Consider the following 56212-nt stretch of genomic DNA (forward strand, 5'->3'; position numbering starts at 1 on the left):
GAGAGAGGAACGGCGTAGAGTCCCTCGCCAAACGGGAGAAGCGTCTCTCCACTGTAGAACAACACACCGCGGATAAACCGAGTCCCAAGCGCCTCTTGAAGAGCACGCAGTCCCTTGAAATCAGCAGGGTTCACCGTCGAGGCAGCCTTCACCTCGACCCCGACCACATCCCCGCTACGCGTCTCCAGCACCAGATCGACTTCCTGCCGCGTCTGCGTGCGCCAGTGGAACAGCGCAGGAGCCAGCTCACTCCAACCCGCCTGCTTCCTCAGCTCCATCACCACCAAGGTCTCCAGCAACATTCCCAAGGTCACGCCATCCCGATCTAGGCGCTTGGCATCGAGCCCTAGCAGATGGCAGGCAAGCCCCGTGTCGCTCATCACGATCTTGGGGGTCTTTACCAACCGTGCCCCCAGGTTCCCCGACCAAGCAGGCAAACGCCCCACCAAAAAGGTCGCCTCTAGAAGCGCCAGATAGCGGTGCACAGTGGCATAGGGCATCGCCAAGGTGCTGGAGAGCTCAGTGACATTGAGTAGGTTCGACGTGCGCGCGGCAAGCAGTCCTAGAAGTGTAGGGATACTAGTGAGGCCGTCGATATTGGCCAGGTCCCGAATATCACGCTGAAGGATCGTGGTCAGATACGAAGCAAACCACTGGCGACGACGAGCCTCGTTAATACGCTGAACTGGTTCGGGATAGCCCCCCAGAAGAATCCGCCGTATCAGCTCCTCACGTGGGAGGGCAGGCAGGGTGCGGACTGTTAGCTCCTCCTCAAAGAGCGCATCCACGATCCCACTTGTCCCCCCCACTTCCAGCTCGCTTTGAGAGAGAGGCCAAAGGGTGAGCACCTCCATTCGCCCCGCTAGCGACTCGGATAGCTTGGGCAACAGGAGGATATTGGCGGAGCCCGTAAGCAGAAAACGCCCCGGCTTGCGGTTATTGTCGACACTGACCTTGATGGCAGGAAACAGCTCCGGGCAGTGCTGCACCTCATCGAGAATGACGCGCTCAGGAAGGTTTTGGATAAAGCCTGTGGGGTCGGCTTTGGCTGTCGCCAAAGTGGTGGCATCATCGAGAGTGAGATAAGTCCCCTCCGACTCTGCAGCGAGAACCTCTCTCGCAAGAGTCGTCTTTCCTGTCTGGCGAGCGCCATTGACCAAGACGACCGGTGTGTCCTGGCAGGCAGCTTCGATGAGTGGTTTGAGGTGACGTGAGTAGAGCATTTGTGAGGGAATTATCCGATCTATCTGGATAGATATTATCCACTGACTGGATAAATGTCAACCTATCAGCCCCCTGTTTTACCCCTGCCGAGTGTACTTGTAGTAGGTGTTTCTGGAGATTCCCACGATCTCGCAGATCTCCCGGATGCTGTACTGGGGATTGGCTTTCAGGGCCAACGCTGCCTTCTGCTTCTTGGTATTAACTCCCTTGGGCCGACCGCCAATACGCCCTCGGGCACGCGCGGCTACCAGCCCCGCCTTAGTGCGCTCTCGGATGATGTCGCGCTCGAACTCGGCCAGCGAGGCGAAGAGGTGGAAGATGAGCTTGCCACCGCTCGTCGTGGTGTCGATGCTCTCCTGGAGGCTCTTGAAACCCACTCCCTTGTCCACTAGGTCACGAACCGTCTCGACGAGATGCGGCAGCGACCGCCCCAGGCGATCCAGCTTCCAGACGACAGGTGTGTCCTCCTTGCGGCAGAGCTCCAGCGCCGACGCCAGACCTGGGCGATCTGTCTTGGCTCCGCTAGCCGTATCGGTGAAGATTTGCTCGCAGCCTGCGGCTTTGAGAGCATCCATCTGAAGATCCAGGTTCTGTTCGTGCGTTGAGACGCGTGCATATCCAATGAGCATGAGAGTCCTCCAGCTGGAGGTCGGCAGAAAGTCCAGGTAACTCAAGAGGTGGGCGGTTCTTTGGTACGAAGATTTGGTAGATGGGTTTCTCGTACAGTGCATGCCTAAGAGCTCAGGGAGCGGGCGGCGCAGCTCGCTCCCCCACCGAGACTCGACCAGACATACCAAGAAACGGGTCGTTTAGATGACATCACCAATGGCTCGGTTGGAGACACTATTGCTTAACTCGCCACGCACTTTTCTGGGGACAGTCCAGATTGCACGGAGAGCTTTTCTCGTCTTATCCAGGGCAGCTACCGAAAGGCTCGAGGGCTGGGTACCACTTGTCACCCCAGAGGAAGTTACTCGGGCTTAGTGTCTGCTCTAGGCGCATCCACTTGGCATGGCCATCGAGGAAGGTATAGTTTGCACCGCCGCTGTGCCGATCCCACTTTACTCGCACGATCTCGGGCTTATCGGCAGTGCCTACTAGGGTTGTGGTCGCATCGGCCATCGTTGCTTGGCGGTACTCCACACCAAGTGTCCAGCCTGGACAGGCTTGAGGAAGGAATGCCGTGATTCCCTTGTGCGCTGCAATCGCGGTGCCGTTGGCGAGCTGGGAGCGGCGTTCCGCGAAGACCACCAGGCTTGCTGGAGCCGTGACAGCACTCTCCGTAGGCGGAACGTAATTCCACTCAGAGACGACATTGTAGTTGGGTATGTAGGAAGATGCGACTGTGACAGTGACACCGCTGCTATCTTTTACATCTAGCTTTGCAGGGGCAGAATCGGAGGGACAGAGGAAGACCTGCGTGTTTTTCACATAAGGCATTAGCACCAAAGGCCAGAACCCCGAGCGTGGAGTGGCCTTGTCATAAGTGTTCTTCATCATGGCTCCATCGTAGTCTTGGGCGTACATCATCAGTGCGGTGCCAAGCTGTTTGGAGTTTGAGAGACAAGCGGTCTGACGTGCCTTCTCCCGTGCTTGAGCGAAGACCGGAAAGAGAATGGCGGCGAGGATCGCGATAATGGCGATAACCACAAGTAATTCGATGAGGGTGAAGGCACTCCGTTTCATGGAGTATTAATACCCGTTGCTGGCCATTAAAAGATTAAAGTGTGCCCCGAAAATCTCTGCCTCTTAACATTTTCTTAATATGGACGTCTACCCACTGCTACCTCATGTATCTCAGTGAGTAAATATTCTTTTGGATTTGCCAGATACTGTCATTCAACACAATCGGGTTCCTCGGGCATAACGATGCGTATCGGGCGCGTTCCGATCTTCGCACCCGTGGCCTCATCAACGGCGACAGGCTTTATTTCTGTTTCCGTCTCCGCATCGAAGAAGCGCACCAGCTTGCCCTCGCCCCGGTGCTTACGTCCCCAGGCACCGATCAGGAACAGCACCGGCAAAAAATCTCGACCTGCAACACTCAAGACGTATTCCTCACGAGGCGGATGCTCTGAATAACGACGCTTCTCAAGCAAGCCCTCATCAGTCAACGTCGCCAGCCGCTTCGTCAGCATCGTCGGGGCAATCCCCAGATTCTTGCGGAACTGATCGAAGCGCGTGATGCCCGCGTGGGCATCGCGCAGAATCAGCAGGCTCCAGGTATCGCCCAGCACGGCGAGGCTGCGTGCGACGGGACAGGCGGCGTTAGAGGGGGTAGATAAATATTTTTTGTCCATATCGTTTTAGTAGTGACTTTTCGTGAGATTGACTGTATAGTTACTATCGAAACGATAGTAACACGTTTACACGGGGAAAACAACCCTAAAAGGGAAAGCAATCTTTTGAGCAAGAACACTACACGCGTCGCTTTGGTAACCGGCGCTTCATCGGGTATTGGCGAGGCGACCGCAGAGAGGCTCGCCAAGGTGGGCTACAAGGTCTACGGCACCAGTCGGCGAGGCGGTCAGCCGGGCCAGAGGTCGTTCGAGATGCTGAGCCTCGATGTGACCAGTGATGAATCTGTCGAGGCCGCTGTTCGGGAGATCATCCGGCGGGAGGGGCGTATCGATCTCCTTGTCAACAATGCAGGTTTCAGCGTCGCGCCTGGTGGGGCTGAAGAGAGCTCCGTTGAACAGGCTAAGGCCATTTTCGATACGAATTTCTTTGGGATCGTCCGGATGACGCGGGCCGTTGTCCCTCACATGCGGAAGCAGGGAAGTGGACGCATCATCAACATGGGCTCCGTGCTGGGGATCTTGCCGATGCCGTATGGAGCACTCTACTCCGCAACCAAGCACGCCCTAGAGGGGTATTCAGAATCGCTCGATCACGAGCTGCGCACGAGAGGCATTCGCGTCTCGATCATTGAGCCCGCCTACACAAAGACGCCCTTCGATTCCCACTTCCTGGAACCCGACTCCAAGCTCGATGTGTATCACGCGGTTCGCGCCGATGTTACTAAGAGGATAAAGGAGGTTATGGAGACCGCAGACCAGCCCAGCATAGTAGCAGATGTCGTGCTGAAGGTTGCTCTCGCAGAGCATCCAAAACCCCGGTACACGGCTGGCAAGCTCGCGGCCCGCCTGCGATTGCTTCGCCGATTCGCGCCCGCCAGTCTGCTAGATGTTGGTCTCCGAAAAGACCTGAGACTGGAGGCGTAGATCATGAAAGCATTTATACTTGAACGATATGGGAAAAAGAGCCCTCTACGACTTGGCGAGATGCCTGAGCCTGAGCTGCGCGAGGACGAAGTTCTGGTCAAGGTGCATGCTGCCAGTGTGAATCTGCTGGATGCAAAGATCAAGAGTGGCGAGTTCAAGCCCCTCCTACCCTATTGCTTACCACTGATCCTAGGGCATGATGTCGCGGGCGTCGTCGTCAAAGTCGGGGCACGGGTACGCCGATTTAAGCCAGGGGATGCGGTCTACTCCCGCCCCGATGACTTTCGCATTGGCGCGTTCGCGGAGCGCATCGCCATCCGGGAAGACTCGCTGGCGCTCAAGCCAGAAACGCTCACCATGGAAGAGGCGGCCTCGGTTCCGCTGGTCGGCCTGACCGCCTGGCAAGCCTTGGTAGAGAAAGCGAACCTCAGAGCAGGGCAGAAGGTTTTCATCCAGGCGGGCTCCGGAGGTGTCGGAACCTTCGCGATTCAGCTGGCAAAGCATCTGGGAGCGTTTGTGGCGACAACGACGAGCACAGCGAATGTCGAGTGGGTGAAAGGTCTCGGTGCGGATCTTGTCATCGACTACAAGAAGGAGGATTTCGAAAGCGTTCTGAAAGACTACGATGTCGTCCTCAATAGCCAGGACAACGCGACGCTCGTTAAATCCCTGAGAGTGTTGAAGCCCGGTGGAAAGCTCATCTCTATTTCCGGTCCGCCTGATCCCGCATTCGCCGAAGCTATGGGACTCCCTTGGTTCTTAAAACCTGTCATGCGTCTGCTGAGTTCGGGCGTCCGAAAGAAGGCCCAGGGACTCGGGGTCGGCTACTCCTTTCTGTTCATGAAAGCCAGCGGCAGTCAGTTGCGTGAGATAACCACGCTCATCGATTGTAGTGCTATCCACCCCATCGTTGACCGGGTCTTTCCGTTCGAGGAAACGCAGGAGGCACTGGCTTACGTCGAAACAGGACGCGCCAAGGGCAAGGTTATCGTCAGAATCGAATGACCATCACCACGCCAAGTTGCAAGGAAGGCAGTGTGATGCAATCTCGGTCGAGTTCGGTGCGGCATTCTACTTATCTATAAGGACGTTGGGTTTCTCTATGGGGACGTTGGGGAGCGCCGAGTAGTCCGCAAACGAGCCGTAGTAAACCCTGATTTTCTTGAAGCCAAGGAGCCGCAGAGTGAAGAGTGACTGAGCAGCTCGGCCACCCGCCGCGCAGTGGACGATGATCTCTTGGCTGGGCGTAATGCCCTTGGCGGCGTACATCGCGAGCAGCTCTCCGGCGGGTTTGAACTCTAAGTTGGGGCCGGTGACGTTCTCTTTCCACTCCACATTGACCGCACCGGGAATACGCCCCTCTTGCTTGGCTCCCGGTGAGATCACCTTGGCACTGTACTCGTCGGGGGAGCGCACATCTAAGACGATCACTCCTGGCTTTCGCGTAAGGAGCTGGGGCAGTGCGCAGGTCATGTCGGGGATAGCTTTGACCTGGTAGCGAGCCGAGGGAACTACCGTAGCTTCAGTCGAGATCGGGCGGCTCTGGGCTGTCCATTTCTGCCAACCGCCGTTGAGAAGCGTGCTTCGTGAGTGCCCGAAGGCATGGAGCAAGTACCAGAGCCTTGCCGCGAGCTTCCCCCCCTCATCGTCGTAGATCACAACATCGGTCTGGTTACCGATACCTGCTCGGTTCATCAGTTCCGTGAAGACCTCAGGGCGCGGCAGGTAGGTCAAGCGCTCTTCCGGGTTGCGCAGCGGCTTGTCTTCGATACGGACCGCACCGGGGATATGGCCTGCGGCGTAGGCTTTCTCGCTACGCATGTCCACGATACGCAGGTTCTTATCGGCGCTGTGCGCTGCCAGCCACTCAGGCTCGACCAGCAGGCTACCTTGTGGATATGCCGGAGCCGTTTTTTGAATTTTCATGTGTTCTCTCTCTCTTCCAGTACTTCGCCGACAAGCTCACGCACTTTGGGCCGAAGCTGGCTGAGGGCTTCGCGTCCCAGCTCCGTGATGTGATAGTACTTGCGCACCTTGCCATTTACAACGCGCTTTTCCTCGGTCAAGTACCCCTTGCTCCGGAGGCGATGTAACGTTGGGTAGATCGTCCCTGGCCCAATCTTGTAACCGTGGTGGGTCAGTTCGTCGATCATCTCGATGCCATAGATAGGGGCCTCAGCAGCATGGTGGAGCAGGTGCACCTTTACGAAAGCCAGGAATATCTCACGCACCAAGTGATCCACTGCGAAGGCTTCCCCCTCAGGTGTAGAGATTTTTTCGTCGTGGTCGGTGTTCTTCATGTTTGCCAATATCATTATCCGATACAATGCCCTCAATCGCCAGAATCCCGAGGAAAGCCCATGGAGAGATGTTAGGCACAACAAAGAATACCGGCAGGAATCGTAGGAGCTTGCCTGCCCTGCTCTGCGCTCTTCTGCTGACAAGCAATATCGCCTCGGTGCAGGCACAGACACAAGCGCAGCCGCTTTCGCTTTCAGCAGCGATGCAGGCAGCACTCAAAAAGCATGCTCAGCTTCAAAAGGCAGAGGCACTTACGGCATCCTCCCAAGCCCGCGTCACGCAGGCGAGATCGGGACAACAGCCGTCGCTCTCTCTCCAGGGTGTCGCAAGCAGAGGGCCGACGGGAGCGCCAGCGTTCGGTCCGCTCAACAACCCTGGCCTCAATGGAGTGCCGCCGCTTGGGGTTCAGGGTATGGCAGGCGATCCAGTGAAAAGGCAGTTTGGCGGTGGGCTGAATCTCTCCCAGAACCTCTTTGACGATGGCCGAACGCGCTTGCTTGTTGCTAGCCGCACCAATGCCGCTCTCGCCCTGGAAGCCGATACGGAAACCCAGAAGGCTCAGATACTACTCGCGGTTCAGCAGAGCTACTTTGCTGTGCTCCGTGCCCAGCGCCTCGATACGATTCAAAAAGAAAATCTACGGCAACGCGAGGCGACGGCGATGCAGGCGAAGGCGTTTGCGGAGGGCGGCATCAAGTCCGAGGTGGACTCCCTCCTTGCTACTGCCAATGTCGCCGAGGCGAAGGGGATTCTGGCAGGAACGGGCAATGACATTCAGGCCAGCTTCGCCCAGCTCAACAACGCCATGGGCGAGACGAGCTTAACGGGGTACTTACTGGAAACGGCCCCCACGCTTGCTCTCCCTGAGACGCTGGAGAAGGCACTTACCCTTGCCCAGAGCCAGCGCCCTGAGCTGAAGGGAATCGCTTTGCAGCGGCGCTCCGCCGAAGAAGCCGCCGCGAGTTTAAGACGAGAGCTTCGGCTCAGAGTGGATGGTATCGCGAGCCTCGGTGCGGTCAATCCAGGGACACTTATTCGTAACAACCAGAATCTCGGGGTGGCGGTGGCTATTACGCTTCCTCTCAGCACGGGAGGTGCTGTCGAAGGGCGCATCACCGAAGAGGAGCGCAGACGTGATGCCTACGCGGCGCAAGAGCGCGAGGCACTAGAGAACGTAAAGCTCCAGGTGACTCGGGCTTGGCTCGATGTCCAGACCCGCGAGGCGCAGCTTACAGCCACGAAAGCGCAGATTGAGGCAGCTTCGGCGGCGCTCCAGCTTGCTCAGGAGCGCTATCGTCTCCAGCTCAGCACACTAGTGGAGCTGACCGATGCCGAGGCACAGGTACTCAAGGCCAAGCTCGCTCTGGTCAATGCCGAGGAAGCACTGGCGCTAGCTCGCGCCACACTGAGCTGGGCGACCGGCACCACCCTTGCCAAGGAGACGGCGCGATGAACTTAACCACGGCGGCTCTGCGCCGCCCTCTCACAATTATGGCGCTGGTTGTCGGGCTAGTTCTGACTGCCTTTGTCGCTCTGAAGCGGATGCCACGAGATATCTTCCCGGATCTGGGTGTCCCCGTAATCTATGTGGCGCAGCCCTACGGTGGCCTCGATCCGGTGCAGATGGATGGGTTTGTCACCTACTACTACGAGTACCACTTTCTCTATATCGCAGGCATCGAGCACGTCGAGAGTAAGTCGATTCAGGGAGCCGCGCTCATCAAGCTCCAGTTCCATCCGGGTACCAACATGGGCCAGGCGATGGCGGAGACGATCTCCTATGTCAATCGTGCCCGCGCCTTCATGCCACCGGGAACAGTTCCGCCGTTCGTGACCCGCTTCGATGCGGGCAGCGTCCCGGTCGGCAACCTCGTCTTCACGTCGGAGAACCGTACCGTGGCGGAGCTTCAGGATGCGGCCCTCAACCGGGTTCGCCCCCTCTTTGCCACCCTGCCCGGCGTTTCGGCACCGCCCCCGTTTGGAGGCTCCGCTCGCTCCGTTGTCGTCCATGCCGACCCCGACAAGCTCCGCGCTTACAAAGTCTCGCCTGATGAGGTCGTCGCCGCGGTGGCTAATGCCAATGTCATCGCTCCCTCGGGCAATATCCGCATCGGCTCCAAGATGCCTATTGTCCCAACTAATGCGACCGTGGGAGCGGTAAAAGAGCTGGAGAGCGTCCCGATCCGCGCCAGTGTCGGGGGCGGGCCTATGGTCTATATCCGCGATGTCGCCACCGTAGAAGACGGCTCGGACATCCAGACAGGGATCGCGCTGGTCAATGGAAAGCGCACGGTCTACATTCCGGTCACCAAGCGCGCCGATGCGTCTACGCTCACTGTGGTCGAGCTGGTCAAGGCCAACATGGCAAAGTTCCAGGCCGTCCTACCCGAGGGCGTCACCGTCTCGTATGCCTTTGACCAATCGCCCTACGTCACCGGGGCTATCTCCAACCTCTTCACGGAGAGTGTCTTGGGGGCACTGCTTACTGGCCTGATGGTTCTGCTCTTTCTGCGCGACTTTCGTAGTGCGCTGGTTGTGGTGCTCAATATCCCGCTGGCGCTCCTCGCAGCCCTCATCGGCCTGTGGCTGAGCGGACAGACTGTCAACCTCATGACACTGGGTGGCCTCGCACTCGCCGTGGGAATCTTGGTGGATGAGGCGACGGTCACCATAGAGAACCTTCATGCACACCACTCGCGTGGGGCGACCCTTGCCCGCGCCGCCAAGCTCGCCGCCTCCGAGACCGCTGCGCCGCGCCTGCTGGCGATGCTCTGTATCCTGGCCGTTTTCACCCCGGCGCTCTTCATGACCGGCGCAGCCAAGGCGCTCTTCACGCCTCTGTCGCTGGCGGTCGGCTTTGCGATGGTAGCGTCGTGGCTCCTTTCCAGCACGCTCGTCCCTGTGCTCTCCGTCTGGATTCTCAAAAAAGACCATGCCGAGGAAAAGCAAGCCGGGCCGAGCCGATTCGCCGGACTTCTGGAAGCGCTCGTCAAAGCACGGGGGGCGGTCCTTGGGCTCTACTTGCTTATCACCATTGGAATGCTAATCACTTTTGGGCGCGGAATCGCGACCGAGATCTTCCCCCGTGTGGATGGCGGCCAGCTCCAGCTACGCCTCCGAGCACCTGCCGGGACGCGCATCGAGAAGACCGAGGAGTACGCGCTCCGGGCGCTGGATACGGTGAAAGCTGAGGCGGGCGATAAGAATATCGAGGCGACACTGGGCTTTATCGGAGTCCAGCCGCCCAGCTTCCCGGTCAATCTCATCCACCTCTGGACGGGCGGACCACAGGAAGCCGTCTTGCAAGTACAGCTCAAGAAACACTCCGGCGTCGCGCTGGAGCCGCTGAAAGAGCGCCTCCGGGCACGGCTCGCGGGAGAGCTTCCAAGTGTTTCGCTCTCGTTTGAGCCTGCGGATATCATCAGCCGCGTCATGAGCTTCGGCTCGCCAACGCCTATCGAGATTGCCATCGCCGCGCCGAGCCTGCCCGTGGCGCGGGATTATGCTGAGAAGGTCAAGACCGAGCTGGCAAAGATTCCCGCGATCCGGGACTTGCAGTTTAGCCAGGCTCTAGACTATCCAACTCTCCAAGTGAACGTGGACCGCGAACGAGCCGCGAGCCTTGGGATGACGACCGCCGACGTGCTCCGCTCCGCCGTTCCCGCAACGTCGTCGAGCCGGTTTACGGTGCCCAACTACTGGGCAGATCCCAAGTCTGGGATTGCCTACCAGGTGCAAGTAGACCTGCCAATCCCTCAGATGAACTCCCTGGAGAGCCTGCAAAACGTCCCCGTAGCAGGCAAGTCAGGACAGGCGGCACTGCTGCGCGACGTGGCGACCATCACACCAGGCACGGCTCCCGGTGAGTACGCCCGCTACAACTCTCAGCGTATCGTGACGCTCACCGCCAACGTCGCCAGCAGCGACCTGGCAGGAGTCGCAACGCAAGTGGAGAAGGCGGTCAAGACCGCAGGACCCGCACCACCAAAAACGACGCTCGCGATTCGTGGCCAAGTACCGACATTAACGGAGCTCCTCGATGGTTTACAGAGCGGATTTGTGGTAGCTGTGGGTGTGATTCTGCTGCTTCTCGCGGCGAGCTTCCAGTCTATTCGATTGGCCCTTACCGTGCTGGTCTCACTTCCCGCCGTGGTGCTGGGTGTGGTTCTCTCACTGCGGCTCACGGGGACAAGCCTCAATATCCAGTCCTACATGGGCGCGATCATGGCAGTTGGCGTCGCCGTTGCCAATGCTATTCTTCTGGTCACCTTTGCCGAGCGGTCACGGCTGAAGGGTAGAAGCGCGATAGAAGCGGCAGTGGAAGGCGCAACCTCCCGTTTGCGTCCGATCCTGATGACAAGCCTTGCGATGATCGCGGGCATGGTCCCCATGGCGCTAGGTCTAGGTGAGGGTGGTGCGCAGACCGCCCCGCTAGGCCGTGCGGTCATCGGAGGACTTGCCGCCGCTACTCTCGCCACCCTCTTTGTCCTACCCGCCGCCTTTGCCCTCGTGCAAAGCCGCGTCACCAAACGAACCGCCTCGCTCGACCCCGACGACCCGGAGAGCGGACACTTTACCGGAGAAACGGAACTATGAAAACGCTCCTCTTGGGATTCGCCGCACTGAGCGGTCTTACGATGGTTGGCTGCACGCCGCAGACCTCAGCTCAGGCACCTGCCACGGCACCGGCTCCTATTGTCCCGGTTCAGGTCATCACGCCCGAGAAGCGCGATGTCTCACGAATGCTCACGCTTCCCGGCGATATCGTGGCAGGGGAACAGGCGACCCTCAACGCTAAAGTACCCGGCTATCTTGACCAAGTGCTGGTGCGTGAAGGCGATACCGTTCGTGCTGGGCAGCTCCTGGCGACGCTTCGCGCCCCCGAACTCGATGCCGAGAAGCGCCAGGCGGAGCAGGCCCTGAGCGCACTGCAGGCATCAGCCAAGGGAAGCGAGGCGACCCGGCAACGCACGGGTATTGAAACACGGCGCACGCGGCTTCAGGTGGATAAGGCAAGAGCGGAGCTGGCACAGGCGGAGGCCGAGCAGTCGCGCTCAGAGGCGCTGGTAAAGCAGGCAACGGGAGCCATTCAGGAAGCGAAGACCCAAGCCACTCAGGCAAAGAGTGCTGTGGAAGAAGCTCGGGCATTGGTGGCAAAGGCCGAATCGGAGAAAGAGGCGACCCAGGCAGAGCTGGAGCTGGCTGAGGCGACCTTTGGGCGATTGGATGGCATCTACCAAAAGGACAAGCGCCTCATCGCCGCGCAGGACGTGGACACCGCCAAGAGCAAGCGCGATGCCGCGAAGAGTCGGGTTGTGGCAGCAGGCAGCCAGCTTCAGGCCGCTCGTGCCCGTGTCGAGACAGCGCAACAGCAGGCGGAAGGAGCAGCGCAGCGCGTTCCTCAGCTAGAAGCGAGTGCAGAGGCATCTGAGGCGCAGGTGCGCTCGGCAAAAGCAAAGGTTGAGGCGCTACGTGAGCAACTTAAAGTAGCTCAGGCAGAGGTCGAGCTGGGTAAGGGACAGGAGCAGGTCGCTTCCGCAAAGACGCAGGAGAGTCGCTTCCAGGTTGGAGCGGGGGTGGGCGCTGTCGAGAAGCTAGCGGTGCAGGCCGAGTATCGCCAGATTCGCGCTCCCTTCAACGGAGTGGTCGTCCAGCGCCACGCCGACCCCGGCGCGTTTATCCAAGCGAACCCAATCCTGACTGTCGCTACAACAAACACGGTGCGGATTCGCTTCTACGTCCCCGAGTCCGAGACTGATCTGGTCAAGACCGGCACTACTGTCAAGATCGAGGCGCGAAACTTGGCAGAACCCGTGACCGGGCGAGTCTCGCGCACCGCCACCGCGCTTGATCCCAAGACTCGGACGCTCTTGGCGGAGGTCGATCTGAGCAATACGGCCAAGGCACTGTTCTCAGGTACCTACGCCACCGTAAAGATCACGCTAGAGACCCACCCGCAAGTTATCGCCCTTCCGAGCGCGGCGATTGGCTCAGACAAGTCCGGCAAGTTCGTCTTTATCAATGACGGCGGCAAGGCAAAACGAGTGCCGATCAAGATTGGCTTCGACGACGGCAAGTTCACCGAAGTCACCGAGGGGCTCAAGGGCGACGAGACCGTAGTCGTGACTGGGCGGGACCTGCTGGCCGGGGGAACGAAGCTTGAAACGGCTTCCTGGACGCCACCAACCCCAGCCCCAAAAACTCGCTAGTTTTCTCGCCTAGCCTATAGGGGTTCTTTGCCCATCGCCCCGGAAAGGTATAGTTGGGCATTTCCCAACTCCTTGCGGTGACGGAAATCACCTGATTTCCGTTGATCACAGATGGTGCCATGATGCGGTTTTGGATTTCCTCACTCTCATCACGACCACCTCACGAAAAGTATTGACGGATACGGAACAGTCGGATTTGTCACGAAAACATAGCTAATTAATGTTTTCCGTGCTCTGAACGGGCAGATTTCAGCCAACTATACCTTTCCGGGGCGATGGGCAAAAAGCCCCCTATAGGACTTTTCCCAGAAAAGTAGGCGTCAAGTTCAGCAAAAGGTGCGGGATTTGAAGTATCGAAGTATGGTTTGTTTTAGTGCACAGGATAGACAGTGCTCAATTGAGTCTGTCGATATTCCCGCGGCGTGCAACTGAAGTTCTGACGGAATGCTTCGTTGAATCGACTCAGCGAGCCAAACCCAGAGCTAAGGGCAATGTGAAGGATGGAATCTGCTGTCGTAACCAGGAGACGCTGTGCATGCGCCAGCCGGTGCTGCGTTAGGTACTTGGTCAAGGTCGTGCCGAACGTCTGCTGAAACAGAGCCATCGCGTAGTTGGGATGGAGCCCTACTTCCTGCCCAATTATCGCGGCTGTGAGAGGATGGGTGTAGTTTTGTGCGATATACCAGGCGATCTCCTCCGCCTTACTTAGGTACTCCCCATCGATTCGCAAAGAAGCCTTACGCATACTTTCGGCCTCGTTGAGACTCTCCCCGTCCAGGCTTAGAGCCAGCCGTCGTAGGCGTGCCTGGATCTCCAGCAAACTCGCCTCGCGGCGTTCCGCTAAGCCACTTTGTAGATCGTCGCTCCACAGCACGAGCTGCTGTAGATCCATTGCGAGGCGGTCTGAACCGGGCTCTAGGAGTATCCCTCCACGGAGAATCGCTTGGGTGAAATGCTCGGGGAGCCGCCACTGGAGAAACCAAACGAGGGGCAGGGTCAGGACAAAGTACTCCGAGAGTCCCTCGAAGGCAACGACCTGGTGGGGAATGCCTGCCCAGAAAACAGCCAGCCGCCCCGCAGGCACTGTCACCTTCTGGCCACCCATCAGGTAGGTAACGCTTCCGCTCTCCAGCAGGTTCAGCTCGATCTCATTGTGCCGGTCGCTACGGGGCATGGTTGTGGGCTGCCACCTCACGCAACTGAAACCGTAGGGCGAGAAGTCAGGGCGGGACGGGTTGAATCGCTCCATTGCCTTAGGATACCGCAGGTTTCTTCCCTTTTTCAGGAAGTAACACGTGAATACTTGTGCAACAATAGAAATCACTGGAGAAAGAAAACAGATGCATGCAGTGAGAGCTGCCGCCATGACGGCACCGGGAGCCATGGAGCTCCGCACCTATCCCTACCCCACTATCGACCATGACTCCGCGATTCTCAAGATCGACATGACGGGAGTCTGTGGCACCGACAAGCATATCTTCAAGGGCGAGGCCATGGAGCTTCGTGGCAAGTCCATCTTCCCCTATGTTGGGGGACACGAGATTATCGGGACGATTGTCGAGATCGGCGACACTGCCGCCCGCACGATGGACTATGACAACCAGCTCTTAAAGATAGGCGACCGGGTGGCCGTGGCGGTCGAGGTGAACTGTGGCACGTGCTGGTACTGCCGCAACCACTACAACAACACGACCTGCGAGAACCAGATCATGGCCTATGGCCTCCATCCCAACGCCGACACCGCGCCGTTTCTGCGAGGGGGTTGGTCGGAGTACATGTACGTCATGCCAGGGACGCACCTCTTCAAAATCCCCGAGGAGCTGCCCACGGATGTCGCGGTCTTCGTCGAAGAACTTGCCGTCGCCTACCACTCGCTCGCCAAGGCGACCGGGCCGTTCCCCGCCGTGAAAGAGGGCTTTGGCCCCGGCGACTCCGTGGCCGTGCTAGGCAATGGGCCACTGGGAATCCTGCACGGGATCATGGCCAGTATCCACGGCGCGGGCCTGCGGATCGCCACCGACCTCGGGGAACTGCGTCTTGCCAAGGCAAAGGAACTCTACGCCGATGTGACCATCAACGCGGCCAGCACCACAGCGGCGGAGCGCATCGCCCAGGCACGTGAGCTTACCGAGGGCGTTGGGCCGGACTTGGTGATTGAGTCCGCAGGCGAGCCCGAAGCCTTTGTCGAAGCGCTTCAGATGGTGCGCAAGGGCGGGACGGTGATCGAGGTAGGCAACTGGGTAGACTTAGGCGTGCCCGTGGAGCTAGACGTGATGCGGCATATCGCCTCCAAGAACCTTCATATCTACTCGGTCTTTCACTGTGGTACCAACTGGCGGCCCGTGCTCAAGGTGCTGGATCAGCAGCGCAAGAACTACAACTTCGCCTCCCTGATCTCCCATCAGTTCAACCTGGAGGAGCTGGTGGAGAACATCGGAATCGTCACCGACCCCAATGCCTGTGTCAAGGTCGAGGTCGTCCCGCACAAGGCCTAACGACTATGCTGCTATCTCGGAGAGAACTGCTGGGCGCGGTTGCGAGCATGGCATGCCGACCCCCACAAGCCCGAGGAAAAGGAAAGATGATGCGTCTAAAAGTTAGCGAAAATCGAAGATTTCTGGCCTATGAAGACAATCGGCCGTTTTTCTACTTGGGCGACACCGCCTGGGAGCTGTTTCACCGGCTCAATCGGGAAGAAGCGGATATCTATCTCAAGGACCGCGCCGCCAAGGGCTTCACCGTGATCCAAGCGGTCGCACTGGCGGAGCTGGACGGTCTCCACACACCTAATCCCTATGGTCATATCCCCCTACAAAACGATGACCCTACCAAGCCGAACGAAGACTACTTCCAGCACGTAGATTACATCGTCGATAAGGCCGCCTCGCTCGGCCTGTTTATCGCGATGCTTCCGACTTGGGGCGACAAGTGGAACCTCAAGTGGGGCAAGGGGCCGGAGATCTTCACGCCAGAGAACGCACGGGTCTACGGAGCGTGGCTGGCGAAGCGCTACGCCCAGAAGCCTATTATCTGGGTGCTAGGCGGCGACCGTCCCCCGGAAACGGCGGAGCACAAGGCGATTACCCGAGCGATGGCGGAGGGCATTCGCGCCTCGGTGGGCAAGACCCAGCTCATCTCCTACCACACCTACGGCGGCCACAGCTCGGCCAACTACTACCACGATGACTCCTGGCTGGACTTCAACATGTTCCAGACCGGACACAAGCGCGATCAGGAGAGCTGGCTCAGCATCAGCACAGACTACCAGCGCACACCAATCAAGCCCTGCATGGACGCCGAGCCGGGCTACGAGAACATGCCCAACGATCTCAAAGACGCCGAGGTGCGTATCCAGACGCATCACTGCCGCAAGTATCTCTACGGAGCGCTCTTTGCTGGAGCACACGGACATACCTACGGCTGCAACGATATCTGGCAGATGTGGGCACCGGGACGGCAATCTGTGATCCACGCGAACCTCCCCTGGAGTGAGGCGATTCATCTCCCCGGCTCGGGACAGATGCACTTTGCCAAAGACCTGCTCCTGACACGCCCCTTCTTCACACGGATTCCTGATCAGATGTTAATTGTCAGCGACACGCACTCCGGTGGCAGCTATATCTGCGCGACACGCGATAGTGAAGGAACCTACGCGCTGGTTCACTCTGCCGCCGGGCTTCCCTTCACCTTGGACCTGAGCAAGCTCCGCGGCCCCCTTGATGCCGCTTGGTTCGACCCGCGCACAGGAGCGAGCACGCCCATTAGCACCATTGAGGCGAAGGGCGAAAAAGAGTTCCATCCCCCGACACAGGGCGAGACGCAGGACTGGGTCTTGACGCTGGATCGGAGCAAGGGATGAGACGCGCCTTTCGGCCCCGTGTCGTGGTTCTTACAGACTTCCCCCCACTCGATACGATCCCCGGTGGCGCGGGCTACGGCCCTCCGAACAAGCGCAGCGACACCGACGACCTCCAGTCGATGGTTCGGTTTCTGCTGTATACCAACGACTTCGAGGTTGCGGGGCTTGTCGCCACCTCAGGCACCTTCGCCAATATCGCAAGCAAGCAAAATATCCTGGACATGCTGGCACTCTACGAGCAGGTCTATCCGAACCTGCGACGGCATGATAAGCGCTACCCGACGGCGGCGCGGCTGCGGTCGGTCACCTGGCAAGGAGTATCGGGGAGCTATGGCCGTCCAGCGGAGCAGCTCATCGGGCAGGGCAAAGATAGCGAAGCCTCTGAGAAGATCATCGGTCTGCTCGATAAGCCGGACTCACGCCCGATTTGGTTCTGTGTCTGGGGCGGTCCCTGTGACCTTGCGCAAGCCCTCTGGAAGATCAGGGAGACACGGACACCCATCGAAGCGGAACGGCTGCTGGCGAAAGTCCGCATCTATCTCATCGGCCTACAGGACGGCACGGGTCAGTGGCTCCTGGACACCTTCCCCAAGCTATTTGTCATCGTCTCCAAGGGCAACTACATGGGGATGTTCAACAACGCGCGGGGTGCTAAAACTGAGCTTTCTGATCTTGCTTGGGTGAATGAGCACGTACGAACAGGCCATGGGCCTCTGGGTGCTGCTTACCCAAAAAGTGGTTTTTACCCAGAGACGCCTGGGGTTTGGGAGGGAGACTCCCCCTCCTTTCTGTACTTGGTCAGCGCTACTCGCAGGCTGAACGACCCTGAAAAACCGGATCAGCCGTCGTGGGGCGGTCAGTTTGTGCGCGTCGATCCAACTCTGGATCACTGGACTGACGCTCCCGCTGGTGCAGAGAGTATCTGGCGCTGGCGCGAGCCGTGCCAGAAGGACTTCGCCCTGCGTATGGACTGGTGCACTACGTAGTTGGGATACCTTGGCGCATCATCTGTGGGGATAATCCGACGCAGTAGATAGTACAATTCTTCATGATGCCAATAGTTCTGACCCACTACATGCCCTGGTTTGTTGCTAAGCCCTTTCGTGCCGTATGGGGTTGGCACTGGACGATGAACACCTTCAATCCTGAGAGGCAAGTCAGTGGGAAGGAGAGTCAAGACAAGCGGGAGATAGCATCGCACTACTACCCACTGATCGGCCCCTACGACTCGGGCGACCCTGCGGTGCTGGAGTACCATCTCCTGCTCATGAAACTCTCAGGCATCGATGGGGTTATCGTCGATTGGTACGGCCTCAGTGACCATCTCGACTACCCCATCTTGCACCAGAACACCATCACACTCCTCAAAATCGCGGTGAAGCTGGGCCTCAAGTACGCCATCTGCTACGAAGACCAGACCATCCCACGCTTGGTTGAGGCCAAGAAACTGGCCGCTACGGAGCGAGTTGCCCATGCCCGCCGTGAGCTCTCCTGGCTCCAGCAGAACTGGCTCCGTGAGCCTGGCTATGTGCACCTTACAGGCAAGCCACTGTTGCTCTCCTTTGGCTCCGATGGCCTGACCGACAGCGAATGGAGCGAGGTGCTGAGTAGTAAGCCAGGTGCCCCCCTCTACTTCAGCGAGCACCGCAAGCGCTCCGCCGCCACGGGGCGCTTTGACTGGCCGATCCCCAAGGACTTTCCCACGAGCCTGGATCGCTTCTACCACCCACAAGAGCGCCAGGAGCAACTCATCCCCGTCGCCTTTCCCCGGTTTCATGATTGCTACGCTGAGGGCAAGGCCCAGGCAACCTTGGGCGTGATCTCAGACGACAACGGCAAGACCTGGAAAGCGACTCTGGAGCGTGCTCTCAAGAGCGGTGCGGACGTTATCCAGCTCGCCACCTGGAACGACTGGGGTGAGGGCACGGGGATTGAGCCCACGGTCGAGTTCGGCTACCGTGATCTTGAGGTGCTTCAGAAGCTCCGTGGCAAAAAGGCAGATCTTGCCTTACCCCTACGTCTCTACAGGCTACGGCAGAGAGTCGCACCCAAAGCAGAACTCGACACTGTCGCTCAGTTACTCGCAAGCGGAGCAACCAGTAGTGCGGCTTCTCTCCTAAAGCAGGTAGAGCAAAACGGAGCCTCTAGTTGAGAACACTAAAGGGTTTCTCGCATTACTCCTTTTAAGGGCTCTTTGAGTAGTTCGGTCAGACGGATCAGGTCCTCTTCGCTAATGTCTACAAAGGAATCCAGAGACCGAATCGCCGCCAAGACTCTCTGGTGGGTCAGCGCACTTACGTCGGAGGAATCGCCTTTCGTGCTCGGGGTCACAGAGCGATTTAGAACAGCAGGATAGCGCCGCCACTTGAACGCCCCATTGATAACGATGGCGAGCAGTACCATTACGAGAGCATTGGTGAGCACCGGGAAGAGCACAAACTTGAAGCCAAGCTGATGAATCGCACTGCCGCCCATCACCGCCGTAAACGCCGTGGCTCCTCCTGGAGGGTGGACACATTTGAGCTGGAGCATTGCCCCTATCGAGAGTCCGACTGCGCAGGCAACGGCAAGGGGCGGATATCCAATGAGCTGGGCACACGCCACTCCAATCACAGCGGAGACAACGTGTCCCGCAATCACCGGCCAGGGCTGTGAGAGTGGCCCGTGAGGCACAGCAAAGAGCAGCACGGCACTGGCTCCGGTCGAGGCAATAACCGTGACTGCTCCCTCAGCAGGAAGCGCTAAGGCCGAGAGCACTGCCACTAGAAATACGGCGAGTCCACCCCCAAAGAGCGCGATACTCTTTTCCAGACGACTGACTTCGACAAGCTCAACTCCGAGCCATTTATAAGCGTTTCGTAGAGACATAAGACCTTGAGACTAAAATCATACCTCAATGTCCTAAATTACGAGACACGTTGCGAAGCACTCTTAGAGCTTGCCAGGGTAGCCATTCTTTGGAATCGGTGGGACGAAGTAGTACCCGCCCGACTCGAAGTGCATGTACTCCATCAGGCGGTCCTGACCCGTCCCGGCTTTAGGAGCACTCGGGTTCATCATGTAGCCGCGCAGAATCCCCTCAAACTGCTTCGTAAGCGAGCCCTGAAGTGAGGCGAAGAGAAGCCCTCTTTCCTCAGGGGTGTAGTCGTAGATAAAGCCCTGACGAAGGATCTGACGGCTACGGTCCCCCTCCGCCTTGAACCGGTGCGAGCTCTCTTTGTCACCCGGAAGCCGACGCCCGCTCTGCTGCTCACGCCCGACAATCTTCTCTTGCTCGACAACCCGATGCGCAAGAAATCGCTCCTCGTCAAAGCGAATCTTAAAGAGCGTCACGTAGGTGCCGCCCTCCGCATGGTCGCCTGCGCTGCCCCCAAACACCGCCTTGTCGCGCTCGCTGCCAATAGGATTGCCCGTGCCATCGAAGAAGCCCCCCAGGAGGGGCGTGCGGCCTTCTGGGTTGGCATAACCAAAGTCGAGTGTTGGCTTCGAGATCTTGCCCGCCAGTTGCCGCCAAAGAGAGCGACAGACCTGCTGGTTGAACCAGAGGCTATCGCTGGTGACGCGCACGAGAACGTCTTTCTGTGTCGCTGCAGCATCGAAGTGGAGCGGAGCCGAGTAGGTGATGGAGTGCAGATCTTTGGGCTTGCTGGCGGCGACTCGTGGGCCAAAGCGCGCCTTCTCATAGCAGCCTGGCCCCAGCGCGACGATAAAGGTGAAGTGTGGCTGGAAGGCCTCCCAGTGGCGCTGGCTGAAGTAGGGACGGATACCCTCGGGGATTGAGGCGACACTCTCCGGGATGCTGGGATCATCTCCTGGTTCGAGTTGCCGGCAAAAAGTATGGATGGCTTGGAGCACCTCTTGGCGCTGCTCCTCTCCCTGAACGGTCAGATTGAAGGTCGTATAGGACGCATAGGCTGGCTCATGCCCCTCGTCAAAGACAACAGGCTGACGACCTTGCCGGTGGGCACGTCGCACGAGGGGTTCTGTCAGTGCCTCTGTGGGAACACCACCTGCGGAGGGTGTGATGGTGACGGAGAGCTCTTTGGTGGGATCTTCCTCGATATTGAGTATGTAGTTTCCCGGCTCCTTGAGGGGGCTTACCTCCCGAGTGCTCTTGGGCTCAATGGGCACATCGCCAGAGAGGATTCCTGCTCCCTCCAGCGTGTAGGTCTTGTCGTCATCGTTCTGGACATTGAGAGTGGCCCCAGCGGGAAAGCTCAAGCTCGCGGGGAGAAACGCGCCATGCTGGAGGCGAAGCGCGATGCGTGCAGGGGGGCTTTGGGTTTGCGGTCGAGTGCGAGATGGGAGATGCCCCACGGTTCGCCCAAGAGCGATGCCCATCCCTAGCACCACCACGCCCCCCACAAGGAGTCGAAGATTCGTTTTCACTGAGAAGCTGTTCCGCATCGCCTCTGTTAACACCTGCCACCACACCCATTACCTTAGTTTCGAGGGTCAAGCTGGTACAACAAAGCCGGAGAGGAACTTTTGAAGCCCGATTCTCGCACAACGAAAAGGAGTGAGACGATGAGTGCTAAATGGATATGATGGGGTATTCCTTAGCCACGGTTCTGGGTCTTGCGTTTTTGGGATTCGCAGTAGGAACCTTTGGCACCCTGATCGGTGCCGGTGGCGGCTTCCTTCTGGCCCCTGCCCTCCTGCTTCTCTATCCCCATGAGCGCCCCGAGACTATCACCGCAATCTCTCTTGCTGTCGTGTTTTTCAACGCGGCCTCAGGCTCCATAGCCTATGCACAGCAGAAACGCATCGACTATCGGTCGGGCTTATACTTTGCTCTGGCCTCTGTACCTGGGACTCTCCTGGGAGCCTACACCACTGGCTTCATTCCCCGTCAGACGTTCAACTTGGTCTTTGGCTGCCTGCTCTTCATTCTAGGCTGGCTGGTCTTCATCAATGCGAAGCAGAGGCTACTCTCCCCGCAGACAAGTGATCCGAAGGCAACGACCCACTGTCACCTGGTAGACCGCAATGGTGAGGAGTACCGCTGGTTCTACTCGATGCGGCTCGGAGTCGCCATTAGCCTTGGGGTGGGCTACCTTTCCAGCCTGCTTGGCATCGGTGGTGGCATTATCCACGTCCCCGCACTAGCCCGCGTGCTACATTTCCCAGTGCGTATCGCCACCGCCACCTCACACTTTATTCTGGCACTCGTGGCGCTGATGGGCACGATCGCTCATATCGCTCTCGGAGCGTTTGCTCATGGCTCGCGGCGAACCCTGTTCCTGTCACTCGGTGTGGTTCTTGGGGCACAGTTTGGAGCACATCTCTCTCATCGTATCCAGGGCACCTGGATACTTCGCGCTCTGGCTAACGCGCTCTGCCTTGTTGGACTGCGCCTGCTCTTTTTGCACTGAGAGTTTGAAGAAGGTATCAAAGAAACCTTCGTTTCAGGAGACACTTGGGAGTGTAGGGCTCCTCTGGGTGAGAACCTTCTGGGGCGCTCTGGCGGGTACAATCAGCCATGCCCACTCCCTTCGACGCGACCACCAAAGAGCTGGTACGATTCCAGCCAGAAGACTGGCTCGCGCTCCTTGGTCTGCCACCTGAGCCCTGTGAACTGGTTGACGCAGACCTGGCAACTGTCTCCACAGAAGCTGACCGACTTATCCGCGTCAACTCCGCCAAGCCCTATCTCGTCCACATCGAGTTTCAGTCGGGGCACGACGGATACTCGGTGCCGGGGCGGATGCTACGCTACAACGTCCTGGCGGGTGAGCAAACGGGGCTGAGTGTCCTGAGCTATGTCATCCTGCTCAGACCAGAAGCAGATAGCCCTGCTCTCACCGGAATCGTCGAGAGGTTCAGACCCGATGGCTCACGCTACCATCTCTTCGAGTTCAGTGTCATCAGGCTCTGGAAACTCACCGCCGCAGGAATCCTACGTGGCGGCCTGGCGACGCTTCCCTTGGCACTGCTAGGAGATCTTTCCGGCACCAGCCCAGAAGAGGTAGTCCAGCAAGTGGCAGAGCGCCTGAGTACAGACATTGCACCGGAGAGTATCCGCAAGCTGTGGACTTCGACCTACCTCTTGGCGGGACTGCGGTACGCGCCGGAAATTGCCGGTAAACTATTAGAGAAAGTAGCAGCACAAATGAAAGAATCCATGACATATCAGAAGATCCTCGCCGACGGTCGCGAGGAAGGCATTGCTCAAGGAGTAGTTCAGGGAGTTGCTGTGGGTGAACGCCGTCTCTTCTTGAAGATGGCTTCTCGCCGCCTGGGTGAGCCCGATGCGGCAACCCTAGCCAAAGTTGAGCTGGCCTCGGCTCTTACAATTGAAAAGTGGGCAGAGGCATTGGATCAGGTCGAGACCTGGAGTGAGCTCGTCAAAGCCTGACCAACGACAGGGATTTCCAGGGCGTGAGTGGTCTGTGCGAGTAGGCATAGACCACTCACGCCTTCTCGTTTATGGGGACGTTTTCCGCCCCTTCCCCAACTACCCATAATCAAACAAACGGTCGTTTTGACGATCTATGGGGGATCTGGAGTATTGACATTTCGTAACTGGGGAATCATCGAATCGGGTAGCAGTATTTTGGCTACTCCCATACGTTCTAGTAGATGGTGCATCGAGCGCTTACCACCCCGCAACATGTCCTCAGCCAGTTCCAGGCATGCAGGCGTATAAATCGCAAAAAGCGGCTCCAGACAAATATTCCCTTCGTCGGTTCGTGCAACGACAAGACCACTCTCCTCGGAGTGCGCTTGCCAGGTCTCCAGCAGCCATGCAATCGCGTCGTAGCGAAGATCGGGCAGGTCACAGGCTAGGAGCAACACAGGTTCAGAGACTTCTCGGAATAAGGTCACGATGCCCCCAAGTGGCCCCTGACCGGGAAGAGCATCCGGTAGAAAGGTGACATCACTAGTAATAGAGGAAAGGCTCGTGCGTCCTACCACAACAATCGGGAGGCCAGCGGGTCGGCAGGCTTCGACGACCAATGGTAGAAATATCTCGGCTTTATCCCGCCCAAACCGAGAGCTTTTCCCTCCCGCCAAGATCGCAATCTTCATGTGCAAACCGTCTTGTGCCGCTCGGCAAAACCAGGCGGAGGAGCAAAGGTTTCTGTGGATTCTTGAGCCTCTTTCGGTCGGGGGTGGGCACAAGGAAAATCCTTTTCCACAAAGAATCGATAGCTCTCCTGCACAAAATAAACCCCCTCGGTATCGGGAGCCGACAGCTCTGTGAGTGATCCGGCGCTCAAGGTTATTGTGAGAGAGCCTGGTACTGTGGAATCCAAGGCACTCTCTTCGCCGGGCTGAACACAGACCTGCCAGCCCCCTGGGAAGGCTGCTTTCTCACACACACTTGCGCCATCCTGAAGTAACGTAAACTCACCGGGCGTGATCCGTAGCCGCAGAGAGCCTTCCATCCAGCGCACTTTCATGAGCTCGCCTCTTTCTCAGCCTCGGTTGCCTCTTCCTGTGTTGCGGGCCGCACCCGGACTGCGCTGACCTTAAACTCCGGAATCTTGGACGTGGGATCTAGGTTTCGCGCCGTGAGGAGATTTGCAGAGCGTCCCCCACCCCAGTGATAGGGAATGAAAACCGTGTCGGTACGGATTGTCTTGACAAGGCTCGCCTTAAAGGTTGCTTTCCCCCGACGGCTCTCCAGCGTCACCCACTGGCTCTGCGCGATCCCCAGGCTTACGGCCAGCTCGGGATGGATCTCCATGAGCGGCTGAGGGTACTGCTTGACCAGCCCCGCGATGCGGCGGGTTTGCGTCCCGGAGAGGTACTGGCTGACAACCCGCCCTGTGGTCAGCCAGATGGGGTAGTCCGCATCCACGACCTCGGCAGGAGGCCGGTAGGTGATGGGGTGGAAGTGCGCCTTGCCATCGGGGGTGTGGAACTTGTGGTCCTCAAAAAGGCGCGGCGTGCCCGGATGGTCTTCGGTCGGACAGGGCCAGAAGATACCGTTGTTCTTCTCGATCTTCTCGTAGGTGATCCCGCCGTAGTCCGCCGTGCCTCCGTGGGACGCCCGCCGTAGCTCTGTGAAGATCGCCTCGGGGGAGTCAAACTGAAAGCCCTTCTCTCGCCCAAGACGCTGGGCAATGGCCTGGAGAATCTGCCAGTCTGCCTTGGCCTCGCCGGGGGGATCCACGGCCTTACGAATCCGGATCACCCGGCCCTCGGCGCTGGTGCTGGTGCCTTCGTCCTCTTCGTGAAGAGCACTGGGCAGGACGATATCGGCGTGCTGGGCGGTCTCCGAGAGGAAAAAATCCATCACGGTGTAGTGCTCTAGCCGCTCCAGTGCTTCGCGGGTGAAGTTGGCATCAGGGAGCGAGACCAGCGGGTTGAAGCAGAGCGAGAGCAGCCCCTTGATCTCGCCGTCGTGGATGGCATTCATGATCTCCTGCGCCGAGAGCCCCTTGCCGGGAATCTCACTCTCCAAGACCCCCCAGACCTCGGCGATATACTTGCGGTGCTCGGGATTGGTGATATCCCGGTTACCGGGGAGCTGGTCGCACTTATGGCCGTGCTCACGCCCGCCCTGGCCGTTGCCCTGCCCGGTGATTGTCCCGTAGCCACAGCCCGGCCTGCCGAGTCGGCCGGTTGCCAGGACGATATTGATGCACGAGAGCACATTCTCCACGCCCTTGCTCTGGTGCTCGATGCCACGGGCATGCAGGAGAAAGCTGGTCTTGGCGGGTCCCCAGAGCTCGGCGGCTCTGACAATTAGCTCTGCCGGGACGCCGGAGTCGCGCTCGGCTTTGTCGGGGGTGTAGTCGGCGACGGTGGCCTTGGTCTCGTCCCAGCCGCTCGTGTAGCTTGCGATAAACGCCTCATCGATCCAGCCACGCTCGATCAGGACATGGAGAATCCCGTTCATCAGCGCCGAGTCGCCGCCAGGGCGCACGGGGAGATGCAGGTCGGCGGTACGCGCCAGTGGCGTGACACGCGGGTCCACCATAATGAGCTTCGCCCCTCGATCCCTTGCCCGCCAGATATAGTCGGTCGTGATAGGCGAGCACTCCGCGATATTGCTCCCCGTCACCAAGATCACATCCGCAAGCACGATATCGTCCCAAGAGTTGGCCGCGCGGTCGATCCCAAAGGCTTTCTTATTGCCCGCCCCTGCTGAGACCATGCAGAGCCGCCCGTTGTAGTCCAGATTCGCCGTTTGGAGCGCGAGGCGTGCAAACTTGCCCACTAGATACGACTTCTCATTGGTCAGCGAGACCCCGGAGAGCATCGCGAACGCATCGTTGCCGTGGGCTTTCTGGATGCGCTGGATCTGGCGCACCGTCGTATCGAGAGCTTCGTCCCAGGAGATACGCTCGAACCCTCTCCCTTCCACACGCTTCATGGGATGGAGCAAGCGATCTGGATGCTCGTTTTGCATGTAGCGCAGGATTCCCTTGGGGCAGAGCTTGCCTCGGTTAAAGGGGAAGTCCTCGCGCGGCTCAAAGCCAATCACTTTGTTGTTCTTGACCTTGAGGTTAATGCCACACTGCTGACCACAGAAGCAGCAGTGTGTCGGCACGAGCTTATCTGGCTCGCCAGGGTACCCCCAGCCACCGGGAGGAGCAGCGTTGACATGCGGCCCGAACTGCTCGATCAGGCTCGCCATAGGAAGAGAGAGTTTTGCCATAGATTTATAACTTGTAGTTTAGCTCCCCATAAGCAAAGAAGCCCTTGCTGTCCGGGTAGATGCCCTTCACGACCGTACTTCCCAGCAGGTGCCCGACATAGACCGTGGCGCTCGTGCGCTTGTCAAGGACTCGGTCAGCGCTGAGATCGATCAGGTCTGCGAGCGAGGTGCCACCGCTTGGGTTGGTGCGCCCAATCAGGCCAAAGCTCCCCGCAGAGAGAAACGGTCCTCCAGCGGCGTACCAGCGGTCGCTGGCTTTATCCAGCGAGACATGGTGCAGGTCAGCGCGTAGCGTGGTCTTCTTGTCTGGGTGGAAGATGGCCTGTGCGAAGAGATCGCGGCTATTGGCCTCAGCAAAAAACGGGGTACGGGCGTAGATGCGCGGCGTGTTGAGCAGCGGCGAGAAGGTCTGGTGCTTGCCGTCGGTGGGGTTACCATCACCGGAGTAGACATCGTAGCCAACCCGATACCACGGTGCATTCTTCTCAGCCTTGGGCTGCCAGCCCGCCTCCAACGAGTAGGCGTAGGCTTGCTGGGTTTGGGTGCCCCAGTCGCCACTCTGGACAGCAGCCCAGCCCAGTACATCCCACTTGCCGTTGGCGTTCTCGCCGCTCTGGATATAGTGTCCCCCCAAGGTGGTGAGGGTAATAGTTGCGGTGTCCGCCACGGCGGGTACCTGGTTATCCACCTTCGTCACCCCTTTGCGAGCATCTTCGTAGAGAATCCCAAAGAGGCGCTGATCGCTGGTTTTGGTGGTTCGCGTGGCAGCGAGGTAGCCAACCCGCACCGACGTGAGCGTGGGCTGGCCGTTGAGATCGAAGACCCCGGCAGTGGGATAGGCAACAACGGCGGTGAGGTTATCGGTGCCCTTGGTTTTGCTGTAGTGGACGCCGTCGAAGCTACGTCCTACCTGGCTCCAGCCAAATGTCCCGATCAGACGCTGGCTGACCCGCTGGCTCTTCACCCATGCGAGCGCAGGATTCTCTGGGGTGGATTCTGCGCCTTCGTTGAACTCAAAGCGTCCTGCCCGAATTCCACGGAGCTTGTCCTGGTAGAAGGCTTGCTTGACAAAGAGGCTGCTGGTCTGGTTGCCATTGAAGCCCCGGTAGAGTGCTCCCAGCCCGAGCCCGCCCTGCGGTGCGGGAGCCGTGGCCCGGGTCGGTAGGCCAATGAGTGCTGGGGCTTCTAGCTCGACCGTCGCGCTACTAGTTTTTGTAGTGCGGGTGGCACCGTAGCGGAGGGTTGCCCCCGTGAAGGCGTAGGCATTCTGAAAACTGCCTGTCGCGGGCTGGAACCAATCCCAAGCCTCTTGTCGAAGCCGGAGCGAGCCCGAGTAGGTTGTTGTCTGGGCGGTTGCCGGGGCGACCGCAAGAACGACGAGTCCAAGTGTCAGTGTTGGTTTCATAAGAATCCAGGTCCTCCAATAAGTTCAAGCTGGTTTGCCGCCAGCAGGCGGCGACGGCAGGTGGGGCAGACATCCTGGTAGTGTCCGCCGTCCTCAAGCGTCTGATCAAAGCCGAGCTGCTCCAGGACGAGCTTTAGGTCGTCCACCTGCATCTGTGAGGCGTAGTCCTCAGCGCAGACACGGCAGTGAGCGCGGGCCGATGCCTTTCCCTCTTCCTTGTAGAACTGCACTCCGATATTGGCCGGGCGCTGAAAGACATGGAAGAACTTGCCAAACGGCAGGTAGAGCAGTGTCGTAATCACGCTGAACGCGTGCAAGGTCGCCAGGAAGCTGTAGTTGTGACCGTGCATCCAGACCGCACTCGCCGTGAGCATCAGGCCCGTCAAGCAGACCGCAAAGAGCAGGATCAGCGGAAAGAAGTCGTTGGCGAACTGCTGAACGGTCAGCGCACCGGGATCGTAGAGGCGGCGCTTGAAGGCAAAGCCCATCCCAACTAAAATCGCGACCGCACAGAAATCCAAAATATGGAAGATCACCCAGCCAAAGAGCGAGTGCGCGGGAAAGGTCATGGCGGGGAAGCCGAAGACAAACGTGATGTACTTTGCCGGGTCGCTGGGGTCGGCCTCGAACGCCACCCAGCCAAAGACCAGTGGAAAGGTCACCGCGCAGGCGAAAAGACAGCCCCAGGAGATCAAAAAGTGCGCCGTCCAGCGGGTGTGGCTCCGCTTCTCGATAAAGGTCTGGGCGATCAGGTTGTCCCAGGCGAGGCGCACCAGATGCAGGCAGTTCTTCACAAAGTGCGACGGCCGCAGAAAGAGCCGCCAGCCCTGCCGCCAGTAGAGCGCGGTGGGAGGCTTCTCCAGCCAGACCCCGTAGCGGTAGACCACACCAAAGGTCGCGAAGATGCAGGCACAGGTGTAGGCGATTAGCGCCGGGTCGAAGCGTGCCATCCGCCCCGATCCCAGATAGATCGCAACCACATTGAGTAGAGCCGCACCGGACGCCCATAAGAGCGCCCGGCGGTCGAGCCCGAAGCTACGAGTGCCAGGCTCTAGCATGGCTTCTCAGCTCCTTTACGGGTATAGAAGTGCCAGTTGAGCACCAAGCAGAAGAGATAGAACACCGCCGCCGCCCAGAAGAACGCCGTCGGGCTCCCGGTTGCGCCGATCACGCTTCCAATTGCCACTGAGAACAGAAACGGGCCATAGGCTGCAATCGCGGACGTCCATCCGATCACACCCGATGCCTGCCGGGGTGGGAAGATCATCGGCATCTGCTTGAACGTGCTGGCGTTGCCGATCCCGCTAAAGAAGAATAGCCCCAGCATGGTCCACAAGAAGCCTCCGAACTGATCCACAGAAGTGGGAGCCGTGTAGCGGGTGGCAAGTACAGCGCAGACCGTCAGCCCGATCCCCGAGAGCATCGTCACCTTTGCGCCCCCGATCTTGTCACAGACCGGGCCGAAGAGAACGCGAAGCAGTGCCCCCAGAAATGGTCCGATAAAGGCGTACTTGAGGGCATCGGGTGCACCGGGGAACTTACCGTAGAGTTCCTTGATCATCAGGCCAAACGACGCCGAGAAGCCAGAGAAGGAGCCGAAGGTCATGATGTAGAGCGCCGTCATGATCCAGGTGTGCTTCTCCTTGAAGATATCGGTCTGCTCCCGGAACGTGGCCTTCACCGGCACGGAGCGCAGGGCAATCCAGGCCCAGATCGCGCCGATCACGATCAGCGGAATCCAGATCAGAAAGGCGTTTTGTAGGTGGAGCGGCTTGTCATGGATATTCTTCTTGGGGTCGTTGAAGAGCTGTGTGCCGCTGACCATCCCGATCCCGATCACAATCGGGGTCAGGAACTGCACCACACTCACCCCGAAGTTGCCGATCCCCGCCTGAATCCCCAGCGCGGTGCCAAGCTGCTTTTTAGGGAAGAACAGGCTGGTGCTGGGCATGAAGGAGCTGAAGTTGCCACCGCCTAGTCCGGCGAGAAAGGCCAGGAGCATCAGCACGGAGAACGGGGTCTCCGGGTTCTGGATCGCCCACGCCCAGCCCGCGCAGGGGATGGCAAGAAGCAATGTCGAGAGTGCCACAGTATGGCGGGTTCCGAAGATGGGGATGAGGAAGGTGTGGATAATGCGCAGGGTTCCCGCCGCCAGCCCCGGCATGGCCGCCAGCCAGAAGAGCTGCCCCTTATCGAGCTTGAAGCCGATTCCCGTGAGGCGCACGAGCACCGCGCTGACCACGAACCAAGTCGCAAAGGCCAGCAGCAGGCAGTAGGTCGTCACCCAGAGCGTCTTCCAGGCCGTGGCTTTTCCGCCCGCCTCCCAGAAGGCGCTGTCCTCAGGTTTCCAGTCGGAGAGCCAGCTTGCGCCCGTGCGCCCAGCCTCCGGTAGAGCTTGTGTTGCCATCGTTTTGTCCTCTAAATCACGTGTTCTTCGTCGCGGTGGATATGCACTACCACGGCATGGAGCCAGCCTAGGCTCATCAGGGTCAGGGCCAGTAGCGCCCAGAAGAGCGACTGAGGCTGACCCGTAGCGGTCTTGAGCGCGGCGAAGAGCGGGGGCAGACCAAAGCCGCCCAGGGCAGCGAGCGCCCCGACCAGCCCGACCACCGTCCCCACATCTTTGGGGTAGTAGTCCGGGATGTATTTGATCGTGCTCGCCTTTCCAAAGCCTTGTGTGATCCCCAAAAGCAGGGTAAGCCAGAAGAAGGGCCACATTTCCTGGCGCACCGAGAGGGCTCCGCAGGCGAGTGCCCCCAGGATAAAGACCGTGTAGGTCACTTTACGCGGCCCAAACTTGTCTGAGAGCCAGCCACCGAAAGGCCGGAGTAGGCTGGAGGCGAAGATATACGGGACGCACATCAGGGCCGCTTTCTTTAGCGGCAGGTCGTAGACATCGACGTAGTACTTCGGGAGCCAGACCGAGAGAGCGACATAGACTCCGAAGACCACGGTGTAGTAGAGCGAGAAGCGCCAGACACGAACTTCGTGGAGCGGTCTCAGCATCTCTTTGAGTGGGCGGCCCTGGTTGGGAACTATATCGGGGGTCGGAGCGGCGACAGTGACTAAAGCCGCCATCAGGAGCATCAACCCCGCGTAGAGACAGGGAACAAAGCGCCAGCCACCGGGGATCAGCCCGCCTGCCATCCCTGTGGCAGGGACGGCGGAGATGATCATGGGGCCGATGAGCTTGGTGACACTCGCTCCCACGTTGCCTGCGCCAAAGAGCCCTAGCGCGAAGCCTTGCTGTGCCTTGGGGAACCAGGCCGCGTTCCAGGCCGAGCCAATGGTGAAGCTATTGCCGGCCATTCCCACCAGCACGGCACAGGCGAGGAGCATGCCGTAGGAGTGGGTGCGCGAGACCAAGAGCGATGCCACAGCGGAGAATAGCAGGCATCCCAGAAACGCCTTACGCCCCCCAATCTTGTCGGCGAGCATTCCCAGCGGGAGCCGCCAGAGTGCGCCGTTGAGAATCGCCAGCGCGGAGAGCCAGGCGAGCTGCATGTCCGAGAGCCCAAGCTCCTTACGGATGGGGATGCCCAGCACCCCAAACATGGTCCACGCCGCGAACATCAGAGCAAAGCCGATAAAGCTCAGCCAAAGAACGCTCATGCGTCGAGCATTCTCTTGTGTTTGGCTTCCTGTACTGTGTAGAGTTGTTGCCGCCATCTAGCTGCCTCCTTCCGGGCGGTGGTCGAGGTCATGGATGTAGCGCAGGACCACGAGGTTGACCAGAAAACACCCCCCTGAGGCCAGAAACGTCGGGAGTGCGAGAGCGGAGTGCTCTGCCAAGTGCTCCTCCAGCGCCAGCGTGATCAGCCAGAGCTGGATCAGGAAAAGGGCTAAGGTGATGCAGAGCAGCATCACCAGCGCCTGCGCTCGCCGCTGCCACCAGACTCGATTTTTCATCCCTCGGCCTCGTCCGAGCTTGCCAGTCCCGCCGCGAAGATCTCACCGTTTTCCAGCTTCAGCGCGATTCGAGGCAACGGACGTGGGGGTGGCCCACCTAGAACGCGCCCTGTTCTGGCATCGAAGGTTCCGTTGTGACAGGGGCAGTCGAGCTGGGTCTTCTCGACGTTAAAGTGCACCGGGCAGGACAGGTGGGTGCAGCGCTGACGGAAAGCCACAAAGCGATTCTCTGCTAAGCGGATCAGCATTGCGGGATCGGCCTCCGTGGGGTAGCGAAAGAGCTTGACTCCTCCAATAGGTAGCTCCGTGAGGGTGGCGATCTTGACGGTCGGGCCGGACTCGGCGCGGGGTGTGAGGGCGTTTTTGGCGACAAAGTAGCCGTTGCCAAGGAAGGTTGCGCCGCTGGTGAGGATTAGAAAGCGTGTGAAGTCCCGGCGCGTGACATAGTTGTCTGCCGCCCACTCGACCGGAAAGTCCTCGCGCCACTTCTCCTCGGGAGTGGGCTCTTTGCCTTTGCAGTTTTCGCAGTTTCCACCACAGCTCATCTTGGGTTGTCCTTGTCTTTCTTTATCCAGTTCTGGAGGGGCACTAACCCGACTTCCAGGCGCTCCGGCTTATCGTCGGGGAGCACGAGGTAGACCTGTGTCTTGACGACTTGCTTGCCAAAGCGAAACTCATTGATGGCGCGGCCCCGTCGCCGCTTCTGCCAGGTATCGATGGGGCCAAAGTAGAGTGCCTCCGACGGGCAGACCGTGGCGCACATGGGCTTCTTCCCCACCGACGTCCGGTCGTAGCACATGTCGCACTTCATCATCTGATCCACAGGGGCATCGTACTTGGGGACACCGAAAGGACAGGCGAGCACGCAGTTGCTACAGCCAACGCAGCGGGGTTTGAGCGAGGTCTGCACGACACCATCGGGGGTTTGCTTAATCGCATCGGCGGGGCAGACCCGAGCGCACGTCGGCTCTTCACAGTGCATACAGACCTGTGGTGTCGTCTGAACGGTCTCTTCCCGCTGGAGATACTCCAGGTGGATCATCGAGACCCCGCGGTGGGTTCCACACTCTCCGCATGCCTGAACACAGGCTTGACAGCCGATGCAGCGCGCAGGATCAACGATAAAAACGGATTGCATAATCGGATATGATTATCCGATTATCGAGAAAAGTAAGAATCCCCATAATGGCGGAATTAGGTCAGAGTGCCAGCGTAGCAATGATGCCAAACCAGAGCGCAAGTGCTGCCTCGCGCATCCCGACTTTCTTCAGCGGGGGGAGCTTACCGTCGAGCTGGACATAGGTCAGTACGGCCCGAATCAGCGCAGGAAGAAATGCTAACCCAAGCCACGGGGAGCGCAAGAGGAGCAGCCCAACGAAAAGCAGAGCGTGGTAAAGGACATGGGGCCAGCCAATGCCCCAACGCTCCTTGTTTGTGAGTCCCTTGCGAAACCTCGCCGAGGCAAGTACCAACTTCACCGCAAAAACACCACTGGCAAAAAACGCGATGGAGAGCCCCCAGACCACCAAGGCTTTTGTCCCCAGGGGCATCGCAAGCGCACAGGCGGCGGGGCCGGGAAGCGTCAGGGCCGGGATCGCAGCAAGCTCCCCCCAGAGCGAGCGGTCAAGGCGCTTCCGGGCTGGAATGAGGAGAAGCACCCCTTGAACGGCTAGAAACAAGACGGCCACCCCACCCAGTACGGCAAAGTCCTGCCAACGTGGCACCTGGAGCAAAAGTGGAGCGATTGAGGCTAGCCCTATCACTGCAAACAACGCGAGCCAGCCCAAGTCACGGTGCGAGGTGCGCTTGCGAAGCCAGAGCCGCACCAGGTTCTGAGCGCAGAAGGCAGCCAGTGTTGCCACGATCAGCAAAAAGGTCGGTGTTAGCGCAGCATGGACATCCCACGCTCCCAATAGCAAGGGGACGCTCAGCATGACCCAGGCACCGTGTTCTTTGGGGAGTGGAGGCATCTTGAGGCGCAGAATAAAACCTGGACTTGAGCTCTGCATCCCCTAAATGGCAGAGAGCACCTGCTAAATACGCCGTTTAGGGGAGGACACCCAAGAAAGCATTGTTTATAAAACAGGACAAAGTTATCCGATTTTCTTATCGAAGGAGGCAAGAAATGGCAACGCGCGCTGGGGTTCCGGGACGAAGCTCGTCCCCTCCACCACCGGAGGGTGCGATGATTATCCGCACCACGGATAGTCCCAACTGCACAGGAGCCTGCGGCTGGAACGCCACCGTCGTCAATGATGTGATTGTGGATCTCAAGCCGGCGGCGGACTATCCTTGTGCGGAGTACAACCCTCGGGGGTGCCTGCGGGGGATGTCGATGACGCATCTTATCTACGGACCAGACCGTATCCAGCGTCCCCGGATTCGCACTGGGCCGCGCGGCTCGGGGCAGTGGCGCGAAGTCACTTGGGATGAAGTGCTGGATCACCTCGCAGGGGAGATGAAGCGCCTCAGCGATACCTATGGACCAGAGTCCATGCTCCTCTTTAACCAAGTGGTGGGCACAAGCTATGTCCAAAAAGGTGCCCAGATTCGAATGGCGGCACTGCTAGGGATGTCCTTTGCCACCGCCTACGACTACAACGGCGATATCGCCATGGGCTTCACCCAGACCCTCGGCATCGACTCGATTGAGTGTGAAACCAAGAGCTGGGGACATGCCAAGTACGCCCTCCTCTGGTCGGCCAATATCTTTCAGACCCGCATCCCCGATGCCCACTTTCTGACCAAAGAGGCCAAGCAGCAAAACGGCTGCAAGATCGTCAGTATCGACCCGCGCTGCTCCCAAACCGCCAAGGGTTCGGATCTCTGGCTGCCCGTACACCCCGGCACCGATGGTGCTCTGGCGCTGGCGATGTGCCACACGATTATCGAGGAAGGGCTGGTGGACTGGGAGTTCCTGCGCACCTTCACCGATCTCTCCACCTTGATCCGTGATGACACCGGCATGCGCCTGCGGGCCAGCGATCTGGGCCGTGGCGGCGAGAATGAGTTTGTGGTCTGGGACGAAACCACCGCCGACTTTTTTGTCCTGCCCTCCGAGACGCTAGCGCTACCCGAAGCTGTCCGCCCAGCATTTCGTGGGAGTCGCACCATCACCATTGGTGGCAAAGCTGTCAAAGTCACGCCCGTCTACGAGCTGCTCGAAGACCTAGTGATGCGGGAGGCGTATAAGCCCGAGACGGTCGCGCCGCTCTGTGACATTCCTGCCGCGACCATTCGCCAAGTGGCCCGTGAGTACGCCACGACCAAGCCAGGCATTATCCTGATCGGGATGGGGATCAACCATCGGCTCCATGGCGACCTGACTATCCGCTCGATCCTGCTACTCTCCGCACTTGCAGGCCAGTACGGCACGGCGGGCTCCGGGGTCTCGATCTACTCCGGCCAGCACCACTTCCGCATCGATATCAGCGGCTTCTGGTACCCCGATGGCAAGCGCCCCAACCTCGTCCCGATGCACTACTTTGCAATGGGTGGTCCCACGGAGACGATCCACCCCAAGATCAAGTACCCCAAAAGCGGCTTTAAGGCGCTCTTTGTCTCGCATGCCAATCCACTGGTGACGGAGTTCTCCGGCCCCTTCAAAGACGCCATCGACAAGCTAGAGCTCTTCGTTGCCGTGGACTTCTCGATGAGCCCGACCTGTGAGTACGCCGATGTGGTCCTCCCCGCCCCGACATTCTGGGAGAAGCACGATCTCGTGGGCACGGGTTGCCACCCCTACTTGCAGCTTCAGCAGCCTGTGGTCTCACCGCAGTACGACAGCAAGAGTGAGTTCTGGATGGTGCGCGAGCTGCTCAAGCGCATTGATCCCGAAAAAGCGCGCTATTTTGAGATGACAGAGCTTGAGGCTATTGACCTTCTGCTCAAGACAGCGGGCAAGGAGACGGAGGGAATCACTCTGAAACAGCTCCAGCAAGGTCCCGTGCGCCTCAATGTTCATGACCCAGAGATCGGCCTCGACGACCAGCTCCTTCACAAAGTCCCGTTTCCACCACGTGCCTTGCCCTTCAAAGTGGAGCAGCAGCGCGAGTTTCTCAAGACGGGCCGGATGGAGTTCTACAAGGAGGAGCCGATATACCAGCAGCTCGGGGAGACCCTTCCCCACTGGCGACCGACCTTTGAGCACCTCTCTGACGAGGACCAAGCGCTCCCGCTTTCCATTGTCACCCCACACTCCAAGTGGCGGGTTCACTCGACCCACTCCAACAATCCACTGCTGATCAACCTCAATCGCAAGCCCATCGTGGAGCTCAACCCGCGCGATGCCCTCAAGCGCGGCATCCGTGATGGCGACCCGGTGGAGATCTTCAACACCAACGGGAGCTACCGGGTCTGGGCACTGCTCACAGAGACGATCAAGCCCGGCGTGGTTTGTGTGGATCACGGCTGGTGGGATCGGTACTTAGGCAAGGGCAAGTACCACGGCGTCCACACTCATCAGCGTATCAAGCCCACCCACGAAGCCTACTACCTGCCCGCAGTCTACGCGCCGGGGCAGCACTGGAAAGACACCCGTGTGGATGTCAAGAAAGTAGAGGACTGACCCATGGCTCGCCTCTCAATGCTCATTGACCTGACCCGCTGCATTGGCTGTGATGCCTGTACGCTCGCCTGCAAGCAAGAGAACGGCACCCCAGCGGATGTTTTCTTTGCCCGTGTCTTAAATATCGAAGCGGGCACCTACCCCGATGTCCAGCGCCTCTATCTCCCGGTGCTCTGCAACCACTGTGACAATCCAGCCTGCCTGAAAGCCTGCCCCAACAAGGCGATCTATAAGCGCGACGATGGAATTGTGCTGATTGACCAGGAGCGTTGCCGGGGTACGGGGGCCTGTGTCTCCGCGTGTCCCTATGGCAATATCATCCTCAACGAGAAAGACGCCTGGTATCTCCCCGAGGATCGCGCCTACGAGCGGGATTTTGTCAAGCCACGGCTGAAGGAGAATGTCGCCCGCAAGTGTACGTTCTGCGCCCAGCGTGTGGACCAGGGTCTGAATCCAGCCTGTGTGGTGGCCTGCCCGACCCATGCCCGTATCTTTGGTGATCTGGAAGACCCGGAGAGCGAGATATCCGAGTACATTGTCAATCAGGAAGCGCAGACAGGCCGTGAGGCGTTTCATCTTTTGCCGGAGTGTGGCACCGAGCCTGCGAACCTCTACCTTGGCCCGATGGCGGAGCAAGAAGTACGCACACTAGGAGGAACAGCAGAGCCAGAGCCCATTGGCGAGCCCTATGAGGGGTTGGCACAGCTCCGGGATGCGGCGACCAAAGTCTTGACGTTCTTGTTTGTCGCAATTCTGCTCACGCTGGGCACGGCGCACGCGCAGGGGGTGGATCCCAGTGACCATGAGACTTGGATATCATCAAGCTGCGCGGGGTGCCACGGCAATGGTGCAATGGGAGGCATGGGGCCACCGCTGGCACAGACCAAGCTGGACTACGAAAAATTCGCCCACTTCGTCCGCCATGGCAAGGGCATGATGCCCGCCACGAAATCGAAAGATCTCGCCGATGACGAATTGCAGTCGATCTATGCCTTCGCCAAGAGCGCCCCACGCGATGAGTCGCAGGTGCCGCTGGCCTTCAAGATCGCTGGACTGCTCACCACGCAGAATGTCGGGGCGGGGTTTGCCTTCATTGGGATTGTCTCGCTCCTATTGGGCTTGAAAGTCCTACTCTACTGGCTGGACTGTGCTGGCATCCACCGCCTGACGCCCTATTTTGGCAAGCTCGGCTGGGGCCGGACGCTCCAAATCGCTCTCCATGCCGTGATCGTAGAGGGACTCTTTGTCCGCTCGCTCTGGCGCAAGAGTAAGCACCGGTGGGCGATGCATGGCCTGATGCTCTACGGCTTTATGGGGCTGGGAGCCACCGACTTTCTGATGTCTATTTTCAACCCAACCCGTGCGGATCTTGGGCAGGGGCATCCCCTGAAAATCGCCGCGAATACAGCAGGGTTTCTCTTACTCATGGGCCTTGCCTACGTCCGTGTTCGCTACCGGAAAGACGAGTACATCGACAATGGGCTGACACTTGGGCGTGACTATGCCTTTGTCAACCTGATGACGCTCGCGCTGATCACAGGGTTTCTCACCGAGCTCTTTGGCGTGCTGGGAGCCAACCTCTGGATCTTACCAACCTATCTTGTCCATCTCGTTCTGGTGGCGACTCTGCTCCTCTCGGCTCCCTTCACCCGCTTCGCCCATGCCTTTGTCGTCCCTGCGCTCATCGCCATGACGCGCCTGACGGAGGCGGTCACGACAGCAGGGATTGGCCTGGGCTTTGAGCGCGAACCCTCACCAGGCAGACACCACAAGTCGGAGCGCATTGTTGCTGGATTGCTTCGTGAGGTCGCTCCTGACAAGGCGGACAACTTCACGATCCGGTACTACCCGTAAGCTCAAGGAGGCTGTTTATGGAACCCCACTACAACCACGAACCCGACCCTGAGACTCCCACCCGCCGAAAGGTGATGGGGAGCTTGATCGGCCTGATCAATGCAGGGCTGGCGGCGGCTATAGCGCTACCTGCGCTCGCGTTTCTCGTAGACCCTCTGCGACGTAAGTACGCCACGGGGGACTGGATCGCTGTTCTCGATGACAGTGCGCTCGCAGAGGGAGAGACCAAGTATGTCACCTTTGAGATGCTGGTGGACGATGGTTACATGAAGTCGGTGCGCAATGCCAGTGTCTATGTCAGTCGCAAGGGCTCGCGCCTGGTCGCCTACGACCCCTCGTGCCCGCACCTAGGCTGCCATGTCGAGTACAAGAAAAAACGGGATCGCTATATCTGCCCTTGTCATGGCGGCGTCTTCGACAGCGATGGTGAGCGGGTCTCAGGGCCACCTCCTCGTGGACTGACAAAAATCCCAACGCGCACGGACGGTGGGCGCATCTGGATAAGAAAGGCATAGTATCATGGCGATCTTTCACAAAACTGGCCACGACGACCTGCACCGTGAGCGTCCTTCGTTGGGCGACTGGCTGAACCTGCGAACCGGCTGGTACGGCTTTGTCCAGAAAAACTTGGATGAGCCCATGCCTGCTGGCGTAGGCTGGTGGCAGACGCTGGGCAACCTGCTCCTCACGCTTCTGGTCTTTCAGTTCGTGAGTGGATTCATGCTCACGCTCTACTACGTACCCAGCCCAGACCATGCCCACCAGAGCGTGAGCTACATCAATAACAGGGCCTGGATGGGCTCGATCGTGAGGGGAATCCACCACTACGGCTCCAGCTTTTTGGTGATTGTGATTGTCCTACACATCCTGAGGACGTTCTTCTGGGGCACCTACAAAAAACCGCGCGAGCTGACCTGGGTCTTTGGGGTGCTGATCTTTGGCATCATGCTGGCCTTCTCCTTCACCGGGTATCTTCTGCCGTGGGATCAGAAAGCCTTTTGGGCGACGGTCGTGGGGACGCGCATGGTCGAGACGGTTCCATTAGTGGGCGATAAGCTTGTGGTGCTGGTGCGTGGTGGTCACGAGGTCGGTGCCCTGACCCTAACTCGCTTCTACGCTATCCACATCATGGCACTTCCACTCGCTCTGATGGGGCTCACCGCGGCCCACCTCTACCTCGTGCGGCGGCTCCATATCGCGGGGCCGGTGACCAAGCAGAAGGGTAAGCCCGTCAAGTTCTATCCCACTCAGCTCTTCCGTGATGCGGTGGTGTTGCTCGTGGCTGTCGGCTGGCTCTTAGTGCTGGCCTACCTCGCCAAGCCAGAGCTCGGTGAGGTCGCTAACCCAGCGCGGGTAGACTTTACCCCCAAGCCCGAGTGGTACTTCCTGGGTCTCTATGAGCTGCTTAAGCTCCTGCCGCCACAGCTTGAATCTGTCGGGACGTTCTTTATTCCGATGGGGATGATCGCAGGAATGCTGGCGCTCCCGTGGCTAGACCGCTCTGAGTCCCGCCACCCGGCAAAGCGCCGTTGGATCATTGATGTGGCGATTGTAACAATCCTAGGGATCGGGATACTCACCCTCAAAGGGCTCCTCTCGTAGGAGCCCTACCCCCCGATCTGCGACATGGTGCGTAGGCTCCCACCATACACCAGACGTCCCTCAAAGTCACTCTGGAGAGGCTTGTGCGCGAGAGCGGTGGCAACGTGCTCTAGGAGCTCATGGTCCGTGCAACTAGTACGCAATGGCCCCATGAGGTCGTACTCAAAGTTATCCGACAAGCACGGAACGAGTTTGCCATTGGCGGTGAGCCGCAGCCGGTTACAGCCCTCGCAGAACTTATGACTGATGGGATTGATTACCCCTACTGTGCCTAGTGCCCCAGGAATGCGAAAGTTTCGACTCGTACTCTCTGGAGCATCTTCGAGTGGCTCTAGATTGGGCCAGAGCGCTCTCAGTCTTGCGACCACTTCGTCGTTGGGTACGTACTGTGCGCGCCACTGGGCATTGCTGACTTGGCCGATGGGCATGTACTCCAGAAAACGAACCGAGAGCGGACGCTCCAGGGTGAGCCGCCCGAAATCTTCGATTTCATCGTCGTTGATACCGCGCATAAGAACACAATTCAGCTTGAGGGGTGAGAAGCCGCAAGCCAGAGCTGTTTCCAGTCCCTCCCTGGCGCGGGCGAACTCGGCACGGCGCGCCAGTTTGACGAAGCGCTCGGGCTGGAGCGTGTCCATAGAGAGATTGAGGCGACGAATACCCGCGTCCCACAGCGCTTGAGCATCCCGTGCGAGCAGAATCCCATTGGTCGTTAGGGTCACTTCGTGGACTCCCGCGATGGCAGCGAGCCGCGCGGTAAGCTCCGGCGTGTTTTTCCGAACCAACGGCTCGCCACCGGTGAGCCGCACTTTCTTGAGGCCCGCACTTGCCAGCACACGCACCACGCGCTCGATCTCCTCGAAGGTCAGAACATCGTCCAAGTCTCCATAAGGGACACCTTCCTCAGGCATGCAGTAAACACACCTCAGGTTGCAGCGGTCTGTTAGGGAGATTCGGAGGTACTCTAAGCGCCTCCCAAAGGAGTCGGCAAGAGCCAGGGGCAAGGGAATCATCGCAGGTAGCTCGTGTGGCGCTGGCGCATTTCCTTTCCCACCGTTTCTATTACCGTTGCGGAGAGCACCGTGCGTGCCAGAGGAAAGACCACACTATCTTCAAGCTCAATGTGCCCACGGTAGCGCTCACGGAGCGATTCCAGAACCAGCTTCAGGTTTTCTCGGGAGTCAGGAGTCAGCATTCCATCACGGAGCCAAGTTTGTATGAGCCGCTCGACCACCTTGTGCTCCTCGTGGGCAAGCTGATGATCAAGATCCAAGCGCTCCAGTGTCTCCAGCACCGCGTGGACGCAGGGGTGGTCGTCGGCACAACTCCGCAACCGAGGGAAGAGTGACTCGTCCTCGTCCTGCGTGTGCACAACACCTGAGGTAGCAAAGTAGCCCAAGGCGGACTCTAGTGCTTGGCGCTCAGCGGGCGTGAGAGTCTCTCCGGCTACCTGGTCGACATTGTAGAGACTCCCCAAAAACCACTCTATGCGGCGGTGACAATCGGAGAGCATCCGGAGTGGATCATCGAAACCTGCCGCTGGCCGAGCGCCAAGCTGAATCATAAGGTCACCTCGCCAGTGCTCGGGGAAAGAGCACGTTGTTTTCCAAGTGAACATGCTGGTGCATATCCCGCTCTAGAGTCGCCAGTGCATCATAGAGCGCCCGAAAAGTCCCACAGGCATCTTCAGGAGCCTGGTAGCTATCTGTCAGATAACGAAAAGCTTCCAGCGCTTCGCCCGCCGATTCATGCTCTGCCTCCATCACTGAGATGGGACCAGAAAGCGCTGGGCGCTGCTCTGCCACAGGAACACTATCTATTTGCCGAATCCAGGGGAAAAGTACCTGCTCTTCCTTGAACATGTGTTGCTCCAGCTCGTCGCGAAACGGCTCGTACGCTTGCTGAAGCTCGATCAGAAAGGGATGTGTGCGTCCATGTGCCTTCACCACTTTCGCAAGCAGACCAGAGATTCGAGGGAGCTCCTGCTTAAGGTAGGTATGGTGGGTTGCTTCGATGTGATCCGATAGTGCCGGGAGCGGCAGCTCTGCCGGGTTCTCCTCCACCGTGGAGGGATCCACCTCACTCTGTAGCTGACTCACCACTTCATCGAGGAAAAGCTGTTTGGCCTCACAAGCGTGGCCGAGTGTACGCTTCCCTCCACAGCAGTAGTCCAGCCCTAGCTTCTCAAAGAGCCGTGAACGCGATGGGTTCTCGGCGACAAGCTCTCCAAGGGTTTTCTCCGCAAGTATCATTTCAAACCTCACTCGTACATTGGAAATATTCTGCCTTATTAAATCGGATAAACATGTCCTGTTTTTCACCTGAATGGCGTATTTGAGCAGTGTTAGAAATCAGCCTATTGTTTTTTCAGAAGTGTCGCCAGGCGGATCAGATCGTCTTCCGTAATGTCAATAAACGAATCGAGAGAGCGGATTGCCTCCAGTACCTGCGCGTGCTCTTGCTCGGATGTTACGCTCACCGGAAGCTCCTTGAGGCGGTTCAGGGTAGCCGGGTAGCGCCTCCAGCGGAAAGCCCCATTCAGGACAATGGCGAGCAGTACCATCACCACTGCGTTAAGGAGAACCGGTGCTAGGACAAAACGAAACCCGAGTTGGTGAATCGCATTTCCTCCCATCACAGCAGTAAACGCCGTCGCTCCGCCGGGAGGATGAACGCACTTAAGCTGGAGCATCGCCCCGATTGAGAGTCCGACCGCGCAGGCAACGGCCAGGGGGGCGTACCCAATATAGCGTCCACAAGCCACCCCGATCAGGGCAGAGACGACATGCCCCGCCACAACCGGCCATGGCTGAGACAGCGGTCCGTGCGGCACAGCAAAAAGCAAAACTGCACTCGCTCCGGTCGAGGCGATAACAGGTACAGCTCCCTCAGTGGGAAGTATCCATAGGGAGAACAGAGTTACGAGAAAGACCGCAAGCCCACCCCCGATAAGGGCAATGCCCTTTTCCAGAGGGCTGACTTCGACCAGCTCGACACCGAGCCATCGTAGCGTATGTTTCAAAAGCATAGTGATCTCAGACAGTAAATCATACCTACTTGTCCGATTTTCTGCTGCTACTAGTGAAATATTCCGAGCATGCTTAGGACACTTTGGCTGCGGTCACCTCGTGCCAAATAATGGTTCCTTTTCCGTTACATTTTCCGCGGGGATCTACAGCCCGGTAGCTCGTGCTGGCTCCAGAAGCGCCAAGAGATCGGAGCGCTGGATCAAGACCTTTCGTAGCCCAGCCACACGAAACGACTTCAGCGTGCCCTGACGGATGTACGAGCGGATCGAGGAGGTATAGAGTACTGGCGTTTCTTACTCCTGCGCACTGGCGCGGGACTCAAACTATGCCACCAGATTTGTTCGCCCCCCAATGAGGAATTGGTTCGCCTGCAATGAGGACGGAACAAACCACGCAAAAAGTAGCGTGCGTTGACGCAACGCACGTTGCCCACACAGGCAAGGGCAAGGCATCATGAAAAAGCCACGCGCGGCACTCTCAACCCTAAATTCACTCCTATGAAACGGTACTCCGTAGTATCGTCGTCGGGGGTCGGCAACCGACTCCGGGCCTGTCTTACCCATGTCCCCTGGTACAGCACAGACGGCTATACCCGTCTCGCAACAGATGTAGGCGTCGCACGCTCAACCATTGTCCGCCTCGCCAGCGGTACCCAGTGCCCTTCCTTCAAGTTAGCGCAAGCCGTCACCGATGCTATCTCTAGGAGATCGGGACAGCCCATCGATATCGGAGAGATTTTCACACTGGATGGCACCTATCCCACGGGCTCTACTTGCTGGCTTTTCGACTGCGGCGGATGCTTCCCCCCAGAAGCATGGAACGAGCAGACGTGCGAATTGCACGAACACTGGAAAAACCAAGACCCCGGCCAGTGGTGCACCTGTCCGGTACGCAGAGGCTTCAGACCCTCGCTTACCGATAAAGAATTCGCTCTTAGGGAAATCTCCAAAGCACTGCCCACTACCGGGGTTCTTCTTTCTTAGCAGACCGAAAAGTAAAAAGAAAGCAAAACGGCTCCTTTTACAATTCACCACAGCTTACTATTCAACACAACTCCCCTATGAGATATCTCTCTCAAACCACCTCGCCCTCGGAGACACTTCTCGAGCGGCTCAGGCAGCTTCCCTTCGATGCCTTTACCCTGACTATCGCAAGTCTTTTGGACAAACTCGGCTACCAGGATATACAACCCGCTGGCAGAACCGACTGGAAAGGTCGAAATCGGGCAGGCGGGGTAGACCTCACCGCAACCTATGTCAGCGCGGCGGGAAAGCGAAGTATCGCCTTTCAGCTCAAGCAGTTCCAGCCGAATCAGCGCCTTTTCCAGAGAGCCGTGGACGAGCTACGCGGGGTTTGCCTTCGCCAAGGAGCTGCCGAGGGTATGCTCATCACCACATCGGGTTACTCCCCCACCATCACCGGCACCCAGGGCATGGTCGCGCCGCTTTACCTCATGAGCGGCGAGGAGCTGGCATTGCTACTACGCCAGTACCGAATCGGCGTCACGAAAGGTGGCAAGCTCGACGAGGACTTCTTCAAGGGTTTGGAGCGAAAGAGCCAGGGAAACCGGCCTGGAGTCCCGATGAAGGAGAAGCCAGATCAAGTCAAGGGCAAATATGACGGAGACCTCGTTGTTACCGTCTCCCTTCGACAGAATCGATCTTCGCTATGGCGAAGACCTGCCTTACGGCAAGATCCATCCGACCAACCATTTTGATCAGGGAGGACACCTTGACCTGGAGAACTCACCTAGCTGGAGGACTGGCAACTCTCTGGCTACTCAAACCATTCGTACCTATAGAGAGCATAGGCCTGCTTTCTATCGCGGCAGGGCTGGGAGCATTGTTGCCTGACCTCGATGCCAGAGAATCGCGCATCAAGAACCTCACACTCGGCACGGGGATCGCACCCTTTGCGCTGCCTGCCTTCGCGCTGCACCGCCTACTAGGACATCGCGGACTACTTCACTCACTGCTCGGCCTTGTGCTCACCGGGCTAGTCGTTGGTCTCCCCATCGCACTCTACCTGGAGCCTGAAGCCGCCATCGCGTTGCTGCTGGGTTACGCAAGCCACCTCGCCCTTGACGGAGCAACCAAAGCAGGTATCCCTCTCTGGTTTCCAAGTCGTCGGCGCGTTCACTTGCTCCCGCCAAAACTTAGGATTACCACCGGCTCTGAGCCCGAGGACATCGTCCTGGCACTCCTCGCCATGACTGCAATAGCCGTCCTGCTCACTTCCTTACAACCTCCAGTAGTATGACCAATGCCGATTGGGCGATTTACAACCACTCCTGCCAGACGATGCCAGAGTTGCTCGGCGACTCAATTGACCTTATCGTCACCAGCCCGCCCTACTGGATACAGCCAAACGACTCCCTTATGGAGCCCGCGCTGCTCAGAGAAACCCACGGCGGCACCCCGCAGAGCTACGAGAGCCTGCTGGAGCTGCTGACAAGCTGCTTTGCTGAAGCCTTCCGCGTCCTCAAGCCCGGAGGACATGCCGCCATCAATGTCGCCTCCACACGAGAGAAAGGAGTCCTCAGGCCGCTTCCCGCCGATCTGACAATCCGGCTACTGAACCTAGGATTCCAGCTCAAGGAGGAGCTTATCTGGCGGCGCTGGAGAGCCTACGACAGGCGAGCTGGCACCCTGATCCAGAAGCCTTATCCTGGCTACTACTTCCCCAACAAGAACCACGAGTGGCTCCTCATCTTCCAGAAGCCCGGCCCTGGCATCTACGAGGGGCGCACGCTTCAGGAGCGCGAGGCGAGCCGCCTTCAGACCGGGCCGCTCTACGTCTTCGAGATCGCAAGCTCGGTCTGGAATATCTTGCCTATTCCACCCGCCAGCAAGGAGATTCACCCTTGCCCATTTCCTGATGAGCTGCCCGCACGTCTCATTGAGCTCTACAGCTACAAGGATGACCTAGTGCTCGATCCATTCACGGGCAGTGGCACAACGGGCAAGGCGGCTCACCATCTCGGACGGCGCTTCGTGGGCTACGAGATAAACCCCGAGTTCATCCCTCTCGCCACAGAGCGAAAGAGCCAGCCCCTAATCCGCCAGCGCCACAGCGCCTACTACAAAACCATTCGCTAAATCATTTCATCATGACCACTACTACAACTGATCAATCACGCGAGGCGACCTTCTACGTTGCTCGCTGCGACGAGCTTGTCCGTCTACTCCTTCGCCTTCTCGAAGGAGCTACCCGTCCCCAAACCCTCCGCTTCGCCGACCGACAGCGCCTCAAGCGACTCCTGAGGCGGCTCCAGGAAGGCATCCAGCAGCTAACTATCACTTTATGAACAGCACTCCTTCTACAACTACCACTCCTTTTGTCATTGAACACCGTCAGGCTGATCAGGGTGGGCGGCGCTTTGTCCCAGAGGCAAAGCTTTTGCTCGCTCCCACTCTCCGCACATCAGGACTGCTCACAGAGCTCCCTGACGGTGCAGCACGACCACTGTTGACTCTACTGAGCTTCCTAACACCAAACGGAGATATCCATCCCACGATCCACGAGATCGCCGAGGTGCTGGGTATCTCGGCGGGCAGTGTCCGTGACTTTATGGAACCCCTTACACAACTCCACTGGCAGGGCGCACCGCTGGCCATCCCACTACTCAGGGAGAGCGGGATGGACGGATATATGCTCTCGCCAAAGGCCGCAGTCCATGTCCACAAGGTCATTCTAAATGCTCACCTTGAGGAGACCGGGGAGCCAGTCCCTGAGCCACTGAGCTACGTTCCAGCAGGACGCGAGGCCATTATCGCCGCCAGCCGTGCCAAGTACGCAAGGCCACGGGCAGAGGTCGAACGAGAGATTGAGGAGGCATTAGGACACGATCCACGAGAGGCCGATGCTTCGCCCGAGGGTGAGGCTCGCAGGCGGCTCTACAGCCTAGGCGTGCCCCGTGAGGAGATAGAAGGCCTACTCACCGAGCATAGCGCCCAAGAAGCGCTCCAGCAACTTGACTGGCTCCCACTGCGCGGAGCAAAGTCGCCGGCTCGCTTTGTCGTGGCAGCGATCCGGGGGCACTACGAACCACCCACGGGTTATCCGTCGCCCGAGCAGGCCAGCGCAGATGATCCAAAGCCGAGCGCAGATGATCCAAAGCCGGTGGACGTTACAACGACCGTCGAGGTGTCCGAAGACCTCCCCGACATTCGCTGGGATTTGCAATGAGCGAGAAGGAGGTTTCTATTCCAAGCACGATTCTGGATAGATGGCTGCCCCGGCTCAAAGACACGGAGCTTCGCCTCCTCCTGATCGTCGCACGACAAACGGTGGGACGTGGCGGCAAACCCGCTGACTGGCTCTCCCACTCGCAGCTGAAGGCACGCACGGGACGGGCTAGCGAAGCGGTCTCGGCAGCAGTTGACTCCCTAATCCAGAAGGGGCTACTGGAGGTATTTACAGTCACAGGGGAGCGCCTCCCGACCCCAGAGGCTCGCCGCTTCCATCGGGGAGTCTTGCTCTACCGACTCTCATCAATGGCCGATAAAGCCGACCGTGCAGTCGATAAATCGAAAACTACGGAAGATATATATTCTTCTCTCCGTAGTCTTCGATTTCCGAAAACAGAAGGTGGTCAGGAAGAAGTAGGAAGCACCAGATCGGAAGATATAGAGCATGCCAAGCAGCAGATCCGGGAGCGGCTCCAAGGTCTAAAACCTCTCACGAGTCGCGCAAGGAGGGAGCGATGAGGGACACGCAGGGGGGAATCCGTGACCGGCTTCTCCACGGCGACGCGCTAGAGATACTGCCAACCTTCAAGTCCGAAACCTTCGATGCCATCGTGACCGACCCACCCTACTGCTCGGGAGGGATGACCATGAGCGAGAGAGCCAGGCCCGCCAGCGTCAAGTACATGCAGAGCCGACAGAAGACGACCTGGCCGGACTTTGAGGGCGAGAGCATGGACCAAAACGCATGGGCGCAGTGGACCTATCGCTGGCTCAAGGAATGCAAGCGGGTGGCAAAGGAAGGTGCCCCCATCGTTATCTTCATAGACTGGAGGCAGCTCCCTTTGCTCACCACGCTCCTGCAATGGGCGGGGTGGCGCTGGCTGGGAGTCGCTGTCTGGGACAAGACACCAGCATGCAGGCCGCAGATGGGGAGGTTCGCTGCCCAGGCCGAGTACATCGTCTGGGGAGCGAAAGGGCGGCTTCCTACGCGGCGACACGTAGGAACGCTACCTGGGGTATTTCGTTATAGGGTTGAAGTACCAGGTGTGAAGCTTCATATGACGGGCAAGCCACTCGCACTCATGGAAGAGCTGCTCCAGATCGTCGAGCCAAGCGGCACTATCCTTGATCCCTTCGCCGGGTCAGGTACTACCCTCCTTGCCGCACGAAACTGTGGGCTTTGCTACGTTGGCATCGAAGCAAGCCGAGCCTACTACCAGATCGCAACGGAGCGACTGAGCGGTAATCCCCCTATTCGATATGATAATGCCTCTGGGCGATGATGGCGCAGGCGCAGCGTGGCATCTGGCACGCTACCAAGGACGGCGACCCAGCAGGGCTGGCGCTCTACCTGCGCCACTACAGCTCTCGCAGGCGCTCGTCCAAAACGCGACTTCCGCTGTTTGTCGGGCCTGGTGAGAAGCTCGTCCTCCTGTCGCAAAAAGGCGATGCGGTCTTTGCTTGGCGCAGGATGCTCTACAGTCAGGACGGCCAGAGCGGGGTCTGCTGCGCCGTATTTCGCAACGAGGGCAGGTATCGCTCTAGCCGCCTGATCCGTGAGGCGATGCACCTGGCTTGGAGACGCTGGCCGGGTGAGCGACTCTATACCTACGTTGATCCTGCCAGAGTCCGTAGCGTGAATCCAGGGTGCTGCTTCAAGAGAGCGGGCTGGAAAACCTGTGGGAAATCGCTCCGGGGACTGATCGTGCTGGAAGTAAAATCGCACACATAAAATGCCGCTCTCTCGGTCTCGAGAGAGCGGCATAGCCAGCTAACACCCCCCTATTATTATTCTTTCCCAACATAACAATAGCAAGACGATAAATCTATGTCAAGTACCTTTGGCACATCGAAATAGTGGAGAAATCGGCTCTCAGAAGACGAAAAAATTGGGCGAAGAAGACGCAGCGTCTAAAAGCGTGGATCGGGCGGCGGTTATGCCGCCCGATTCGCTTGACAGTCTCAGCGAGTTGCGTTACTGTCGTGAGGAGCGTTTTCCTTTCCGGGTTTGCGCTCTTTTTTGTTTCCCTGCGGTGAGGAACCAGTCGGTCATCCGGGGATCCGTGATGGCGAAGATCAGGCTCAGCATAGCCGCCGAGGAAACGAGAGTGATGGTGTTCTCCATTTCGTCTTGTTAAGGTGCTTTTGGAATTTCTTCCTGAATGATCGACCTGTCATTCAGTACTTATATAATAGCATTATTGCTATTGAAGTCAAGCATTTAATACACACTGAAATTCGTAATTATCAGGTTAAAATTCATCGATAATTTCAGTTGACAATAATAACAATAATGCTATTATTGATTCAACAACAATTTTCATCACTTTATGGATACTTATCGAAATACGAACTCTCTCTCAAACATTCCTGTCCCCCTAGAGTGGCTCGGTGCAATCCTGGTCACCGCACGCAAGGAGAGGAATCTCTCACAAGGCCAGCTTGCCGACCTTTTGGGAGCCCATCAGTCCGTCGTCGCGCGCTGGGAAACAGAAGGCTACCGCAGTGTTAATCTGGAGCGACTCGTGCAAGTCGCAGAGGCACTAGAGTTTGAAATCAGCCTCTGGCCTAAGCCAAAATCAAAGATCTAGAAAGCTCCTCAAAGACGGGGTGCCCGGGTTACTCCAGCAGACACTCGCGAATCCTTCCTGTGTCAGGGCAGTCTTATCGGCGAGCCAGAAGCGCTCAGCGAACGAGCCGCCAAGGTTGTTGGCTTGGTCAAACTCCTTGATCACCTCCTGTAGCTGATCGCGTCGCCCTGAGTCCAGTGTTAAAACCAGCACTCGCGCTCTTTCATATCCGGTAATTTCCTTCAAGCGCTGGCCGTTCAAGAGTAGCCGGTAGCTCCTGAGCTTCTCATGCCAGCGTTGGGAGCCTCGCTCTGTCCCCCGATCGCACTCAACGAACCCCACCAAAACGCGTGGGATCTTACCACCTTGAAACTGATAGATAAACCAGGCGTCTGGCTCCACCCGCAGTGGAGCTTCGGTGCGCCTTAGATCCAGCTTCGCATCACCACCATCATGCCAGCGGACTACCTGATGATCCCCTCCATAGCTGGCTTTGGTTCGCTCCAGCCAGATGCGGACATCACGAATGAAGAGAGTATGAGGCAGGGCAATAGAACTCCGAGGGCCAAAAGTGTAGCCTGGCCGCTGAGCCTCCTCCTCCCGGATGAGCCCTCGCTCCAGCAGCATCGTGAGCCCACGGCGGGTTGGCACATAGATATTGGGAGCCGAGCCAAATAGTAGCGACGCATCATCTGGCTCTTCCGTACGGGAGAGAGTCGAACGGTTCGCGGGCACAACCTCGATCAGGCCTGCATCAAAGAGCCCACGAAGCTGCTGTAGGACGGTATGGGGCCTTCGTCCAGCGAGGAGCGCGATCTGAGGCACCGAGAGGATTCGGTACGCGGCAAGCCAGCGCAGGAGCCGCCACTGACGTCCCGTGGGCTGGAGCATCCCTGACATATCTTTCTCACGCACATAGCGCCCACGGCGCTTCGTCCGCTTTGACTCCACCACGACAACCTCAGATGCTTCCATCACCCGCCACTCCGTTTGTTGGTTTTTCGGCCCCCTCCGTCTGCCCCTTTTCCTCATGACTACTATTGGATTCTCGGCTCTCATCGGAGCTTTCGCCGCACGTCACACGCTCTATCTGGGCGTCGCGCCAGGCTCCCACACTGACGGCTCCCTCCTCAAAAGGACTGCTTACCGCAAGGGCCGCTTCGATGTAGGCCTGATCTGCTGCGTTGCCAGGCACAGGCATCGCCACGTCGGCAACCCGAATGACTTCGGGAGCCGTCCCTACTTCGTTAAAGACAGCATGTTGCGTCTTTAGATCTTGGATCGCTCGCACCCAGCGCTGAGATAGATCGGCATCTGTAAAACGCTCCAGGCCGCTCATGCGGGGATGAGGGAAACGGACGACTAGGCGCAAGTCAGGGCCGGTGATAAAGTAGTCACTTTGTGGAATTCCAGCGACATATTGGGCAAGTTCCACAGCCTCACCCGTATCGCAGGTGCGAACATAGAGTCTCTCAATCCCTGACTGCATCGCCAGCTCATCCACAACCATAAGTGGGCTAATCGCAGAGCCCCTCAGCATCAAACCAAGACTCTGGTAAGTTTTTTCATCTAAGCGAAGTAGCTCGCCATCGGGATCAAGGATCGGATGTTCCCATGTCTCGTAAGGAGTGTCTTTTACCGGTAAGCCGATCCGCAGTCGCTGAATGCCACCCCCAGCCCCCGTGGACAGCGACGAAGCCACAAGCCGAGCATCCGCGTAAGAGAGGCGAAAGAAGATTCGGGCTGCCGTGCTCCCCAATAGTGCAGCGAGCAGCTCGCCCTCCAGCTGCTCCAAGTTCTGGAAGGCAGCTAGGAGCCGGATTCCCTGGCTCCGAGCAACGGTCACGATCTCGATCAGTGCCCGTCCCACGAAACGTGCCTGCGCTCCCAGCTCATCCAATGAGAACACAACGGGAACCGGCCCTCGTGAGCGCATTGCGGTGCGGTAGAGCCGCTGGGCGATCAGGCCCCCCAGTAGCTTGGTTAGATCATCGCCAAGGCTCGTGCGATCCAAGTGAACAAAGACCGCGCCTTGTTTGTGCCAGAGCGAGAACAGATCCAGCGTGTTCTCCTTGGGGCAGAGCAGTGCCTGGAAGAACTCTGAACGGAGAATCTCACGCAGGCGCGATTTCACCGGGGCAATAACCCCGTTTCGCTCCGAGGGAGACATGCGGTTGAACTCGTTGATGAAGTAGTTACGTGCCTCCTGATAAGCCGTTGGATTCTGCGGGGTGTAAGGACGTGCCAGCAACGCAGCGCGGTACTCCTCCAAAGAGAGAAATCGATCCGCCTCGTAAAGAGACAGGCCATGCTCTCCAACGACAACTAAAGTAGAGATGAGAATATCGTTCATGCGTGGCCCCCATGAAGTGGCCATTCCCGCCAGAATTGAGACAAAGTCCGCCGCCGCCTGATCCACCGGAAGTCCCTTACCCGTGAGCACATTCCAGCCGGGTGCGCCCTGCGCACCTTTTTGTGGCAAGATCAGTGTCACTCGCTCTGGTGGTATCCCCGCTTCCCGCGCCGCTGAGACCAGCGCCTCAATCGTATCGAGCTTCGGATCCATGCACACCACAGAGCAACCTTGCTCCATTTGCTGGCGTAGGATGTGGAGCGCCAGGCGCGTCTTACCCGAACCACTAGCCCCCGCTAGGAGGTAGTGTTTCAGCTCCGCTTTCCCCGGTAGGATCGCAAGGTTGCCCTGAGCGGCAGGAGCTGACCGCCCTTCCAGGCGAACTCCCTCGTTTCGCGCAAGCCAGGCGCGAACCCAAGGGCGCTCCGCATGAGCGGCGGGATAGTCCGACTCCCGAATGAAGCTTGGGGTGGTGACAAAAGGCGGACCGATTAGCTGCCCAACGACAATGTCGAGATCCTGATGTCGTTTTGAATCGGAAGCGGGTTTATCTGAATCCGAGGACGGTTTGTCCGTTTTTTGCTCCGCGCTGCCGCGTCCCGCGGCACTCGCCTTTTTAGAGGCGTCTTCGTCTATGTTTTCATTTAGCATGGTTGTTTGGTTTTCATAATGGGATCGGGTTTGACGATGATTTGGATTTTGTATTGGGATTGAGCGGGTCGGAGTCGGACGGACGGGGGTCGGGATTAGACTTAGGTTTATGCGAATCCAATAAGGATTCGTGTAAAGATAAGGAAAATGTCACACCGTTTTCCCAGTCTGTCCGAAGGGCCTTTCTCCTCTGCACACGATAGCCAGCGGCATAGACTCTTAGGAATCTAAGCGGCTGGCTACGCGGGAAACTTAAAATCACCTAGCCGATGGTGGTAAAGGCAATTTCAGATCTGTTCCTGTAAGGGGTGGTAAGGGTAAGTCCAAGGGCTGCCCTACAGGTTCTTGTGGATCGGGCAAGTCCAAAGGGCCTAAATCGAGGGCATTTGGGATGGTGAGCCCCTTTCTCTTAACAGGAGCTTTCTCCTCGAACTCTAAAGAACATTCGAATGGTTCGCCCTCATCGATGTGTGAACCTCCATATCGCATCCCTCTTCCATTTAGATCTTTTATCGGAATTTCAATTTCGCAAAAATCATCCTTTAGAGTGTTTCTATTCGCTAATCCTTTTCCAATCAGGAGTGCTAAATCTAATGGTGGTATATCAGGTTCCACATTAAAGGATTCAATAAACTTAATGACCGCAGCAACAAGGTTATCCATATCCTCAACCAAAGCAAGCTCGCTTGACTCCTCAAGATATCGCTTTGCGGCTTCATAGAAACAACGCGTAGCGACGACACTAGAATTGTGCGTGAAAATGATGTGAAAGTGATTTTTTATCATTATTTTTCCTTTAGAGCTTCAGCTCCGGTCAAGGCTGGCATTGGTGATGAAGCATTCCCCCAGCCCGAGGCGGTGCTTCAGATCAACTGGCAACATTCAGATCAACGTGCCATCGTGCGCAGTGTTTCTGCGCGCTTCGCAATCTCCTCAGCGACCAGAGGAGGAACCTCAGTGCGTAGCTTTTTGCGCCACTCCTCCCAAGCAGTCTCATGCTTCTCTTTGGGCAGCGCACTAATGTCTTTCACGGCTTTGAAGGCTCGACGATCTACTTCCTCCTGAGAAAGCCGCCGCTGAATGGGAGGATCGGGAGGAGGCGGTGGTGGTGGATCGGGTTCAGGGCGTGGTGGCGGTGGTGCGGGAAGCTGACGCGGCGGTAAGCCTCCCGTGCCCTGACGCAGGAATCGAATCGTCGCATCGTAGTCTCCCAATGCCTGCTCACGATGGGATTCGCCTTGCAGAAAGGCGATGGCATCTGCCGCTGGTAAGCTGCGTGCGTACTGACGAAGCTGGAACTTCCTCTGAGCATCTTCTGACTCACCCATCGCATCCGCAAGGCGTGTACGCAGGGATGCCTCCAGGAAGGCGAGATCCGTGCGTGATTCAAACTCCTGACGGGTAAGCGAGCGCCGAGACTCCAGTAAAGCTTCGTCGAGTGCTCGCTGCGACTGAACCACACTGGTGTGAGCATCAAGGACACGGCTCTCAGACTGGATGCGGCGCACCCTGGCATTGTTTTTCTTTTCCTCCGCCAGATCGCGCACCCCAAAAAGCAGATCGAAGAGATCCATGCTGTGGAGACCTTTCTTGCTGCCTCAGACAGCCTGAGTGCGGTGCCTTTGTGAGAGCACTTCTTGCACTACCTCAAAGGCAAGAGGCTCCATTTTGCTAACGGCGGCCATGTAGCATCCCCGTAGCGCAGCCCGAATATCCACAGGTGTCATCCCCTCGGAAACTGTCACCAAGGCGTCGAGCTGCGCCTCAGAGAAGGCAGGAAGCTGCCGGGCGAGAAGCACGCGCCGAGCATCCGGGCCGGGACGTCCAAAGCCAAACTCTGCAATGCAGCGACGGCGTAGTGCGGGGTCTATCTCATCGGGCTGGTTGGTGGTCAGGAAGATGATCATGCGAGACTCACCAGCAAGCTCATCGGCGACCTGGAGGAACGAGTCGGTCGCCGCCTTCTCCTCGTGGTGTGCTTGCTGCTCACTGCGACGCACGGCCATCCCTTCCACTTCGTCCACGATCATGACCTTCAGGCTCCCCTCGGGGAGAGCGCGTAGCTGGTCAAACGCTCGCCAGATGTTTCCGGCGAAGTCGCCAACCAAGCCATTGCCCCGTGCCTGAGTGGTTAGGGTCAGGATGCTGCCCGTGATGCCCTTAATACGGCAGTAGTAATCCGAGACGAAGCGAGCCGAGGCCGATTTCCCCGTGCCGGGATCACCGTGCAGTAGCACTAGGGCCACTCCATTGGTCAAGGAATCTTCCAGGTCTTCAGGAACCGGCTGCTGTGTTTGCTCCGACCAGTCTTGGAGCGCCCCATCCCACTGACATGCCATTTGCAGAAGTAGCTCCTCCACAATGGGATCGAGGCCGACCAGTCGCTGTCCATCGCGCTGAATACCCTCGTGTGGCAAGAGAGTCTCTGCCAGTGGAGGCATGTCCTCATCCGCGGACTTTACTGCTCGAATGGGCTTCGGCTCAGAGCCTGGGGTAAAGGCAAAGGTGCCCAGTCGTTCCGGTGTTGGGGTACCAGAGACCAGAGTGAACTGTGCCTCATGTAAAGGGGAAAGCCGAAAGGTGACCCGGCGTTGGTGTGGATCGCGTCGCAGCTCCTCAGCAAGGAGAGGCTGTAAACGCTCAGAGAGCTTCGCATTCCAGGCCGAGTCACCAAGCCCCGGAGTGCGGATGATGGCCACATTCCAAGTTGCAAGAGATGCAGACCCGTTATTTAAGAAACTAAAGCCCTGTGGCCCAAGACCGTTTTTGAGCGTGGGTGCTGCCAATGGAGTTTTCATTGTTCACGATCATCCTTTCTTCTGTCAGTTCTGCACAGAAAACTGACAGAAGGAGCACATTACCTTTAAAATGAAGGTGGACTAAAGCTAACACTGTCGTCGTCGGCTTTGGCTGGGGGGAGCACTTCATTTAGGGAGGAATTACTGGCTCCTGGAGCCTGTAGTGTAGGTCCCATAATCTCCTCCGGGAGCGGTTCCTGGGAGGCTGGCGCAGGATTTTCAGAGGGACGAACGAGGATGTTCAGCTCATAAGGAGTGCCTATGGGTTGATCTCCCGACATTAGCAGCGCACTGCTGACCTCGATCTCCAAACGATCATAGGACCAAACCGGCACTAATCCCTCTAAATGGATTGTCGTTAAGACGCTCTGCATGAGATCAGACATCTGACTGGGGAGTTGTGAAGCCAGAGACACGCCAATATCTGTGCCAGTAGGAGCCATATTCACTTCTTTTAGTGTAGTGCTGCCAACTTTGTGGCCAGTCTCTGTCGTAAAACAGAGGACAATAGGATGATTATCTCTTTGAGAGCTAGGATTTTCGGCGTCAGTATTTTGAGTATTCATTACGGATTAAACCTTTCTTCGAATTCAGGATTGGTAAAAACAGCGCGTCCCCAAGAGTAGGAACCACTTACAAAGGTGCCGTAGCGATTTGCCTTCCCACCTCCCAAGAGTTGCTCTCCAGTTACCCATCCAAACTCCTTAAAGAGCTTATTAGCCTCCTCTCTACATCCCTCACGGACAGTCACGGAGAGCCGTACTTTGGTTCCTTCGGGATACGAACGGGGCTGTGGCGGTTGACCAGCGGGTGGTCCCCATGCTTGAAGCTTCTCATCAGAAATGTTGAAAGTA

At 58.2% G+C, this 56212-nt stretch carries 55 protein-coding genes (1 of these 55 cut by a window edge); 23 read left to right on the forward strand and 32 right to left on the reverse strand.

Annotated features, from left to right (window positions below; genetic code table 11):
* The 4 genes from HNQ39_RS27980 to HNQ39_RS27995 form a co-directional block, all read right to left on the reverse strand.
* Window positions 1–1223: ATP-binding protein (locus HNQ39_RS27980; RefSeq protein WP_184203904.1), on the reverse strand; the 1223-nt coding region annotated here is incomplete at its 3' end.
* 78 nt (window positions 1224–1301) lie between these two features.
* Window positions 1302–1853 carry a recombinase family protein gene (locus tag HNQ39_RS27985; protein WP_184203905.1) on the reverse strand — a complete coding sequence of 184 codons (552 nt, stop codon included), beginning with the start codon at window positions 1851–1853 and terminating at the stop codon, window positions 1302–1304.
* A 280-nt stretch (window positions 1854–2133) separates the two neighbouring features.
* On the reverse strand, window positions 2134–2910 hold the full coding sequence (locus HNQ39_RS27990; protein ID WP_184203906.1) for a DUF1559 family PulG-like putative transporter: 777 nt from the start codon (window positions 2908–2910) through the stop codon (window positions 2134–2136).
* A 149-nt stretch (window positions 2911–3059) separates the two neighbouring features.
* Window positions 3060–3524: a winged helix-turn-helix transcriptional regulator gene (locus HNQ39_RS27995; protein ID WP_184203907.1), complete on the reverse strand. Its 465-nt coding sequence runs from the start codon at window positions 3522–3524 to the stop codon at window positions 3060–3062.
* A gap of 105 nt (window positions 3525–3629) precedes the next feature.
* Between HNQ39_RS27995 and HNQ39_RS28000 the strand changes: the two genes are divergently transcribed.
* Both HNQ39_RS28000 and HNQ39_RS28005 read left to right on the forward strand, forming a co-directional pair.
* Complete coding sequence (locus HNQ39_RS28000) at window positions 3630–4448, forward strand: oxidoreductase (RefSeq protein ID WP_184203908.1); 819 nt, start codon at window positions 3630–3632, stop codon at window positions 4446–4448.
* 3 nt (window positions 4449–4451) lie between these two features.
* Window positions 4452–5453 carry an NADP-dependent oxidoreductase gene (locus tag HNQ39_RS28005; RefSeq protein ID WP_184203909.1) on the forward strand — a complete coding sequence of 334 codons (1002 nt, stop codon included), beginning with the start codon at window positions 4452–4454 and terminating at the stop codon, window positions 5451–5453.
* Window positions 5454–5519: 66 nt separating this feature from the next.
* Here the strand turns inward: HNQ39_RS28005 and HNQ39_RS28010 are convergent, their stop codons facing one another.
* Window positions 5520–6374, reverse strand: coding sequence for a sulfurtransferase (locus HNQ39_RS28010; protein ID WP_184203910.1), 855 nt, complete (start codon window positions 6372–6374; stop codon window positions 5520–5522).
* Entirely contained in the window at window positions 6371–6748 is a 378-nt protein-coding gene (locus HNQ39_RS28015) for a PadR family transcriptional regulator (RefSeq protein WP_184203911.1), read from the reverse strand. The genes HNQ39_RS28010 and HNQ39_RS28015 overlap by 4 nt, the downstream gene beginning before the upstream one ends.
* A gap of 203 nt (window positions 6749–6951) precedes the next feature.
* Here HNQ39_RS28015 and HNQ39_RS28020 point away from each other — a divergent pair, with 203 nt between their 5' ends.
* The 3 genes from HNQ39_RS28020 to HNQ39_RS28030 are packed head-to-tail and all read left to right on the forward strand — an operon-like array spanning window position 6952 to window position 12958.
* Entirely contained in the window at window positions 6952–8202 is a 1251-nt protein-coding gene (locus HNQ39_RS28020; protein WP_246386311.1) for a TolC family protein, read from the forward strand.
* Window positions 8199–11345 (forward strand): efflux RND transporter permease subunit, encoded by a 3147-nt coding sequence (locus HNQ39_RS28025; protein WP_184203913.1) that lies wholly within the window; start codon window positions 8199–8201, stop codon window positions 11343–11345. The genes HNQ39_RS28020 and HNQ39_RS28025 overlap by 4 nt, the downstream gene beginning before the upstream one ends.
* Window positions 11342–12958 (forward strand): efflux RND transporter periplasmic adaptor subunit, encoded by a 1617-nt coding sequence (locus HNQ39_RS28030; protein WP_184203914.1) that lies wholly within the window; start codon window positions 11342–11344, stop codon window positions 12956–12958. The genes HNQ39_RS28025 and HNQ39_RS28030 overlap by 4 nt, the downstream gene beginning before the upstream one ends.
* A 370-nt stretch (window positions 12959–13328) precedes the next feature.
* On the opposite strand, the gene HNQ39_RS28035 is transcribed toward HNQ39_RS28030, so the two are convergent.
* A complete protein-coding gene (locus tag HNQ39_RS28035) occupies window positions 13329–14132 on the reverse strand; it encodes a helix-turn-helix domain-containing protein (RefSeq protein ID WP_221290406.1) in 804 nt (267 codons plus the stop codon).
* A 166-nt stretch (window positions 14133–14298) separates the two neighbouring features.
* Here HNQ39_RS28035 and HNQ39_RS28040 point away from each other — a divergent pair, with 166 nt between their 5' ends.
* The 4 genes from HNQ39_RS28040 to HNQ39_RS28055 all read left to right on the forward strand — a co-directional run bounded on the left by HNQ39_RS28040 (window position 14299) and on the right by HNQ39_RS28055 (window position 18969).
* On the forward strand, window positions 14299–15453 hold the full coding sequence (locus HNQ39_RS28040) for a zinc-dependent alcohol dehydrogenase (RefSeq protein WP_221290408.1): 1155 nt from the start codon (window positions 14299–14301) through the stop codon (window positions 15451–15453).
* A gap of 86 nt (window positions 15454–15539) precedes the next feature.
* Window positions 15540–16817: a glycoside hydrolase family 140 protein gene (locus HNQ39_RS28045; protein ID WP_221290410.1), complete on the forward strand. Its 1278-nt coding sequence runs from the start codon at window positions 15540–15542 to the stop codon at window positions 16815–16817.
* Complete coding sequence (locus HNQ39_RS28050; protein ID WP_184203916.1) at window positions 16814–17803, forward strand: DUF1593 domain-containing protein; 990 nt, start codon at window positions 16814–16816, stop codon at window positions 17801–17803. The genes HNQ39_RS28045 and HNQ39_RS28050 overlap by 4 nt, the downstream gene beginning before the upstream one ends.
* Window positions 17804–17865: 62 nt before the next feature.
* A complete protein-coding gene (locus tag HNQ39_RS28055; protein WP_184203917.1) occupies window positions 17866–18969 on the forward strand; it encodes a glycoside hydrolase family 99 protein in 1104 nt (367 codons plus the stop codon).
* A 5-nt stretch (window positions 18970–18974) separates the two neighbouring features.
* Here the strand turns inward: HNQ39_RS28055 and HNQ39_RS28060 are convergent, their stop codons facing one another.
* Window positions 18975–19685, reverse strand: coding sequence for an HPP family protein (locus tag HNQ39_RS28060; protein ID WP_184203918.1), 711 nt, complete (start codon window positions 19683–19685; stop codon window positions 18975–18977).
* A 63-nt stretch (window positions 19686–19748) separates the two neighbouring features.
* Complete coding sequence (locus HNQ39_RS28065; RefSeq protein ID WP_184203919.1) at window positions 19749–21206, reverse strand: Dyp-type peroxidase; 1458 nt, start codon at window positions 21204–21206, stop codon at window positions 19749–19751.
* A 155-nt stretch (window positions 21207–21361) separates the two neighbouring features.
* Between HNQ39_RS28065 and HNQ39_RS28070 the strand changes: the two genes are divergently transcribed.
* Window positions 21362–22192, forward strand: coding sequence for a sulfite exporter TauE/SafE family protein (locus tag HNQ39_RS28070; protein WP_221290412.1), 831 nt, complete (start codon window positions 21362–21364; stop codon window positions 22190–22192).
* Window positions 22193–22299: 107 nt separating this feature from the next.
* Window positions 22300–23175 (forward strand): Rpn family recombination-promoting nuclease/putative transposase, encoded by an 876-nt coding sequence (locus HNQ39_RS28075; RefSeq protein WP_184203920.1) that lies wholly within the window; start codon window positions 22300–22302, stop codon window positions 23173–23175.
* Window positions 23176–23309: 134 nt separating this feature from the next.
* Here HNQ39_RS28075 and mobA read toward each other — a convergent pair whose 3' ends face one another.
* From mobA to HNQ39_RS28130, 11 genes are read right to left on the reverse strand one after another with little or no spacing between them, the layout of a single operon-like run.
* Window positions 23310–23849, reverse strand: a complete 540-nt coding sequence (gene mobA, locus HNQ39_RS28080; protein WP_184203921.1) for a molybdenum cofactor guanylyltransferase — start codon at window positions 23847–23849, stop codon at window positions 23310–23312.
* Window positions 23846–24223, reverse strand: coding sequence for a DUF7009 family protein (locus HNQ39_RS28085; protein ID WP_184203922.1), 378 nt, complete (start codon window positions 24221–24223; stop codon window positions 23846–23848). The genes mobA and HNQ39_RS28085 overlap by 4 nt, the downstream gene beginning before the upstream one ends.
* On the reverse strand, window positions 24220–26430 hold the full coding sequence (locus HNQ39_RS28090; protein ID WP_184203923.1) for a molybdopterin oxidoreductase family protein: 2211 nt from the start codon (window positions 26428–26430) through the stop codon (window positions 24220–24222). Before HNQ39_RS28090 ends, HNQ39_RS28085 begins: the two co-directional genes overlap by 4 nt.
* A gap of 4 nt (window positions 26431–26434) precedes the next feature.
* A complete protein-coding gene (locus tag HNQ39_RS28095) occupies window positions 26435–27835 on the reverse strand; it encodes an alginate export family protein (protein ID WP_184203924.1) in 1401 nt (466 codons plus the stop codon).
* Window positions 27832–28893 carry an MFS transporter gene (locus tag HNQ39_RS28100; protein WP_184203925.1) on the reverse strand — a complete coding sequence of 354 codons (1062 nt, stop codon included), beginning with the start codon at window positions 28891–28893 and terminating at the stop codon, window positions 27832–27834. Before HNQ39_RS28100 ends, HNQ39_RS28095 begins: the two co-directional genes overlap by 4 nt.
* Window positions 28887–30242: an MFS transporter gene (locus tag HNQ39_RS28105; protein WP_184203926.1), complete on the reverse strand. Its 1356-nt coding sequence runs from the start codon at window positions 30240–30242 to the stop codon at window positions 28887–28889. The genes HNQ39_RS28100 and HNQ39_RS28105 overlap by 7 nt, the downstream gene beginning before the upstream one ends.
* Window positions 30243–30253: 11 nt before the next feature.
* Window positions 30254–31447 (reverse strand): MFS transporter, encoded by a 1194-nt coding sequence (locus HNQ39_RS28110; protein ID WP_221290414.1) that lies wholly within the window; start codon window positions 31445–31447, stop codon window positions 30254–30256.
* 57 nt (window positions 31448–31504) lie between these two features.
* Window positions 31505–31744 carry a DUF6755 family protein gene (locus HNQ39_RS28115; protein ID WP_184203928.1) on the reverse strand — a complete coding sequence of 80 codons (240 nt, stop codon included), beginning with the start codon at window positions 31742–31744 and terminating at the stop codon, window positions 31505–31507.
* Window positions 31741–32289 carry a QcrA and Rieske domain-containing protein gene (locus tag HNQ39_RS28120; protein WP_184203929.1) on the reverse strand — a complete coding sequence of 183 codons (549 nt, stop codon included), beginning with the start codon at window positions 32287–32289 and terminating at the stop codon, window positions 31741–31743. Before HNQ39_RS28120 ends, HNQ39_RS28115 begins: the two co-directional genes overlap by 4 nt.
* Complete coding sequence (locus HNQ39_RS28125) at window positions 32286–32885, reverse strand: 4Fe-4S dicluster domain-containing protein (protein WP_425503624.1); 600 nt, start codon at window positions 32883–32885, stop codon at window positions 32286–32288. The genes HNQ39_RS28120 and HNQ39_RS28125 overlap by 4 nt, the downstream gene beginning before the upstream one ends.
* 58 nt (window positions 32886–32943) lie before the next feature.
* Entirely contained in the window at window positions 32944–33714 is a 771-nt protein-coding gene (locus HNQ39_RS28130) for a YwiC-like family protein (RefSeq protein ID WP_184203931.1), read from the reverse strand.
* Between the two features lie 155 nt (window positions 33715–33869).
* Here HNQ39_RS28130 and HNQ39_RS28135 point away from each other — a divergent pair, with 155 nt between their 5' ends.
* Genes HNQ39_RS28135 through HNQ39_RS28150 form a run of 4 tightly spaced genes read left to right on the forward strand, consistent with a single transcriptional unit; the run spans window position 33870 to window position 39767 of the window.
* Entirely contained in the window at window positions 33870–36311 is a 2442-nt protein-coding gene (locus tag HNQ39_RS28135) for a molybdopterin-containing oxidoreductase family protein (RefSeq protein ID WP_184203932.1), read from the forward strand.
* Window positions 36312–36314: 3 nt separating this feature from the next.
* Window positions 36315–38165, forward strand: a complete 1851-nt coding sequence (locus HNQ39_RS30425; RefSeq protein WP_184203933.1) for a 4Fe-4S dicluster domain-containing protein — start codon at window positions 36315–36317, stop codon at window positions 38163–38165.
* 17 nt (window positions 38166–38182) lie between these two features.
* A complete protein-coding gene (locus tag HNQ39_RS28145) occupies window positions 38183–38680 on the forward strand; it encodes a QcrA and Rieske domain-containing protein (protein WP_184203934.1) in 498 nt (165 codons plus the stop codon).
* A 4-nt stretch (window positions 38681–38684) separates the two neighbouring features.
* Window positions 38685–39767, forward strand: coding sequence for a cytochrome b (locus HNQ39_RS28150; RefSeq protein WP_184203935.1), 1083 nt, complete (start codon window positions 38685–38687; stop codon window positions 39765–39767).
* Window positions 39768–39772: 5 nt separating this feature from the next.
* On the opposite strand, the gene moaA is transcribed toward HNQ39_RS28150, so the two are convergent.
* The 4 genes from moaA to HNQ39_RS28170 all read right to left on the reverse strand — a co-directional run bounded on the left by moaA (window position 39773) and on the right by HNQ39_RS28170 (window position 42795).
* Window positions 39773–40780 carry a GTP 3',8-cyclase MoaA gene (gene moaA / locus HNQ39_RS28155; RefSeq protein WP_184203936.1) on the reverse strand — a complete coding sequence of 336 codons (1008 nt, stop codon included), beginning with the start codon at window positions 40778–40780 and terminating at the stop codon, window positions 39773–39775.
* The gene (locus HNQ39_RS28160) at window positions 40777–41385 is read right to left on the reverse strand and encodes a hemerythrin domain-containing protein (RefSeq protein WP_343075993.1); all 609 of its coding nucleotides are present in this window, start codon (window positions 41383–41385) and stop codon (window positions 40777–40779) included. The genes moaA and HNQ39_RS28160 overlap by 4 nt, the downstream gene beginning before the upstream one ends.
* Entirely contained in the window at window positions 41336–42031 is a 696-nt protein-coding gene (gene ric, locus HNQ39_RS28165; protein ID WP_184203938.1) for an iron-sulfur cluster repair di-iron protein, read from the reverse strand. The genes HNQ39_RS28160 and ric overlap by 50 nt, the downstream gene beginning before the upstream one ends.
* A gap of 92 nt (window positions 42032–42123) precedes the next feature.
* Window positions 42124–42795 (reverse strand): HPP family protein, encoded by a 672-nt coding sequence (locus tag HNQ39_RS28170; RefSeq protein WP_184203939.1) that lies wholly within the window; start codon window positions 42793–42795, stop codon window positions 42124–42126.
* Between the two features lie 1061 nt (window positions 42796–43856).
* On the opposite strand from HNQ39_RS28170, the gene HNQ39_RS28175 reads away from it, so the two are divergent.
* The 7 genes from HNQ39_RS28175 to HNQ39_RS28205 all read left to right on the forward strand — a co-directional run bounded on the left by HNQ39_RS28175 (window position 43857) and on the right by HNQ39_RS28205 (window position 48718).
* Window positions 43857–44513: a restriction endonuclease gene (locus tag HNQ39_RS28175; RefSeq protein WP_184203940.1), complete on the forward strand. Its 657-nt coding sequence runs from the start codon at window positions 43857–43859 to the stop codon at window positions 44511–44513.
* Between the two features lie 14 nt (window positions 44514–44527).
* Window positions 44528–45055, forward strand: a complete 528-nt coding sequence (locus HNQ39_RS28180; protein WP_184203941.1) for a metal-dependent hydrolase — start codon at window positions 44528–44530, stop codon at window positions 45053–45055.
* Window positions 45052–45894 carry a DNA-methyltransferase gene (locus HNQ39_RS28185; RefSeq protein WP_184203942.1) on the forward strand — a complete coding sequence of 281 codons (843 nt, stop codon included), beginning with the start codon at window positions 45052–45054 and terminating at the stop codon, window positions 45892–45894. The genes HNQ39_RS28180 and HNQ39_RS28185 overlap by 4 nt, the downstream gene beginning before the upstream one ends.
* An 11-nt stretch (window positions 45895–45905) precedes the next feature.
* Window positions 45906–46103: a hypothetical protein gene (locus HNQ39_RS28190; protein WP_184203943.1), complete on the forward strand. Its 198-nt coding sequence runs from the start codon at window positions 45906–45908 to the stop codon at window positions 46101–46103.
* Window positions 46104–46264: 161 nt separating this feature from the next.
* Window positions 46265–46984, forward strand: coding sequence for a hypothetical protein (locus tag HNQ39_RS28195; RefSeq protein ID WP_184203944.1), 720 nt, complete (start codon window positions 46265–46267; stop codon window positions 46982–46984).
* 517 nt (window positions 46985–47501) lie between these two features.
* Window positions 47502–48269 carry a DNA-methyltransferase gene (locus HNQ39_RS28200; protein WP_184203945.1) on the forward strand — a complete coding sequence of 256 codons (768 nt, stop codon included), beginning with the start codon at window positions 47502–47504 and terminating at the stop codon, window positions 48267–48269.
* Window positions 48266–48718, forward strand: coding sequence for a hypothetical protein (locus HNQ39_RS28205; protein WP_184203946.1), 453 nt, complete (start codon window positions 48266–48268; stop codon window positions 48716–48718). Before HNQ39_RS28200 ends, HNQ39_RS28205 begins: the two co-directional genes overlap by 4 nt.
* Window positions 48719–48961: 243 nt before the next feature.
* Here the strand turns inward: HNQ39_RS28205 and HNQ39_RS28210 are convergent, their stop codons facing one another.
* The gene (locus tag HNQ39_RS28210; RefSeq protein ID WP_184203947.1) at window positions 48962–49111 is read right to left on the reverse strand and encodes a hypothetical protein; all 150 of its coding nucleotides are present in this window, start codon (window positions 49109–49111) and stop codon (window positions 48962–48964) included.
* A gap of 205 nt (window positions 49112–49316) precedes the next feature.
* Here HNQ39_RS28210 and HNQ39_RS28215 point away from each other — a divergent pair, with 205 nt between their 5' ends.
* Window positions 49317–49577 carry a helix-turn-helix domain-containing protein gene (locus HNQ39_RS28215; protein ID WP_184203948.1) on the forward strand — a complete coding sequence of 87 codons (261 nt, stop codon included), beginning with the start codon at window positions 49317–49319 and terminating at the stop codon, window positions 49575–49577.
* Here HNQ39_RS28215 and HNQ39_RS28220 read toward each other — a convergent pair.
* The 7 genes from HNQ39_RS28220 to HNQ39_RS28250 form a co-directional block, all read right to left on the reverse strand.
* Entirely contained in the window at window positions 49566–50531 is a 966-nt protein-coding gene (locus HNQ39_RS28220; RefSeq protein WP_184203949.1) for a replication-relaxation family protein, read from the reverse strand. The genes HNQ39_RS28215 and HNQ39_RS28220 overlap by 12 nt on opposite strands.
* Window positions 50518–52560, reverse strand: a complete 2043-nt coding sequence (locus tag HNQ39_RS28225; RefSeq protein WP_184203950.1) for a type IV secretory system conjugative DNA transfer family protein — start codon at window positions 52558–52560, stop codon at window positions 50518–50520. Before HNQ39_RS28225 ends, HNQ39_RS28220 begins: the two co-directional genes overlap by 14 nt.
* A 258-nt stretch (window positions 52561–52818) precedes the next feature.
* The gene (locus tag HNQ39_RS28230; protein ID WP_184203951.1) at window positions 52819–53346 is read right to left on the reverse strand and encodes a hypothetical protein; all 528 of its coding nucleotides are present in this window, start codon (window positions 53344–53346) and stop codon (window positions 52819–52821) included.
* 101 nt (window positions 53347–53447) lie between these two features.
* Complete coding sequence (locus HNQ39_RS28235; RefSeq protein WP_184203952.1) at window positions 53448–54134, reverse strand: hypothetical protein; 687 nt, start codon at window positions 54132–54134, stop codon at window positions 53448–53450.
* Between the two features lie 24 nt (window positions 54135–54158).
* Window positions 54159–55001: an AAA family ATPase gene (locus tag HNQ39_RS28240; RefSeq protein ID WP_184203953.1), complete on the reverse strand. Its 843-nt coding sequence runs from the start codon at window positions 54999–55001 to the stop codon at window positions 54159–54161.
* 422 nt (window positions 55002–55423) lie between these two features.
* Window positions 55424–55924, reverse strand: coding sequence for a hypothetical protein (locus HNQ39_RS28245; RefSeq protein ID WP_184203954.1), 501 nt, complete (start codon window positions 55922–55924; stop codon window positions 55424–55426).
* Window positions 55924–56212, reverse strand: partial view of a hypothetical protein gene (locus HNQ39_RS28250; protein ID WP_184203955.1) — the 3' portion only. Its footprint extends 245 nt past the window's final position; the window shows 289 of its 534 coding nt (coding positions 246–534); the start codon falls outside the window, past its right edge; it ends in the stop codon at window positions 55924–55926. Before HNQ39_RS28250 ends, HNQ39_RS28245 begins: the two co-directional genes overlap by 1 nt.

Origin of the sequence: Armatimonas rosea, from assembly GCF_014202505.1 — a bacterium.
Taxonomy (GTDB): Bacteria; Armatimonadota; Armatimonadia; order Armatimonadales; family Armatimonadaceae; genus Armatimonas; species Armatimonas rosea.

Excerpts from the sequence above, each read along its gene's own strand:
- HNQ39_RS27985 (WP_184203905.1), bottom strand. The coding sequence starts at position 1,853 with ATGCTCATTGGATATGCACGCGTCTCAACGCACGAACAGAACCTGGAT.
- HNQ39_RS27990 (WP_184203906.1), bottom strand. The coding sequence starts at position 2,910 with ATGAAACGGAGTGCCTTCACCCTCATCGAATTACTTGTGGTTATCGCC.
- HNQ39_RS27995 (WP_184203907.1), bottom strand. The coding sequence starts at position 3,524 with ATGGACAAAAAATATTTATCTACCCCCTCTAACGCCGCCTGTCCCGTC.
- HNQ39_RS28005 (WP_184203909.1), top strand. The coding sequence starts at position 4,452 with ATGAAAGCATTTATACTTGAACGATATGGGAAAAAGAGCCCTCTACGA.
- HNQ39_RS28010 (WP_184203910.1), bottom strand. The coding sequence starts at position 6,374 with ATGAAAATTCAAAAAACGGCTCCGGCATATCCACAAGGTAGCCTGCTG.
- HNQ39_RS28015 (WP_184203911.1), bottom strand. The coding sequence starts at position 6,748 with ATGAAGAACACCGACCACGACGAAAAAATCTCTACACCTGAGGGGGAA.
- HNQ39_RS28020 (WP_246386311.1), top strand. The coding sequence starts at position 6,952 with ATGCAGGCAGCACTCAAAAAGCATGCTCAGCTTCAAAAGGCAGAGGCA.
- HNQ39_RS28025 (WP_184203913.1), top strand. The coding sequence starts at position 8,199 with ATGAACTTAACCACGGCGGCTCTGCGCCGCCCTCTCACAATTATGGCG.
- HNQ39_RS28030 (WP_184203914.1), top strand. The coding sequence starts at position 11,342 with ATGAAAACGCTCCTCTTGGGATTCGCCGCACTGAGCGGTCTTACGATG.
- HNQ39_RS28035 (WP_221290406.1), bottom strand. The coding sequence starts at position 14,132 with ATGCCCCGTAGCGACCGGCACAATGAGATCGAGCTGAACCTGCTGGAG.
- HNQ39_RS28040 (WP_221290408.1), top strand. The coding sequence starts at position 14,299 with ATGCATGCAGTGAGAGCTGCCGCCATGACGGCACCGGGAGCCATGGAG.
- HNQ39_RS28045 (WP_221290410.1), top strand. The coding sequence starts at position 15,540 with ATGATGCGTCTAAAAGTTAGCGAAAATCGAAGATTTCTGGCCTATGAA.
- HNQ39_RS28050 (WP_184203916.1), top strand. The coding sequence starts at position 16,814 with ATGAGACGCGCCTTTCGGCCCCGTGTCGTGGTTCTTACAGACTTCCCC.
- HNQ39_RS28055 (WP_184203917.1), top strand. The coding sequence starts at position 17,866 with ATGATGCCAATAGTTCTGACCCACTACATGCCCTGGTTTGTTGCTAAG.
- HNQ39_RS28060 (WP_184203918.1), bottom strand. The coding sequence starts at position 19,685 with ATGTCTCTACGAAACGCTTATAAATGGCTCGGAGTTGAGCTTGTCGAA.
- HNQ39_RS28070 (WP_221290412.1), top strand. The coding sequence starts at position 21,362 with ATGATGGGGTATTCCTTAGCCACGGTTCTGGGTCTTGCGTTTTTGGGA.
- HNQ39_RS28075 (WP_184203920.1), top strand. The coding sequence starts at position 22,300 with ATGCCCACTCCCTTCGACGCGACCACCAAAGAGCTGGTACGATTCCAG.
- mobA (WP_184203921.1), bottom strand. The coding sequence starts at position 23,849 with ATGAAGATTGCGATCTTGGCGGGAGGGAAAAGCTCTCGGTTTGGGCGG.
- HNQ39_RS28085 (WP_184203922.1), bottom strand. The coding sequence starts at position 24,223 with ATGAAAGTGCGCTGGATGGAAGGCTCTCTGCGGCTACGGATCACGCCC.
- HNQ39_RS28090 (WP_184203923.1), bottom strand. The coding sequence starts at position 26,430 with ATGGCAAAACTCTCTCTTCCTATGGCGAGCCTGATCGAGCAGTTCGGG.
- HNQ39_RS28095 (WP_184203924.1), bottom strand. The coding sequence starts at position 27,835 with ATGAAACCAACACTGACACTTGGACTCGTCGTTCTTGCGGTCGCCCCG.
- HNQ39_RS28100 (WP_184203925.1), bottom strand. The coding sequence starts at position 28,893 with ATGCTAGAGCCTGGCACTCGTAGCTTCGGGCTCGACCGCCGGGCGCTC.
- HNQ39_RS28105 (WP_184203926.1), bottom strand. The coding sequence starts at position 30,242 with ATGGCAACACAAGCTCTACCGGAGGCTGGGCGCACGGGCGCAAGCTGG.
- HNQ39_RS28110 (WP_221290414.1), bottom strand. The coding sequence starts at position 31,447 with ATGAGCGTTCTTTGGCTGAGCTTTATCGGCTTTGCTCTGATGTTCGCG.
- HNQ39_RS28115 (WP_184203928.1), bottom strand. The coding sequence starts at position 31,744 with ATGAAAAATCGAGTCTGGTGGCAGCGGCGAGCGCAGGCGCTGGTGATG.
- HNQ39_RS28120 (WP_184203929.1), bottom strand. The coding sequence starts at position 32,289 with ATGAGCTGTGGTGGAAACTGCGAAAACTGCAAAGGCAAAGAGCCCACT.
- HNQ39_RS28130 (WP_184203931.1), bottom strand. The coding sequence starts at position 33,714 with ATGCCTCCACTCCCCAAAGAACACGGTGCCTGGGTCATGCTGAGCGTC.
- HNQ39_RS28135 (WP_184203932.1), top strand. The coding sequence starts at position 33,870 with ATGGCAACGCGCGCTGGGGTTCCGGGACGAAGCTCGTCCCCTCCACCA.
- HNQ39_RS30425 (WP_184203933.1), top strand. The coding sequence starts at position 36,315 with ATGGCTCGCCTCTCAATGCTCATTGACCTGACCCGCTGCATTGGCTGT.
- HNQ39_RS28145 (WP_184203934.1), top strand. The coding sequence starts at position 38,183 with ATGGAACCCCACTACAACCACGAACCCGACCCTGAGACTCCCACCCGC.
- HNQ39_RS28150 (WP_184203935.1), top strand. The coding sequence starts at position 38,685 with ATGGCGATCTTTCACAAAACTGGCCACGACGACCTGCACCGTGAGCGT.
- moaA (WP_184203936.1), bottom strand. The coding sequence starts at position 40,780 with ATGATTCCCTTGCCCCTGGCTCTTGCCGACTCCTTTGGGAGGCGCTTA.
- HNQ39_RS28160 (WP_343075993.1), bottom strand. The coding sequence starts at position 41,385 with ATGTTCACTTGGAAAACAACGTGCTCTTTCCCCGAGCACTGGCGAGGT.
- HNQ39_RS28170 (WP_184203939.1), bottom strand. The coding sequence starts at position 42,795 with ATGCTTTTGAAACATACGCTACGATGGCTCGGTGTCGAGCTGGTCGAA.
- HNQ39_RS28175 (WP_184203940.1), top strand. The coding sequence starts at position 43,857 with ATGAGATATCTCTCTCAAACCACCTCGCCCTCGGAGACACTTCTCGAG.
- HNQ39_RS28185 (WP_184203942.1), top strand. The coding sequence starts at position 45,052 with ATGACCAATGCCGATTGGGCGATTTACAACCACTCCTGCCAGACGATG.
- HNQ39_RS28190 (WP_184203943.1), top strand. The coding sequence starts at position 45,906 with ATGACCACTACTACAACTGATCAATCACGCGAGGCGACCTTCTACGTT.
- HNQ39_RS28200 (WP_184203945.1), top strand. The coding sequence starts at position 47,502 with ATGAGGGACACGCAGGGGGGAATCCGTGACCGGCTTCTCCACGGCGAC.
- HNQ39_RS28205 (WP_184203946.1), top strand. The coding sequence starts at position 48,266 with ATGATGGCGCAGGCGCAGCGTGGCATCTGGCACGCTACCAAGGACGGC.
- HNQ39_RS28210 (WP_184203947.1), bottom strand. The coding sequence starts at position 49,111 with ATGGAGAACACCATCACTCTCGTTTCCTCGGCGGCTATGCTGAGCCTG.
- HNQ39_RS28215 (WP_184203948.1), top strand. The coding sequence starts at position 49,317 with ATGGATACTTATCGAAATACGAACTCTCTCTCAAACATTCCTGTCCCC.
- HNQ39_RS28220 (WP_184203949.1), bottom strand. The coding sequence starts at position 50,531 with ATGGAAGCATCTGAGGTTGTCGTGGTGGAGTCAAAGCGGACGAAGCGC.
- HNQ39_RS28225 (WP_184203950.1), bottom strand. The coding sequence starts at position 52,560 with ATGCTAAATGAAAACATAGACGAAGACGCCTCTAAAAAGGCGAGTGCC.
- HNQ39_RS28230 (WP_184203951.1), bottom strand. The coding sequence starts at position 53,346 with ATGATAAAAAATCACTTTCACATCATTTTCACGCACAATTCTAGTGTC.
- HNQ39_RS28235 (WP_184203952.1), bottom strand. The coding sequence starts at position 54,134 with ATGGATCTCTTCGATCTGCTTTTTGGGGTGCGCGATCTGGCGGAGGAA.
- HNQ39_RS28240 (WP_184203953.1), bottom strand. The coding sequence starts at position 55,001 with ATGCCTCCACTGGCAGAGACTCTCTTGCCACACGAGGGTATTCAGCGC.
- HNQ39_RS28245 (WP_184203954.1), bottom strand. The coding sequence starts at position 55,924 with ATGAATACTCAAAATACTGACGCCGAAAATCCTAGCTCTCAAAGAGAT.